Source organism: Kutzneria sp. 744, from assembly GCF_000568255.1.
Classification (GTDB): domain Bacteria; phylum Actinomycetota; class Actinomycetes; order Mycobacteriales; family Pseudonocardiaceae; genus Kutzneria.
The window spans coordinates 10,364,809-10,416,145 of the sequence record NZ_KK037166.1 but is presented as its reverse complement, the minus strand read 5'-3'; the positions used below and the strand labels follow the sequence as shown (position 1 = coordinate 10,416,145).

Here is a 51,337-nt window from a genome sequence, read left to right as displayed (position 1 = left end):
CCGTGGCTCCGCCGTCAGCGGCTGGCTGGTGGCGGCGGGCTGGCCCGAACCCGAGGTGCGGACCCTCGACGCCAAGGTCACCTACACCTCGCGCTGGTACGAACTGCCGACACCCCGACCGCCCTCCTGGTGGTGGCAGCACCTGGTGATCATGCCGACCCCGGACAAGGGCGACCATCCGGCCGAGCACGAGTTCCTGGTGAACCTCTTCCCGATCGAGGGCAACCGCGTCATCGCCTGCATGGGCTCGTGGGGCCTGGAGATGCCGCGCACCACCGACACGTTCGTCGAGTCGGCGGCCCGGGTGCGGACGCCGTTGTTCGCCGCCGCGATGGCTCGCTGCGCCCCGACCTCCGAGGTGCACCTGACCCGGTCCACCGGCAACAAGTGGCGACGCTACGACCGCCTCCGCCGGCCGCCGCGGGGTCTGGTGTTCGTCGGCGACTCGATCTGCGCGTTCAATCCGTTCTACGCGCAGGGCATCAGCTCCGCGTCGGGCTCGGCGTTGCTGCTGCGCGAGCACCTCGCCCGCGCCGACCGTCTCGACGCGGACTTCACCGGGCGGTTCCTTGCCGCCCAACGCAAGCTGCTCCGTGTGCCGTGGTCGCTCGCGATGGCCAGGGACCAGGGCTACGAGTGCGCGGTGGGCACCGAGAAGCCGCCCGAGTGGCGACGCCGCGTCCTGGCGGCCGTGTCCGGTCCGGCGTTCAGTTTCATCGTCGGCGCCGCCCGGGAGGACGACGTGGTCGACGAGCATTTCGCCAAGGTGTTCAACCTCGACGAGTCGCTGGGCCAGATGCTGCGGAACCCTCGGGTGATCGCGGGGTTCCTCCGTCATTACGTCCGTAGCACGTTGGGTCGGCAGCGGGTGCCCTTCGACTTCGATCCGCAGGCCGAGCCGCCGGCGACGGACTACTCCCCCGCCACCGCGGCGGCACGGTGAGCGCCGATTGCGGGCCGGCGGCCGACGCCGTCACCCGCGGCCTCGGCTTCGACTGCCACGACGTCTCCCCGGTGATCTCGGTCCGTCCTCCCTGGGATCTCGCCAACTGGACGATGCCGTTGCTGGAGGTGCTCGTCATCGGCGGCGCCGTCTTCGCGCTGGTGCACGCCATCCGCCGCTACCGGGCCGGTGACCCGGTCAACCTGGCGCTGTGGTTCGCCTCGCTGGTCTACCTGTTGGTCATCGAGCCGCCGCTCTACTTCCCGGAGTGGTTCGGGCTCGACCGGATCTACGGCTTCATCTTCGCCCACAACCGTTTCACCGTGCAGTTCATGGGGGACCGGCTGCCGCTCTACATCGTGGCGTTCTACTCGATGTTCACCCAGCTCGCCTACGAGATCGTGCGGTCGCTCGGCGTCTTCCGGCGCGGCGCGCTGCTCGGCGCGGTGGCTGTCGCCTTGGTGTGCCAGGTGTTCTACGAGGTGTTCGACCAGATCGGCCCGCCGCTGCGGTGGTGGGCCTGGAACCCGGACAACGTCGTGGTCAACCATCCCGCGCTGGCGTCGGTGCCGATGACCAGCATGCTGCTGTTCGCATCGGTCTCGATGGCCGCCATGACCTACCTGGTCGTGCGATTGGCCGGCAACGGCTGGCTGGTGCCCCGAATCCTGCTGGCCGGTGTGCTGACGCCGTTGGCGATGGTCATCGCCGGTATCCCGTCCAGTGTCTTCCGTGACAACACCACCGCGCAGGCCTGGGTTCTCGGCATCGAGCTGGCGCTGGTCTGGCTGGCCGGCGGCTGGGTCATCGCGTCGACCCCTCGGACTTCCGACGAGCCGGTGTCCGCCTTCGCGCGGTACTACCCCGCCGTCTACCTGGGCGTGATGGCGGTGTGCTGGCTCAGCGCCCTCGGCATGGCCCCCGTCGGCAGCGGCCTCTACGCCCTGGCCTGCTTCCTCGGGGCCGGTCTGGTGCTGGCCGCGCTCTATCGGGTGCGGAGCCGGGCGCCGGCCACGGCCTGAGGCGCTCGGCTCGGGGATGATGGGGCGTATGGGGTACCACGGATGGCAGGGCAACCCGCCGAGGACCGAGGACGAGGCACGTCGCCGGATCGTCGAGGCGGCGACGGCGTGCATCGACCGGGCCGGGCTGGCCCGGACCAGCCTGTCCGACATCGCCGCCGAGGCCGGCGTGACCCGGCAGACCGTCTACCGGTACTTCCCGCGTCTGCCGGACATCCTCGCCGCCGTGGCCATCGCCGGCGTCGAGGCGTTCGCCGAGCGGATGCAGCGCCATCTGGCCTCGTTCGGCAGCCCGGCCGAGGTCGCCGTGGAATCGGTGCTGTTCAGCCTGCACACGGTTCCCCGCGAGCCCTATCTGGGCCTGCTCCTGGAGGCGGGCGAGGCCGACGTCTTCACCGGCGCGGTCACCTCGCCCCAGTCCTTCGCCCTCGGCGCTCGCATCCTGCGCGCCACACCGGTCGACTGGGCGGCGGTCGGCGTCACCACCGACCACGACTTCCAGGGACTGGCCGAGATCCTGATGCGGCTGTTCCTGTCGTTCCTCCAGTACCCCTCGACGCCAACACCCACCGACGACGATCTGCGGGCCCTGGTCCGTCGCTGGATCGGACCGGCCCTCGTCAGCCGCGAACCAGTCCGCGGCCGGTGATCAGCGGCAGGTCGAGCGCGGTGAGCAGGCCGGGCGGGGCGGCCACCACCGCCGGGATCGCGTTCACCAGACGCATCGCGGTCGCCTTGAGACCGGCCGTGTTGTGGTCGCCGTCCGAGCCGAGCAGCGTCAGGTCGAGCGTGTAGTTGGGCTCACCGGTGACCTCGACGCGGTAACAGCCCTGGCCCGCCGGCTGCGGCCAGTCCGGCCCGATGTCGGGACGCAGCCGGGTGACGTGCTCCAGCACGCACACCGGACGGCCGCCGCGCATCCCCCGCACCTCGAACCGCAGTCCGGCGGCCGTGCCGGCGGCGATCTCGCCCGTGCCGATCCGGAAGGTCTCCGGCGCCGGCAGGCGCTGGTAGCTCTCCTGCACGCCGTCCAGCTCGATGTCCAAACCGGACGCGAGCTGGCGAACCACGCTGCCCCAGGCCAGACTCAGCACGCCCGGCTGCAACAGCAGCGGGATCTCCTCCAGCGCGCCGCCGAATCCCATGATGTCGAACAGCACCTTGCGGTTGTGGTACGTGCTGTAGTCCAGGATCTCCAGGCAGCGCACCTGGTCGACGCGTTCACTGATCCCGGTGAGCGCCAGCGGCAGCAGGTCGTTGGCGAAGCCGGGATCGATGCCGTTGACCCACAACGACACTCCGCCGTCGAGCGCCGCGCGGCGAACCGGTTCCGACACCTCGTCGGGCACCGTTCCCCGCGGGAACTGGAGGAACACCGGGCTGCTGGAGACCACGTTGATCCCCGCCCGCAGGATGCGCCGGAGGTCGTCGATCGCCTCCACCAGCCGATCGTCGGCCATCGCCGTGTAGACGACGCAGTCGGGCCGCAACGCCAGCAGCTCCTCGACGTCGCCGGTCGCGGCGACGCCGAGTTCCCGGCCGAGTCCGCCGAGTTCGCCGGCGTCCCGACCGACCTTGTCCACTGTGGACACCCAGACGCCGACGAGGTCCAGGTCCGGACGCGCGTCGATGCCGGCGATCGCGTGCCGCCCGACGTTGCCGGTGCTCCACTGCACCACCCGATAGGCCACGGGCGCACTCTCCTCGCTCACAGGTCCGGCAGGCCGAGCTCCAGGTTGGGGACCTGGAGGCCACCGTCCACCTCGAACACCTTGCCGGTGACGTAACCGCCGGCCCGGGACGCCAGGTAGACCACCGTCGCGGCGATGTCGTCGGCCTCGCCGACGGCGTGCAGCGGCGTGGCGGCCTCCATCTTCCCCCGCAGCTCGTCGTTGCGGACCACGATGTCCAGGGCCGATGTCGCCACCGAGCCTACAGCGATCGCGTTGACCCGGATACGCGGCGAGAGATCCGTTGCCGCCAAACGGGTGTAGTGCGCGAGCGCCGCCTTGGCCGTGCCATAGGCGGCAAAGCCACGGCCGGCGACCCGTCCCATCACCGACGAGATGTTCACGATCGCGCCGCCGCCGTCGGCCAGCATCACCGGCGCCGCCGCGACCGTCAGGGCGTGCGCGGTGGACACGTTGAACCGGAAGGCTTCTTCGAGGAATTCGACGGTCGTCTCCAGCAACGGCCGCGGGTAGGTGCCGCCGACGTTGTTGACCACGATGTCGAGCCGCCCGAAGGTCTCCTGCGCCGCGCTCGCCAACCCGGCGGCTGCCGTCGGATCACTCAGGTCGGCCGGCACGACGTGCGCCTTGCGGCCGGCCTCCTCGATCCGGGCCGCCACGTCGCGCAGTTCGGCCTCCGTACGGGACGAGATCACCACGTCCGCGCCGGCCTGGGCCAGCGCGACCGCCGTGGCCGCGCCGATGCCGCGGCCGGCGCCGGTGACCACCGCGACCTTGTCCGTCACCTGGAACCGCTCGAAAAGGGTCATCGCTGGTCCTCACCTCTGGTCCTCACCTTGGGCCCGCAGGTAGTCGGCGAAGCGCTCGTCGACCTCCTCGCCGGTCAACCCGAAGTCCGACAGCTGGTAGCGATGCGCCGGCTGGCGCGGGCCGGAGCCGCTGTCCGTGTGAATGGCCGTCATCGCGGCCACCGCGCGTTCGGTCAGCGCCAGCCCGAAGTGCGCGTAGATCGCCCGCACGGTCCCGATCGGATCGCCGACCAGATCCTGGTAGCGCACGTCGAAGAACTGGGCCGGGTCGTGGCCGGCGCGGTCGGCGGTGAAGCGGTCGAGGCCCCGCGCCCACAGTTCGAACTGGTCCCGGCCCACCACATCGCCGTCGAACACCGTGGACCAGCCGGCGCTCGCCTGCTGGTTCAGGCTGCACACCGACGCGATGGCGGCACGGGGAGACCGGTGCGTCTGGATCACCAGCGCGTCCGGGTACACGGCCAGCAGCGAGTCGAGGGCGAACAGGTGGCTGGGATTCTTGAGCACCCAACGGCGATCGCGGTCGGGCAGGCCGATCAGCTGGAGGTTGCGCCGGTGCCGGCGGTAGGCCTCCGTCCAGTCCTGGCCGGCCAGCCAGCTGGAGTACGTCGGCAGGTGGGCGAGGCATTCGTAGGAGATCGACCGCATCGACTGGCGCAGCAGCTGCCAGCACTCCTCGACCTCGTCGGCCGACATGTAGTGCAGCCCCATGAACTCGGGATGGTCGACGTGGTGGCGACGGTAGTTCTCCTCGATCGCCCGGAACACCGGGTTGTCGGCCCAGGTGTCGCGGGGCGGTCGGGGTTGCGGCACCTCGGTGAGCCACACCTGAAGGCCCTGGTGCGCCGGATCCGCGGCGAGCAACCGGTGCAGCGCGGTGGTTCCGGTGCGCGGCAGCCCCGTGACGAAGATGGGCCGCTCGATCGGCACCTGCGCATGCTCGGGATACTGCTGCCACGCGGCCTCACTGAGCAGCCGGGACACCAGCGCCCCGCGCAGGAAGGAGCGCATCACCTTGTTGCCCAACGGTGTCAGGCCGGCGTCGCGTTCGTAGGACGCCAGCAGCACGGCGAGTCCGTCGCGGTACTCGTCGTCGCCGAAGTCGGCCAGCCCGGTGATCTTGGTCGCCGAGGCGTGCAGGTCCTCGACCGTGCCGACGCGGTCCCGTCCCCCGATCATCGCCTCAGCCCAGCATCCGGTCGGCCACGGCGGCCCGGCGCGCGGCGATCCGTGCCGCGTACTCGGGCGGCGTGATTCGGCTCTGCTCGTGGAACGGCAGCCGCTCGGGAAGTTCGTGCACGGGAACCACTTCCACCTCGGGACCGTCCTCGGGGGTGAGCGCGCGGGCCAGTCGCTGCCAGCGGATCTGGAGGTAGCCACGGGCGTGGCCGGTGCACTCCAGCCAGTTGGCCAGCCCCGGGTCGCGCTCGCTGACGACGAACCGGATCCGGCCGTCCGGGTCGACGCGGGCCTGGTCGGCGGTGAGGCTGGTCTGGTGGTTGATGTAGTCCAGCGACACGTACCACATGCTGCCGAGCTGAAAGCCCTGGTACGGCGCGTCCGACGCCGGCACGGTGACGATCATGGCCTGGTCGTCGGCCAGGTCGTAGTGGCCGACCGAGGAGAACTGGGTGCTCAGCCCGCCGGGCGTGGCCCGCGGCGCGGTCATCGTGTTGACCGGCAGCTTCAGGTAGAACCACTCGGGAAAGGCCAGGAAGGTGCGCAGCCGGCTGATCAGGATCTTGCCGGCGACACCGTAGCGCTTGGCCAGCACGTCCCTGGTCAGCGGCGGCGGGGCGCCGGTGGCGCCGGCCCGGTGGATGCGAATGCTGCCGGGTTGTTCGGTGCGCCAGTCGCTGAAGACCTCCCGCACGATGAGCATCGCCGACCCGGGCCCGAGGGTGAAGTAGTTCGGGCCGGCGTCCGCCTTGGCCGGGCCGAACCGCAGCTCGAACGAGCCGTCCGGGCCGATCTCGAACGCCCGGTCGTCGAACGCGGTCAGGCTGTCCGGCACGTCCACCGGCGAGTAGTCCCCGTTGAGCACCTGAAAGCTGAGGTCGGCGGTGCTGCCGCGGCGGCCGGTCACCACGTATTCGCAGTCGTCGCGCAGGTAGGCGTGGAAGTACAGGGTGTCCGGGTTGTCCAGGCCCAGCTTGGTGTACGGACCGGTGGACCGGACGAAGTACGGGAAGTCGCGCTGGTAGGCCCAGGCCATCTGCAGCGACGCCCGGATGCTGCCGGCCAGGTAGTCGTAGCCCTCGACGAGATCCTGCTCGGTCCGGATGTGCGGGGCCTCGGCGATGACCTTCTCGGCCTCGGCGACGGCGTCGGCGAACGGCTGGGTGAGCACGGGCGGCTCCTTGACACCTCGGTAACGGCGGTACAAATATGTACCGATGCGGTACAAACGCCGACGCAGCCAGGCTAGAACGCGTTCTAGAAGTTGGCAATGGTGACCCGACGCTCGCCGCCGACCGAGCGGGTGGTGGCGGTGCTGGACTTCCTGGTCGCGCACCCGGGCCGGCGCTTCGGCCTGTCCGAACTGGCCCGCGCGGTCGGGCTGGCCAAGCCGACCTGCCTCGGCATAGCGAACGAGCTGACCCGCGGCGGCTACCTGGTGCACGATCCGGCGACCAAGGCCTACCGGCTCGGTCCGGCGCTGATCGCCGCGGGACGCGTTGCCCAGAACGACTTCACGGCGGCGGCCCTGGCCCGGCGCGAACTCGCCGAGCTGAGCGCCCGCTACGACACCGTCTGCACGGCGTCCGCCGTGGTCGGCGAGCAGATCATGGTGCTGGAGCGCAGCGGGCCGGCGCGGGCCGCCGCCACGGTCAAGGTCGGCCAGACCTACCCGTTCGCCCCGCCGGTCGGGCTGATGTACGTGTTGTGGGGCGGCGACCGGGCCCTCGACGAGTGGCTGGCCCGGCCGCCGACGCTGCCGTCCCGGACCGACCGCGCGCACCTGCGCCGGGTGGTCGGCGAGTGCCGTGAACGCGGCTATCTGGTGGAAAGCCTGTCGCCCGCCGGCATGCGGCTGCACTCGCTGATGGCCGGCGTCGCCGCGTACGACCTGCCGGCCGAGGTGCGGGACCTGGTCGGCGAGATGGTGTCCAGCCTCGGCGAACGGGTGTACCTCGGCGCGGACCTGGCGACACGGCGCAAACACCCGGTGAGCCTGATCGCCGCGCCGACGTTCGACGCCGACGGCCGGCAGGAGCTGGTGCTCACCCTGTACGTCGGCGAGGCCATCACCGGCGCCGAGATCGCCCGCCGCGGCGACGCGCTCGTCGCCGCGGCCGACGCGGTCACCGAACAGGTCAGCGGGCGGCGGCCCACCGGTTGGCGGTGAGCTTGAAGCCGGGCAGGTCGGTCTGCGTGAACATCGCTTCATAGGTCCGGTCGTAGCCGGTGTGGCTGATCCGCCACACGCCGTCGTCCTCGCGCCGGTAGCGATCCTCGTAGAAGGCGGCGCCCTGGATCACGACCTGACGATCGGTCGCGATCACGGTGTCCATCATGTTCCAGGTTCCCGTCGCCTCGTCGCCGTCGATGTCGATCTCGGCCTGGCCGGCGAAGTGCACGGTGATCACCTCCGGCCCGAGCCGGCGGCTCATGAACGTGGCGATCTCGTCCCGGCCGGCCAGCCGCAGCCGGTCGCCGTAGACCGGGGTGCCGTAGTCGGCCGTGGCGTCGCCGGTCAGCGTCAGCGCGAACTCGGTCCAGCGCTTGAGGTCCAGGCTGCGCAGATAGCGGTGTTTGAGCCGGCGGATCTCCTCGATCGCGATCAGGTCCATCGGGGTCCTCCTCTGGCGGAAGTGGCGCCGTCCAGGTTGCGCCCTCGGTTGACCAAGAACAAGAACCTGTTCTAATTTCCTTCCGACGTGAAGGGTGGTTCCGCCATGACCACTGCGTACGAGCTGTCCCCGCCGCGAGCCCTGGAAGCCGAGTCGGTGCACGTCCTGCGCGAGGTGGCGGCCACCTTCGAGCGGCCGGTGCTGCTGTTCTCCGGCGGCAAGGACTCGGTGGTGCTGCTGCACCTGGCGGCCAAGGCGTTCTGGCCGGCGCCGGTGCCGTTCCCGGTGCTGCACGTGGACACCGGCCACAACTTCGACGAAGTGCTGGCGTTCCGGGACCGCGCGGTCGCCCGCTTCGGTGTGCGGCTCGTGGTCGCCGCCGTCCAGGACGACATCGATGCGGGCCGGGCCGTCGAGGAGACCGGGCCGCGAGCCAGCCGGAACCGGTTGCAGACCATCACATTGCTGCGCGGCATCGCCGAGAACGGCTTCGACGCGGCGTTCGGCGGCGCGCGCCGCGACGAGGAGAAGGCGCGGGCCAAGGAGCGGGTGTTCAGCTTCCGTGACGAGTACGGCCAGTGGGATCCCCGCAACCAGCGGCCCGAGCTGTGGAACCTCTACAACGGCGCGCACCGGAAAGGCGAGCACATCCGCGTCTTCCCGCTGTCCAACTGGACCGAGCTGGACATCTGGCGCTACATCGCCGCCGAGCGCATCGACCTGCCGTCGCTCTACTACGCGCATCGGCGCCCGGTCGTGCACCGGGACGGGATGCTGTTGGCCCACACCAGGTTCATCACGCTGCTCGACGGCGATGAGCCGTTCGAGGCGTCGGTGCGCTTCCGCACCGTCGGCGACGCCACCTGCACCGGCTGCGTGGAATCCACCGCCACCACGGCGGAAGCCGTGATCGCCGAGGTGGCGGCCAGCCGGACCACCGAGCGCGGCGCGACCCGCGCCGACGACCGGATATCCGAGGCGGGCATGGAGGATCGCAAGAAGGAGGGCTACTTCTGATGTTACGGCTGGCCACCGCGGGCAGTGTCGACGACGGGAAGTCCACCCTGATCGGCCGGCTGCTGCACGACTCGAAAGCGATCTTCGCCGATCAGCTCGCCGCGGTGGAGCGCACCAGTCGCGCGCGCGGCGAGGACGAACCGAACCTGGCCCTGCTCACCGACGGGCTGCGGGCCGAACGCGAGCAGGGCATCACCATCGACGTCGCCTACCGCTATCTCGTCACGCCCAAGCGTAAGATCATCATCGCCGACACGCCCGGACACGTGCAGTACACCCGGAACATGGTCACCGGCGCGTCCACCGCGGACCTGGCGCTGATCCTGGTCGACGCGCGCAAGGGCATCGTCGAGCAGTCCCGGCGGCACGCGTTCATCGCCAGCCTGCTCGGCGTCTCGCATCTGGTGCTGTGCGTGAACAAGATGGATCTCGTCGACTGGTCGGCCGAGCGGTTCGCGGAGATCCGCGAGGAATTCCGCCGGTTCGCCATGAAGCTGACCGTGGCCGACCTCGCGTTCGTGCCCGTTTCCGCGCTGCACGGCGACAACGTCGTGCAGCGCAGCGCGAACATGCCCTGGTATGAGGGAACCTCGCTGCTGCACCACCTGGAGGAGGTGCACGTCGCCTCGGACCGCAACCTCATCGACGCGCGGCTCCCGGTCCAGTATGTGATCCGCGCGCAGGGCTTCCGGGGTTACGCCGGCACCGTGGCCGGTGGCGTGCTCAAGCCGGGCGACGAGGTCGTGGTGCTGCCGGCCGGTTTTCCCTCGCGGATAAGGGAAGTCTGGGGGCCGGGCGGCGAACCGGTCAACGAGACGTTCCCGCCGCAGGCAGTCACCGTGCGACTGGACGACGAGCTGGACGTGGCGCGCGGCGACCTGATCTGCCGTCCACACAACCGGCCACACGTCGGCCAGGACATCGACGCCATGGTCTGCTGGCTCACCGAACGGTCCACGCTGACGCCGGGCGCCCGCTACACGATGCGGCACACCACGCGCTCGGTCCGGGCCCAGGTACAGGAACTGCCCTACCGCATCGACGTCAACACCCTGCACCGCGACGAGGCCGCGGATTCGTTGTCGCTCAACGAGATCGGCCGGGTTCGGCTCCGCACGCAGACACCGCTGCTGTTCGACTCCTATCGCCGCAACCGGTCGACCGGCAGCTTCATCCTGGTCGACGACGCCACCAACAACACGGTCGCCGCCGGCATGATCACCGAGCCCAGCGCGTCCGTGGTCTGGCACCCCACCGCGGTCGGCCGATCCGACCGTGCGACGCGGGGTTTGACGGTGTGGCTCACCGGACTCTCGGCCTCCGGCAAGTCCACCATCGCCGCCGAGCTGGAACGCCGCTTGGTGCTCGCCGGCCGTCCGGCCTACCGGCTCGACGGCGACAACCTTCGGCACGGCCTCAACGCCGGGCTGGGGTTCAGCGCCGCGGACCGGGCCGAGAACGTGCGGCGCGTCGGCGAGGTGGCCCAGCTGTTCGCCGACGCCGGGCTGGTCGCGGTGGTGTCCTTGATCAGCCCGTACCGCGCCGACCGCGACCTGGTGCGAGCCCGGCACGTGGCCGCCGGGCTCGCCTTCGTCGAGGTGTTCGTGGACACGCCCGTCGACGTCTGCGAGGCCCGCGACCCCAAGGGCATGTACGCGCGGGCCAGGGCCGGCGAGATCACCGGCTTCACCGGGGTCGACGATCCCTACGAGGTTCCCGTCGAGCCCGCCCTCGTGCTCCGTCCCCAGGACGGCGACCCGGCCGCGATGGCGGCCAGGGTGCTTGCCCTGCTCGACCACCCGTGACGGTCGTCGACCTGCCGCGCCGGTACCTGCGTCATGAGGCGCGTTCGGTACTTGCGGTGCACGACGGCCGGGAGGCGAGGCTGACGCCCCGCCGATCCTGGGCGCAGTCGCCGTCCTTCGCGGCCATGGTCGGAGGTCACGTGTCCAGCAATTCCGGCGCGAAGATCTCCTCGACCTTCCACGGCCGCGAGGACAGGCCCTGCTCGTAGTGGTAGCGCAGGTACGCTTCGAGCGTGACACGGTTGGCCGAGATGCCGTAGGGCCACCAGTCCTCGGCGAACTCCTCGTTGTTGCGCTCGATCAGCGCGTTCATCCACGGGACCATGGTCTGGACCTGGTACAGCCTGCGGTTGCGGCGATAGCGGTCGGCGGCCGCGTCCTTGGCCGCGGCGAAGACGCGGTAGATGTCGCGGGCGAGACCAGGGCGCTCCCGCAGGAGGTCTCGCCGAGCGACGATCGTGTGCATGATCGGAAAGATGCCGGTGCGCCGGTGGTAGTCGCGTTCCAGCGGTTCGAAGTCCGGGAACAGCCGGGCGACGTTCGGGGATCCGTCGAGCACGCACTGCGGAACGTTGGCGGAGAACAAGGCGTCGATCTCGCCGACATCCAGCATGTCGCTCAGCGCTCTTCCCTCGGGCGCGTCGGACACGTCGACGTCGTCCGGGCGCGGGTGGGCAATGAAGTCGAACGGCGCGGACGGATGATCGAGGCCGCCGATCAGCCAGCGGTTCAGTTCGGGCCGGAACCCGTGGTCGTCCATCAGGACGCCCTTGGCCCACACGCCCGAGTCCTGGCCGTAGGTGCCGAACTCGCCGATGGTCCGGCCCACGAGATCGTCTGGTCCGGTGATCCCCGAACGGGTGTTGACGAAGACGCACGAGTGCCGGAACACCCGGTTCGGGAAGATCGGCAGTGCCACGAGCGATCGGTCCGACTCCAGCAGCCGGAGGTAGAACGTCAGGCCCAGCTCGGCGACGTCGAACTCGTTCCCGCGGATCAGCCGTTCGAAGATCTCCGGCAGCGTGGCGGCGGTTTCCAGCACGCGGTCGAGGCCGTCGGCGGGCACGGTCCCGTCGAACAACGGCCGTGTCGTGTCGTACTGGAAGCACCCGATCTTGAGCGTGCGGTCGGTCATGGGCTCTCACTCCTCTCCGCCTTCTGCTTCCGATCCTTCGCCCGTGGCCGCCCGCACGTCCAAGACCATTTCCGACAACCCGATACCGCACGGGTATCGTGTTCGGGTGGATGTGCGCGTGCTGCGGTACTTCGTCGCCGTGGCCGAGGAGCGTCACGTCGGCCGGGCGGCGAGCCGCCTGCACATGACCCAGCCGCCGCTGAGCCGGGCGATCCGGCAACTCGAGGACGAACTCGGCGTCCCGCTGTTCGAACGCACCCCGAAGGGCGTCACCCTCACCGCTGCCGGCACGGTGCTGCACGGCGAAGCCGTCGCGTTGCTGCGGCAGGCCGACCGGATTCCCGGACTGGTCACCGCCGCGTCGGGAACAGCGAACCTGACGATCGGGACGCTCGCGGACACGGCCGAGCACGCCGGCGGACGGTTGGTCCCCCTTTTCCGTGACCGCCATCCGCACGTGAACGTCAGCATCCACGAAGCCGATCTCGGCGACCCGACGGCCGGACTGCGCGCCGGGATCGTCGACGTGGCGCTGACCCGAACCCCCTTCGACAGCACCGGGATCAGGACACACGTGCTGCGCTCGGTGCCGGTCGGGGTAGTGGTGCGGGACAGCGATCCGCTCGCCGACCACGTCACGGTCTCGGCGGCCGACCTGGTCGGCCGCCGGTGGGTCCGGCTGCCGGACGACGCCGACCCGGCGTGGACCGCTACTGGACCGGCGGACCGCACGACGCCGCCGCGCCGGTCATGCGCACCATCCAGGAATGCCTGCAGGCAGTCGTATGGAACGGGATCTCAGCGCTGGCCCCCGTCGACCAACCGCTGCCGGCCGGGCTGGTCGTCGTCGCGCTGGCCGACCGGCCGCCGAGCGAGATCGTCGTGGCCTGGCCGCGGACCAGCCGGAACCCGTTGGTCCGGGGCTTTGTCCAGGCAGCCGAAACCAGCTATCGGATTTGACCCGTGCACGCCGGCGATCCGACGGAGCATCAGCGGCCGACCGCACCTGTTCACTGTCCTGAACCGGACAGACCGATTTACAACGTTGTGCCAACGATGTAAGACCGAGGAGCCACGCAGTGTCCCTATCCCTGTGACCACTGGGAGACGACCGTGCCCTCTGACCGTCACCACCTCGAAGCAGCGGAGGCGTCGCTCGGACGCCGTGACCTGTTTCGGTTCTCCGGCGCCGCCGGTCTGACGCTCGCCGCGTCTTCCCTGCTGGCAACGAACGCATCGGCCGCCGAGGAGTCGGCCCCGAACTCCCCCGCGCCGTCTGGCTTCCACCCGGTGCGACCGCCGGCGACGCCGCTCGCGGTCCGCTCGCCGTACCTGAGCACCTGGCTGGCCGGTGACTACCTGGCCGGCGAATGGGCCGGTTTCTGGACCGGCCGCACGACCGCGATGGCCGGCATCGCCCGGATCGACGGCGTGGCCCACGTCTTCGTCGGTGCGCCGGCGCTGCCCGACGCCGCGCCGCGCGGCATGATCCAGACCGACGTGACCGTCACGCCCACGAAGTCCCGGTTCACACTGAACGGCGGCGGCATCGAGCTCACGGTCACGTTCCTGTCCCCCATCGAGCCCGGCGACCTGCGTCGGCAGTCCATGCCGCTGTCCTACGTCTCGATGCAGGCCCGCAGCGTCGACGGCAAGGCGCACCAGGTCTCCCTGTACGTCGACATCAGCGCCGAATGGACCAACGGCGACTCCAACGCCTCCGTGGGGTGGGATTCGATGTCGGCCGACGGGGTCCGTTCGCTGTCGTTCACCCCGGCGAACCCGGGTGTGCTGGCGGAGCACGACGACATGGCGTCCTGGGGCACGGTCACCTGGAGCACCGCGGAACGGCCCGGCCTGACCTGGCAGATCGGCGAGGACGTCGCCGTGCGGCAGAAGGCCCGGCTCGACGACACCGTGGATGCCGCCCAGCCACGCCGGATCAGTGATCGGTGGCCGGTGGCCGGGTTCACCCTCGACCTGGGAGCCGTCCGCGGTCCGACCGACCCGTTCGTCGTCTCCGTCGGGCACATCCGCACGCCGGCGGTGAGCTACCTGGGCACGCCGCTGAATCCATTGTGGACGATGTACTGGCCGGACTGGCACCGCATGGTCGCGGAGTTCCACGCGGACAAGCAGGCCTTCAGCCGCTCGGACCACCTCGACGACAAGGTCGCCTCCGAGGCCCGTCAGGCCGGCGGCGCCAAGTACGCGGCGCTGTGCGCGCTGGCGTTGCGTCAGGCCTACGCAGGCACCGAGCTGGTGGTCCGCGACGGCCGGCCATGGGCGTTTCTCAAGGAGATCTCCAGCGACGGCAACGTCTCCACCATCGACGTGCTGTACCCGGCGATGCCCGTGTTCGCCTACCTCGACCCGCAGTACCTGAGCCTGCTGCTGGAACCGGTGCTGGACTACGCCGAGACCGGCGGCTGGCCCAAGAACTTCGCCGAGCACGACCTGGGCTCCAGCTACCCCAACGCCGGCGGCCACAACGACGGCAACGAGGAGGACATGCCGGTCGAGGAGTCCGCGAACATGCTGATCATGTTCGCGGCCGCCCGCGAGACCGGCCACTACGCGATCCTCAAGCAGTGGGCCGACTACCTCGTCGACAACGCCCTGGATCCCGGCTACCAGAACCAGACCGACGACTTCACCGGCTTCATCGCGCACAGCGTCAACCTGGCGTTGAAGGGCATCGTCGCCATCGGCGCGATGTCGCAGATCGCCACGGCGGCCGGCAACACCGCCGACGCCGCGCACTACCTGAACGTGGCCAAGGACTACATCGCCCAGTGGCGGGCCAAGGCGACCGACGCCACCGGGCAGCTCAAACTCGCCTACGACCGGCCGGGCACCTGGAGCCTGAAGTACAACGGTTTCGCCGACACGCTGCTCGGCCTCGACCTGATCCCGGCCGCGGTGAGGTCGGAGGAAGGGGTGTGGTATCTCCAGCACCGCAACCAGTTCGGCACGCCGCTGGACCTTCGGCACTCCTACACCAAGGCCGACTGGGCACTGTGGACCGCGGCCTGGCAGCACGACCACCCCGCGGTTCGTGACGCGTTCGTCAACGACGTGTACGACTTCGTGACGACCAGCTCCAGCCGAGTGCCGTTCACCGATCTCTACGACACGATCTCCGGCCGTCAGTCCGGTTTCCAGGCGCGCCCGGTGGTCGGCGGCATGTTCGCGCTGCTCGCCCTGCGTGCCGGAAAGCACTGACATGAGGCGGGCAGGGTGGGCCACGGCCGCGGCCGTGGCGCTGCTCGCCGTCGCCGCGCCGGCCGCCCCCGCCGTCGGCGGTTCGGCCGCGGCGACCACTTTCCTCGACCACACCGCACTACTCGGTTCGGTTGAGGATCCCGGTTGGTACGAAGCCAACATCCCGTGCCTGGAGGTGCCGGACAAGCAGATCCAGGACGTCTACTACTACCGTTGGCAGACCTACAAGGAGCATCTGGTCTACACCGGACCGGAATACGGATGGCTGGCCAACGAGTTCCTCCAGCCGGTCGGTTACGGCGCCCCCTACGGGGGCGTCGTGGCGGCGGCCGGGCACCAGATCACCGAGGGCCGCTGGCTGCGGAACCAGCAGTACACCAAGGACGACATCGACTACTGGCTCAACGGCCCGGGCCAGTTCGCCAAGCCCCGCACCGACGGCGTCAACCCCGACACCGGCGACTGGGCGCACGAGTACAGTTTCTGGGCGGCGAGCGCGGTGTGGCAGCAGTACCTCGCGGCCGGTGACGCCGGCTTCACCACCGCCGAGCGGCAGGCGTTGATCCGGCAGTACGACGGGTGGGCCGATCACTTCGACAGCGGCCTCGGCCTGTACTGGCAGGTGCCGGTCTGGGATGCCACCGAGTACTCGCCGTCCTCGTACGAGTCCAGCGATCCGTACCACGGCGGCGCCGGCTTCCGGCCGACCATCAACGCCTATCAGTACGGCGACGCCATGGCCATCGCCCAGATCGCCGGGCTGGCCGGCGACACCGCGACAGCCGCCGACTTCACTCGCCGCGCCTCGGCCCTGCGGGCGGCGACGCAGACCCACCTGTGGGATCCGGGCCGCCAGTTCTTCTATGACATGCCACGGGACGACAACCCCTCCCACGCGCTGCTGGACACGCGCGAGGAGATGGGCTTCGTGCCGTGGATGTTCGACATGCCGGCAGCATCCGACTCCTCGGCGTTCGCGCAGTTGAAGGACCCCAACGGCTTCGCCGCCGCGTACGGGCCGACGACCACCGAGCGGCGCAGTCGGTGGTTCATGCACGAGGCGGCCCAATGCTGCCGTTGGGACGGTCCGTCCTGGCCGTACGAGACCTCGCAGACGCTGACCGGAGTGGCCAACCTGCTGGACGACTACCCCGCACAGTCGATCATCACCGCCGGCGACTACGTGTCGATGTTGCACACCTACGCGGCCACCCAGTACCGCAACGGACAGCCGTACGTGGCCGAGGCGCACGACCCGGACCAGCCCACGTGGATCTACGACTCGTACGACCACAGCGAGGACTACAACCACTCCACCTTCAACGACAACGTCATCTCCGGTCTGATCGGTCTGCGCGGCCAGGCCGGGAACACCCTGACGATCAAGCCCCTGGCCCCGTCCGGTTGGGACTACTTCGCGCTGGAGAACACCCCGTACCACGGCCACGACGTCACGGTGCTGTGGGACCGCACCGGTTCTCGGTATCACCAGGGCGCGGGCATGCACGTGTATGTCGACGGCCGCCAGGTGGCGTCCTCGCCGACGCCGAGGGCGGTGACCGTTCCCGTCGGGCCGGCGATCACCCAGCCTGCCTCCGGTCTGGTCGACATCGCCGCCAACGGCCAGCGTTTCGCGAGCGGTCCGCAGCCGTTCGCGTCCTACACCTCCCCGTACGACAACGCCTGGAACGCGATCGACGGCATCGTCTACCGCACCGGCATCCCCGAGAACAGCCGCTGGACGAGCTACGCCTCCCCCAACGCCAGCGACTACTACGGCGTCGATTTCCAACGCACAGTGTCGGTGAGCGACGTCCGCCTCACCTTCTACGACGACGGTGGCGGCGTGCGTTCGCCGGTGTCGTACGACCTTCAGTACGACACCGGCAACGGCTGGGCCACCGTGCCCGGCCAGGTCCGGCAGTCCGACGAGGTCACCTTCCCGGCGCTGAGCACCGACCGGTTGCGGGTCGTCGCCCCCAACCGTGGTGGCGGCACCGGCTGGGGCCTGCAGGAGTTCGAGGTGTGGAGTCCGCCGGTGTTCCACATTCAGAACGTCAACAGCGGTTTGCTGCTCGGCGTCGACCAGATGTCCACCCAGGACGGCGCCCAGGTGGTCCAGTTCCACGACAACGGCACCGCCGATCACCTGTGGCGTCTGACGCCGGCCGGCGGCGGCCAGTACAAGATCCAGAACGTCAACAGCGGCCTGCTGCTGGGTGTGTCAAACATGTCCACACGGGACAGTGCGCCCGCGGTTCAGTTCCACGACAACGGCACGACCGACCACCTGTGGAATCTGATCGACACCGGCGGCGGCCAGTTCCAGCTCCGCAACCTCAACAGCGGCCTGTTGCTGGGCGTGTCGAACATGTCCACACAGGACAGCGCGCCCGCAGTTCAGTTCCACGACAACGGCACGACCGATCATCTCTGGCGGCTGGAGCCGGCCGACCGGCCAGGCTTCAGTCAGATCGCCGGCGCACCCAGCAACCACACTGGACTGCACCATTTTCCGCCGACGAGCTGAATGAGCCTGAGCGGGACCGCTCGTATGCTGTTGCCGTGAACCGTTACCTGCTCGACAACCGCCGCCCGGAAGCGGGCGAAAGGTTCGAAGCGCTCGCCGAGCTGTTCGACCCCTGGACGTTTCGCCACCTCGACGACGTGGGTCTCGGCGAAGGATGGCGGTGTTGGGAGGTCGGCGCCGGCGGCGTCTCGGTGCCGTACGGCCTGGCGCAGCGGGTGGGGCCCGGCGGCCGGGTGCTGGCCACCGACATCGACGTCTCGTGGACCGAGCCCGCAGCGGGCGGTGTGCTGGAAGTACGGCGTCATGACGTGACAGGCGACCCGCCGCCGGCGGAGACGTTCGACCTGGTCCACGCCCGACTGGTGCTGGTCCATCTGAAGGACCGCGCGGCCGCGCTGCGAGTCATGATCGATGCGCTCAGGCCCGGCGGATGGCTGGTGATCGAGGATGCGGACCCCGCGATGCAGCCGCTTGCCTGTCCGGACGAACGCGGCCCCGCCGAAGAACTGGCGAACCGACTGCGCGCCCGAATCCGCGCGCTGATGGCCGAGCGCGGCGCAGACCTCGCGTACGGTCGCACGCTGCCCAGGCTGCTGCGTGAGTCAGATCTGGAAGACGTCAGCGCGGAGGCCTACTTCCCGATCGGATCACCCGCCTGCGCCACCCTCGAAGCGGCCACGATCCAGCACGTCCGCGACCAGCTGTTGGCCGCTGGACTGGCGACCGCCGAGGAGATCGAGACACACCTCGCGAACCTCGCCGGCGGCGATCTCCACCTCATGCTCGCACCGATGATCACCGCATGGGGCCGCAAGCCGACGTAACTCCCCGAGGACCGTTGTCCGTGATGCGCACGCTCGTCGACAGGGTCAGGTGTCTCGGCTCGGGAGTGAGCGGGGCAGGCCGAACCGGGGAAGCACGCTGCTGTCGAATGCGGTCATGGCGCTGATGCGGGCGCCGGCGAGCGTGAGCACGTAAAGGCTGGTGCCGTGGCTGATGCCGTTGGAGGCGCGCAGGTACGCGCCGAACGCGGGTTGGCCGTTGGCTCGGGTCGGCACGAGGTCGAACCTGCGGCCGGCGCGGAAGACGCTGGCGCAGAAGCGGGCGGCGGGCTCTCGGCCCTCGTACTCCAGCGGTATCGGCGGCATCGAGATGAACACGTCGTCGGTCAGCAGCTCCACCAGGGCGTCGAGATCGGCGGACTCCCACGCGCGGACGAACTTCGCCACCACCGCGCCCTCGGCGGCTGAGCCGGGTGTGGGCGGCTGGTGGTCGGCGGCCGGGCGGCGGGGCAGGGTGACCCGGGCCCGTTTGAGGGCGCTGGTGACCGAGTCGACCGTCGAGTCCAGCATCGCGGCCACCTCGGCCGCGGGGAATCCGAGCACGTCACGCAGCACGAGCACGGCAACCTGGCGCGGCGGCAGCGCCTGCAACGCGGTGACGAACGCCAGCGAGATCGACTCGGTCTGCTCGTAGCGGGCCTCCGGCCCGAGCGGTGTGTCGAGCAGGGTGTCGGGACACGGCTGCAGCCAGACGACCTCGCCGAGCCGGGTCGGCTCGGGCGGTTCGACGTCGGGCACGTTCCATTCCCTGGCCTGGCGTCGACTTGTCGAGCGACGCGCGTTGAGACACCGGTTGGTGGCGATCCGGTACAGCCAGGTGCGGATCGAGGCACGTTCCTCGAAGCCACCGAGACCCTGCCAGGCGGCCAGCAGCGTGTCCTGCAGGATGTCCTCGGCTTCCTGCATCGAGCCGAGCATCCGGTAGCAGTGCACCTGCAACTCCTTACGGTACGGCTGGATCAGTGCCGCGAACGCCTCGCCGTCCCCGGCCCGCGCCCTTGACGTCAGATCGTCGGTCACCACGCTCGTGTCACCCTCTCCCGCCGCACACGGCACTTCCTTCGGATATGGACACCGGTCGACCACGGAACTGGGCGGCCGCCGAGCGCCCAGTCTCGCCGACCTCGCGGTGTCTATCTCGTCGAGGAGTCCGACCGCGGAGCAGAGGAGCACCGACATGGGCACGATCGTCGCCTTCGAGAACATCTCGCTCGACGGAGTCACCCAGGACCCGACCGCCGAGGAGGGGGTCAGCCGCGACGACTGGCGCGCCGGGCTCGGTCCGGCCGACCGCGAGGCGTGGTACAAGATGATCACGGACGACGCGCTGGGCGCGCAGGCCGTGCTGCTGGGGCGTCGCAGCTACGAGTATTTCGCCGCGCGGTATCCATCGCGCACCGGCGCGTTGGCGGACCGGTTGAACAGCCTGCCCAAGTTCGTCGTCTCGACCGCCCTCGCCGATCCCGACTGGACCAACTCGACGGTGCTCGCCGGTGACGTCGTGGACTCGGTCGCGGCGCTCAAGCGCACCGTGCCCGGTGAGATGCGCGTCTACGCCAGTACCCGGCTCATGCACACGCTGGTCGAGCACGACCTTGTCGATGAGCTGCGGCTGGTGGTGTTTCCGCTGGTGATGGGGGTGGGCGAGCGCCTGTTCGGCCGGACCAGCAATCACAAGCAGATGCGGCTGGTCGACGTGCGCACCGTCGGCGACAGCCTCACCCACCTCACCTACCAGCGCGTCCGAGGCGCCGAGCGCCCGGCCGAGTGAGCGACCATCCGGTGGGATGCGTCGGCGGGCGCGTCCCCACCGGGTGGTCGAACGCACCCCACCTGAAGGAGAACGACTTTGTCCCCGATCACCATCAGATCATCGTGGAGACACCGTGCGGTCGCCACGATCGCCACCGTCCTGGCCGTGCTCGTCGCTGCGGCGGGTCCGGCCGCCGCGTCCTCGGGGGTACGGGTTGTCGCGTCCTTCGACGCCGGCAGCGGACAGAACCCCGAGAACCTGATCGTCGGCCCCGACGGCACCGTCTACGTCACCTGGCTGTACGCGCACGCCGTCGTGGCCGTCCACGGCGACGGCAGCCGGGCGGTCGTGACGCTGCCCGCCGGGCAGGCGACCGGCGTGGCGATAGACCCGCTGCGACCGGACCGACTCGCCGTGGGGTTGTCCTCCGCCGATCCGGCCGTCGCCGGGATCTGGATCGTGCCGCTGAGCGCCTTCGCCGGCACGGGCACACCCACGCGGCGCATTGCCTTGTCCACACAGGCGTTTCCGAACGGCGTCGTCTTCGCCACCGACGGCACCCTCTACGTCGCCGACTCGTTCGGCGGCGTGATCCTTCGAGTCGCACCCGGCACGGACACCGCGACAACATGGTTGTCCTCGCCCATGCTCGCCCCCACCGGCGCGACGTACCACGGCGTGGAGATACCCGGCGTCAACGGCCTCAAGCTGCGCAGCGGAGTCCTCTACGCCGCGAACAGCTCCCGTGGCGTGCTGCTGCGCATCCCGATCGGCCAGCACGCCGCCGGGCTTCCGGTCGTGGTCCGGTCCGGCCTGGGCATCGACGACTTCGTCATCGACGAATGCGGCGTGGTCACCGCCGCGCTGAACTTCGCCGACCAGGTGGTCCGGTTCGCCGGCGACGGGCCGATCACGATTCTCGCGGACAAAGACCACGGCGACATCCAGAACCCGACCGCCGTGGCGTTCGCCCCGCACGACGCGGTGTACGTGACCAGCGCCGCCTACTTCGGCACCCAGCCGGCCCTGCAACTCGTCAGCCGGTAGAACGCTCCCAGCGGTGGCCCGCCACGGGCACGCTGGTGCCGGGATGCGCCGGCCGTGCCCACAGGCGGCCGGCGCAGCGGCAGCGGCAGCGGCTCAGGATCCTTCGCGGTCTTCCAGACCGACCGCGGCGCGCAGTTCGTGGGAGTCGCGGCGCAGGTCGGCGTTGTCCTGGCCGGCGACGTGGCCCATGAGGGTGGCCAGGCCCTCCGCGATCGCGTTGAGCTTGTGCTGCACCGCGTCGTCGGCGCGTTTCTGGGTGTTCTGCAACAGCGCCACGAGCAGGAACGTCACGATCGTGGTGACGGTGTTGATGATCAGCTGCCAGGTGTCGATGCTGCCGAAGAGGAAGAACGACGGCGCCCAGACCACGACCAGCACCACGCAGAACGCGAAGAACCAGGCGCGGGAGGCGAAGTGGTCGGCGTGGGTGGCGAACTTGTCGAAGGCCGAGAGCCGCCCGGTGATGTCGGTGGGCATGGTGGCCGGGTCGTGCAGGCTGGGTTTGTCCTGGCGGTTCGTGCTGGTCATCGGGGCCTCCCGGTCCGGTCCTGGCTGGCCCCGCGAATACCCCCGATCAGGCGAACCGAAACGATCTTGCCGGACGCGTGGTGGCCGCGCGGCACGGCCGTCGACCTGGACGAGCCCCACCGACAAGGTCAGCCGCGCAGCAGGGCCTTGACGGCACGGCGTTCGTCCATGGCCCGGTAGCCCTCGGCGACCTGCTCCAGCGGCAAGGTGAGGTCGAAGACCTGGCCCGGGTTGATTCGGCCCGACAGCACCCGCTCGACGAGGTCGGGCAGGTAGCGGCGCACGGGGGCGGGACCGCCGCGCAGGCCGACGTGGGAGAAGAACAGGTGCTGCCCGTCGATCGACACCTCGTGCGGGACGCCGACGAAGCCGACGTTGCCGCCGGGCCGTGCGCTGCGCAGGGCCTGCCGCATGGCCTCGGGCGTGCCGACGCACTCCAGCACCGCGTCGGCGCCGATTCCCCCGGTGAGATCCATGATCTGCGCGACGCCGTCGTCGCCGCGCTCCGTGACGATGTCGGTGGCGCCGAACTCCCGGGCGAGCCGCTGGCGGGAGTCGTGGCGGCTCATCGCGATGATCCGCTCGGCGCCGAGTTCCCTGGCGGCGATCACGCCGCACAGGCCCACCGCGCCGTCGCCGACCACCACGGCCGTCGAACCGGGCTTGACCTCGGCGGCGAGCGCGGCGTACCAGCCGGTGCCCATCACGTCGGAGGTCGCGAGCAGGCTGGGCACGAACTCCTCGGCCGGGTGTTCGCCGGTGGCGACGAGAGTGCCCTGGGCGTGGGGAATGCGGACGTAGTCGGCCTGGCAGGTGGTCATGAACTCACGGTGCAGGCAGGAGGACTGCCAGCCGTTGCGGCAGTTCAAGCAGGTGTTGTCCGAGGTGGCGAAGGAGCCGACCACGAACTGGCCGGGCCGGACGGCGGTGACCTCGTCGCCGGTCTCCTCGACGATGCCGACGTACTCGTGGCCCATCGGGTGCGGCTCGGCGACGGGCTCCAGGCCGCGGTAGGGCCACAGGTCCGAGCCGCACACGCAGGTGGCGACCGTGCGGATGATCGCGTCGGTCGGATGCAGGATCTTCGGGTCGTCGAGCTGTTCCAGCCTGACGTCGCCGGGAGCGTGGATGACTGCGCCGCGCATGGGTGACTCCTCACAGATGGTGATTTTGGTGGGGTCGCCAGGCGGTTCGTGCCCGGACGGAACACCACGTCATCCAGGTAACCGCCGGTCCGAGACGACAGCGAGTCACTGACAAAGGGTGTACTGCCAGTACATCCCACGGGGCCGGGTGCGCGGCGTACGGTCGGGACGTGGACAACCGCGCCGAAGTCCGCGAGTTCCTGGTCTCGCGACGAGCCAAGATCACCCCGGAGCAGACCGGGCTGCCCGGTGGCAGCCGTCGTCGCGTGCCGGGGCTGCGTCGCAGCGAGGTAGCCGCGCTGGCCGATGTCAGCGTCGAGTACTACGCCAAGCTCGAACGGGGCAACCTCGCGGGCGTTTCACCCGGTGTGCTGGAGTCCGTCGCCCGGGCGCTGCACCTCGACGACGCCGAGCGCGCCCACCTGCTCCATCTGGCGCAGGCCGCCGACGGCACGGAGGCGCTCACCCGGCCTCGGCGCCGCACCGCCAGGCAGTGGACTCCGCATCGCAGTCTGCAATGGACGCTGGACGCGGTCACCGAGGGGCCCGCGTTCGTCCGCAATGGACGGATGGACCTGCTCGCGGCCAACCAGCTGGCTCGGGCCTTCTACCACGACGTCTACCACGGTGCGGGGCGCGACGGTCAGCAGCCGCCGAACCTCGCCCGGTTCCAGTTTCTCGACCCGGCATCCCACAGCTTCTACCTCGACTGGGACCAGGCGGCCGACATCACCGTCGCGATCCTGCGCACCGAGGCCGGCCGCGCCCCTCACGACAAGGACCTGCACGACCTCGTCGGTGAACTGTCCACTCTCAGCGACGCCTTCCGGATCCGGTGGGGCGCGCACAATGTCCGCCATCACGGAACTGGCGTGAAGCGATTCCACCACTCCGTGGTCGGCGACCTGACCCTTGCCTACGAGGGTTTGGAAATGGCCGCCGAACCCGGGCTCACCCTCACCATCTACACTGCCGAGCCTGCCTCATCTTCCGAGGAGAGCCTGCGGCTGCTCGCCTCCTGGGCCGCCACCGAGAACGCCCACTCCGCGAGCTGACCACCCGCACCGATTTCCCGGCCCCACTTCACTTCACCTCGACATCAGCGCTCGCGCGGCCACCGTCGCCGCGGGCATCGACGTGCTCCCCGACCGTCCTCCCCAAGGACACCGGTCACCTGGGTCGGACGGCCGGGAAGCAGATCTCGCGCCGCCCCCTCGATGACGCGAGATCCCGCCGATCGGTCAGTGGAACTGATGGATGTGCACGAAGTTCGACGGCCAGGAGAACGTCAGGTTCCCCACCACGGTCGCGCTCTTCGTGCTGAACGTGTTCACCGAGTACTCGCCGTTCCCGGTCAGGTTGAAGTTCTCGACCACGATCGATCCGTCGGAGTTGACCTTGTCGACGTAGGCCACATGGCCGAAGCCGGCCATGCCGCCGGAGTTGGCGTTCCACTGCGCCACCGCGCCGGGCGTCGGCGTCTGGTCCACCCAGAAGCCGGAGTTGTAGCGCGTCGCGTTGTTCGCCCAGTCCTTGGCGTCCGGACCCATGCCCGGGTTGCCGCCGTTGATGTCCACCGAGTACGTGCGGTAGTCGGTCGGCGTGCCGCCGGGCCCGCCGATCTGCGTGTACTGCCGGCCGCCGGAGTTCTCGTAGATCTTCCACGCGACGAACGAGTCGCACTCGCGGGCGTACTGGAAGCCGCCCCGGGTCGGCGCGTCGACGAAGTCGCTCGGCGGGTTCTTCGCCGGGTCGAAGGCGGCGTAGCGCCAGGGATAGTCGTCGCCGGTGACCAGGTTCTGCGGGCCGGGACCCTCAGCCCAGTGCTCGCCGTCCCTGGCCACGGTCTGGTCGGCCTGCAACACGCCCTGCAGGTCGCCGGGATAGTTGCTGCCCTGGTCGGCGGACACGTAGTAGCTGCCGCCGCTGGAGTCGTTCGCTTTGAGCGTGAACACGGGGTAGTTGCCGCTGGTGCCGATCTGCACCTGGTAGAACGTCTCCCACGGGCCGACGGTGGTCTGGCCGGGCCGGGCGTGCAGGGTGCCCCGGTCACGGCCGGCCCAGGAGAACTCGGCAGTGACGTAGGCCTGCGCGACGTCCGACCAGAGCGCGACGGCGCCGGCGGGCATGCCGGACAGGTGCCGGATCTGATAGCCCTCGTACGGGCCGGGGATCGTGGAGCGGGCGCGCAGCACGTTCTTGGCGTGTCGGCCCTGGCTGTCGGTCCAGCCTGCCTCCGTGGAGACGTAGTTCCAGCCGCTGACCGTCCGCAGGTACGTGTGGTGCTGTTCAGCGCCGGCCGCGTCGGCCGGCGTGGCCGCGATCATCGCGGTGCCCAGCGTGACGACCGCGGCAAGCAGTGGTAGCCGGATACGCATCGAACCTCCTTGTGCCGGAACGGGTTCGATCCGAGACAAGCAGGGCCTACCGGGTGGTCGACACGGTCCGGACCGACCCCGGACCACTTTCGGACCGGCTCAGGCGGAGGCGTCCGACAGCACGGCGAGCGCCCGCAGGGCGGCGGCCTGGTAGCTGTTGTCCCCCAGGTCCGCGAACGCCTCGACGGCGACCGCGAGTTCCCGCCTGGCGTCCTCGCGCCGGCCGGCGGCGGTGAACACCCGGCCGAGGCCGAATCCACCTGATTTGTAATGTTCTTCGTCTTCTGGATTCGCCCAATAATTTGTAGGGACTTACGTTGGTTAAACCCACCTAACTCTCTATGTTTGGTAAGAAGACTCCATACTGAACGTCCGCACTTATTGTACACACTCATGACGATAAACGCGTACAAAGTATTGACCCCATCGCGCGGCTATCTTGTTTGTTCGCCTGGCTCGCTAGCGTAGGGGGACCTTATCTAGGTCTGGGTCGCGCATTTCCCCTGCGTATGAGATTACCGATACCCGACCCGGTCAAATATCACGAAGCGAGCATGGCTTGACATTCTTATGGAAAAGGCGGATCGCCTCGGCGAACAGCGACGCCGCACTCTCGTGCTGGCCGATGTCGCCGAGCGCGCAGCCCAGCCGATCGAGGGCGCCGGCTTCCTCGTCGGCACGCCCGATCCGACGGGCCAGCCGGACCGCGGCCCGGCCGTGTTCGATCGCCGCCTCGGCGTCGCCGACCGAACGCAGTGCGATGCACAGTCCGTTCAGCGCGATCACCTGCCGCAGGTCGTCGCCGACAGTCGCGGCCACCTCCAGGACGGACTTGTTCACGTCCTGCCACTCGTCCCAGTGGCACCGCAGGTCCCAGTACCACGGCAGAGCCACCAGCAGCGGGAACACCAGCTCGGTCAGGCCCAGTTCACAGGCCCGCCGCACGCCGGCCGTGACGCAGCGATAGTCGGCGTCCAGCCAGCGAACCGCCTGCGCGCGGTCGGCGAACCGGGATTCCGGCCGGGGCACGGCGTAGCCGGACGGGTCCAGCGTCGCGCCCGCGTCGAATGCGGTGCCGAGCAGGTCGCCGAGCACGGCCCGTTCGACCGAATGCCGGTCGCCCGCCGCCTCCTCTCGGTTGAGTCGCGTCTCGGCGAACAACCTGAGCAGGTCGTGCATTCGGTACCGATGGGCGCGATCGGACGCCTGCATCATGCCGCGCTGGGTCAGCTCCGCGAGGGCCGTGTCCACGTCACCGTCGGGTAGCGCCGTAGCGGCGGTCCGCGCACTGAAGTCCGGACCTGGCAGCAGCGGCGCCCGCCGGAACAGTGTCCGCGCCGGCTCGGACAGCGCTTGATAGCTCAGCTCGAACACCGTGCTCACGGCGCGGTCGCCGACCCTCAGCCGGTCCAGCCGGGTCGTCCGGTCCGCCAACTCGTCGGCCCAATCCCGCAGCTGCCCATGTGGCCAGGCCGCGACGCCGGCTGCCGCGAGCCGGGTGGCCAGCGGCAGATGCCCGCAGTGGGCGACGATCTGCCTGCTCTCGTGCAGCTCGGCCGCGACCCGATCCGCCCCGGCGACCCGCCGGAACAGCTCCAGCGCGGCATCCGGCGCGAACACGCCGAGGCGGACGTGCCGCACGCCGTCCAGCGCGGCCAACGGGCCACGCGAGGTGATCAACACCAGCGCCTCGCCGTGCCCCGGCAGCGCTGGTCGCACCTGAGCCTCGTCGGCGGCGTCGTCCAGCACGATCAGCACCCGCCGCGTGGCCAGCACGGAGCGCAACAACGCCGCGCGGCCGTCCACGTCCGTGGGCAGCCGGTTGTCCGGAACGCCCAGCGGGACAAGGAGTTTCGCCAGCACCTGAGCCGGCGGCAGTGGCGCGGGACCGGCGCCGTGCAGTGCGACGAACAACTGGCCGTCCGGGTAGTCGGCCCGAACGCGATGCGCGAGGTGCAGCACGAAGCTCGACTTGCCGACGCCGGGTTCGCCGGACACGGTGACGACCGCCGGCGCCTTCCGGATCCACCCCAGCACCCGGGACAACTCCGCCGCCCGGTCGACGAAGTCCGCGAGATCCGCCGGCAGCTGCGCGACCGGCTCGGACGGCGGCGGGACGACCACGACGCCTTGGGCCCGCGCCTCGTGCACGGCGTCCCACAGCCGGGTCAGCTCCGCGGCGTCATCCGGATAAACGTTGCAGTACAAGGCGAGCAGGCCGGCAGGGGGCAACCGGCGTCCGTGCTCGAAGTCGACCAGCGCGCTGTGTCCGGTGGCGCCGAGCCGGCGGGCCATGCCGCGCAGGGAGAGACCGCGCTGGAGCCGCAGCCGCCGCAGGCATGCGCCGAGAGCACATAACGCGGCCTGATCCGCCGCCACGCCTTCCTCCCCAGGTTCACCCACCGTAGTCGACGGTACTCAGCAACCCCCGGGTGCGCACTCCCCTCAGTGGCCGAGTCCCCGGACATCGGGCCGGTCCGGCCTTCGCCTTGGGTGGGTAGAGTCCACCGCGAGCGTGTGGACCGGACGCTGATCACCGACCGGTACCACCTCGAACAGGTGCGTCGACGGGATCGCCTCGGCGGCCTGATCCACGAATATCAGCAGGTCGCATGATGTGACACAGTGTCACGGTTTGACCGCGACCCCCGCGTACAGTCCGTCCCGCTCAGGGTCGACGGCGGGCGCGATCCCGTGGTCCGGCCGCCATCCCGAGGTCGTGACCAACCCGGGCTCGACCAGTTCGAAGTCGCCGAACAACTCCAGCACCTGCTCGCGAGTTCGTGGGAACACGTGGTTCTGCGTGCTTTTCATCGTCTCGATGATCTCGTCGCCGTGCACGCTGGTGAAGTCGTCTGTCAGGTGCGTGAGCGCGAGGTGGCTCCCCGGCGCGATGGCGTCGCGGTAGCGGGCGAACACTCCGGCCGGGTCGCAGTCGGGCGGCAGGTAGTGCCCGATCGTGATGGCCAGCAACCCGACGGGCTGCGAGAAGTCGATCAGCCTGCGAGTCTCCTCGGCGTTCAGCACATCGTTCGGCCGAGAGACGTCGCACTGGACGATGGTGGCGTCCGCGTTCTCGGCGAGCAGGAGTTGACTGTGGGCGACGGCAACGCCCTCGTAGTCCACATACACCACGCGCGAGCCCGGCACGATCTTCTGAGCGATCTCATGCACGTTGCCGGCCGTCGGAATGCCCGAGCCGAGGTCGAGGAACTGACGCACACCCGCCTCCGCCATGAACTGAACCGCGCGGCGCAGGAAAGCACGGTTGCCGCGGGCGATGTCGGCGACGTTGGGCTGAACGGCGAGCAACCTGGTGGCCATCGCCCGGTCAGGGGCGAAGTTGTGGCTGCCACCGAGCAGGTAGTCGTAGATCCGCGCCACGCTGGGCACGTCTCGATCTACCCCGGCCGGGGTCCACTCCACCGTGTCCGACATCCGTGCGCCTCCATCCGGTCCGCATTGTTTATCGCATGGCGAGCAGGACCGCCACCACCGCCACCCTGCCGAGCGAAAGCTCTAGCAGCTCGCCCTGAATCCTTGACCGGTCCTGTCGTCGCAGGCGGGAGGCATGGGCCGACTTCCGCAACCCCATGGGATGACGACGCTCCAGGGCAGCTATCGCCAAGCTGTTGACTGGCTGTCGGCGTGCTGTTGATCGGCGTGTTGCGGGCACGGCAGGACGTACGGTGCGCGCAGGACGTCGAATCCGGCAGGAGCGCGGAATGATCTGGTGGTCGGTCGGATTGGCCTGCGGTGCTGCGTGTTGTCAAGCCGTTGCGGCGTATTGGCAACACCGCGCGGTCCGCGCGGGGCAGAGCTCCGGCCTGCTCACCGGCCGCGCGCTGATGCGAACCCTGGCCGACCGGCGGTGGCTGCTTGGCCTACTCATGATGGCGGTCGGGGCTGCGATGCACATCGCTGCGCTCGCCACGGCGCCGCTGGTCGTCATCCAGCCCGTGGGCATCCTCGCCCTCATCCTGATCGCGCTGCCCGGTCGGCGCAGTCCCCGCATGCCGTTCCTGGCGATCGCGCTCACCAGCGTGGCCGTCGGGCTTTTCGTCGTGCTCGCGGCCAGTACCAGCACCCAGGCCGCCATCCCCACCAGCGCAGTGCTCAGCGCGGTGCTGATCGGTGCGATCGCGGTCGCGGTTCTGCTGGCATCGGGCCTTGCCACGACGGGCCGTCGACGGTGCGCGCTGTTCGGAACCGGGGCCGGAGTGCTCTACGGCACGGTGTCCGCGGTGATCCGCGCGATGCTCCAGCACATCAGCTCGTCCGGTCTGGACCTGATCACACTCGTGTTCGCCGCGACGATCGCGATCGCTCTGCTCGGCGCCGCCTGGCTGATCAATCAGGCGCATGCCAACGGACCGGCCGCGGCGGTCGTTGCGACGCTGACCATCGTGGATCCCTTGGTGGCGTCGGGAATCGGCTTGTTCGTCTACCACGAGTCGACCAACAGCAGCGTCGGCATCATGATCGCCCAGGCGGGTTGCGCGATAGTCGCGGTGGTCGGGGCGCTCGTGCTGGCCGGGCGTCTACCCGAGTTGGCGGCCATCGACGGCCGGCCCACCGAGGAACAGAGCTTGCAGTTGATGTGACGCCTCAGGCAGGCGGGGAGCAGCCGCGGTGCGGACGGCCCGGCGGATGGCAGTCGGCTGCGACCGGGTTCACTCACTTGACGGCGTAGCGGTGTACTGGACGCCCGGCCCGGCCGTACTCCAGGTGCAGCTGGACGGCCCCGCGGCGATGGAGCTCGCTCAGGTAGCGCTGCGCCGTCGGCCGGCTCACGCCCAACCGGTCCGCGAGGGTGAACGCACCGACAGGCTCGGCCGACAACCGCACGGCATCGAGGATCTTGCGCATCGTCGGCGGCATCATGCCGTCGGCCGTCGGTGACGGCGTCGCCCCACGCAGCAACGTGTAGAGAGCGTCCACAGTGGCCTGATCGGCCTCGCCGCCGCCGCTGGTCTGCGACCGCCAGAGCCGGTAGGCGTCGAGCTGGCGGCGCAGCTGCGGCAGCCCGAACGGCTTGACCAGGTAGTAGACAACGCCCATGTGCATCGCGGACCGCACAGTGGCCAGGTCGCGGGCGGCGGTGACGACGATACAGTCGGGCACGGCGCCGTCGCCGGAGCTCAGGTCACGCAGCAGAGAAAGCCCGTCGCCATCGGGCAGGTAGAAGTCCAGTAGCAGCAGGTCCGGAGCGGTATCGGCGACCGCCTGCCGGGCCTCGGCCACCGTGTGCGCCTCGCCGACGCACGTGAATCCGGGGATCCGTTCGACGCTGGCGGCGTGGATGCGGGCCACCCGATAGTCGTCGTCGACGACAAGCGTCCTGATCATCTCGCCACCTCCAGCTCGGGTGCGTGCAACGGGAGCCTGATGTCGAACCGGGCGCCGGGCCCGGCTGCCACCTCGACGGAGCCGCCCGCGCGCAGCACGAGCCGGTGCACCAGGGCCAGTCCCAGCCCCCGCCGGATGCCGTTGCGCGTCGACTTGGTCGAGTAGCCGTCGAGGAAGATTTTCTCGATCTCCGCCTGGGACATGCCCGGCCCCGTGTCGCTGACGACCACCTGGGCCACATCGTCGACGTCCGTGATCCGCACCGTGACCTCACGAGGCTGCGAGCCGCCGGCCACCGCGTCCACTGCGTTGTCGATCAGGTTGCCGAGCACCGTCAACAAGGGTCCGGTCTCCGCGTACCCGCGATCCAGCCGTGACTCCGGGTCGATGACCAGCCGCACGCCCGACTCGGCGGCCGTGGTCACCTTCGCCACCAACAACGCCGCGAGCTCGGCGGGCGCGATCCGGACCTGAATGTCGTTGGCCTGATCGGTGGCACCGCCGGCCACCTCGGCGAGGTAGCGCGCCGCCTCGTCGGTCTCGCCCAGTCCCAGCAGGCCGGCCAGCACGTGCAGGCGGTTGGTGAACTCATGTTCCTGGGCGCGCAAGGCATTGGTCAGACCGGTCAGCGCATGCAGTTCCCGCATCAGGCCCTCCAACTCGGTGCGGTCGCGCAAGGTCACGACGTGCCCGGCCGGCCTTCCCGCGAGCAGGATCGGCATTCTGTTCACCACCAACAGGAAATCGTCCGTCAGCACCACCTCGTCGCTGCCCAGCGGGCCGTCCACGAGCAGGTCCCGCAGCCGGCCCTCCGGCACCAGTCGCGAGACCGGGCAGCCGGTGCCGGCCCGGCGGATGCCCAGCAGCCGGCGTGCCTCGTCGTTGATCACGCTCACGTGCCCCTTGGCGTCGATGCCCACGACGCCTTCCCTGATGCCGTGCAGCATCGCCTCGCGTTCCTGCAGCAGCGCGGCGATCTCGGAAAGCTCCAGCCCGAAGGTCACTCGTTTCAGGGCGCCGGCGAGCAGCCACGACGCCAGCACACCGATGCCCAGCGCCAGCAGCGAGTACAGCGCGATGTCGAGGATCTGCACGGCGATCTGGCTGCTGACCCGGTCTTCCGGGATGCCGACGGACACCTCGCCGATGATCCCGCCGTCCGACGCGCGCAGCGGCACCTTGGCGTTGGCGGAGTTGCCGAGGCTGCCGGGGTCGATGCCGAAGTAGGCGTTCCCGTCCAGCGCGACAACGGGTTCCTCCAGGCGCTGGCCGATCAGCGCCGGCGTGGGATGCGAGTACCGCACGCCCCTCCGGTCGGCCACCACGACATAGCTTGCGCTGGTGTTCTTGCGCACCTGTTCGGCCAGTGCCTGGATGCGGTGATCGGGATCCCTCTGCGCCAAGGCATCGGCGACCTCGGGAACGTGCGCGACGGTGTTGGCGATGTCCAGCGCGCGCTGCGTGTACTGGGCGTCCAGCGTCCGGCCGGTCAGGTTCGCGTAGAGCAGAGCACCGGCCGTGCTCGTCACCAGCAGGATCGCCAGCACACAGAGCAGGATCTGGGTCGCCAGCGGACGGGTACGCCACATGGCCACTCCGATCTGCCACGTTTCGTCGGGGGCGTTGGCGCATGACATCACGCCGCAACGCCGATGCCAAGGCGCACGTCCATTTTGTCGCAATCACCGCTGAACGAAACGAGCAAAACGCCGGGAAACGCACTCCTCGACGGGTATCGAGCTCAATATGTCGGGCCGGTTTCGGCCTGCCTACCGTCCTGCGGCAACAAGAACGCAACAACACGCCGGCTGTGACGGAGGGAATCCTACCGTGCGCGCAGAGAAATCAAAGCCCGCCATCGAGCTGCGACGAGTGGCCAAGCGGTTCACCACCGACAGCGGCACCCCGTACACCGCGCTGCGCGAGCTCGACCTCACCGTGGCAGAAGGCGAGTTCTGCGCGGTGGTCGGGCCGACGGGATGCGGCAAGTCGACCATGCTGACGCTCGTCTCCGGGCTGGAGCGGCCATCCGTCGGCTCGGTGACCGTGCACGGCAAGCCGGTGGACGGCATCACGCCGGGCGTCGGTTTCGTGTTCCAGACCGACGCGATCCTGCCGTGGAAGTCCGTGCTGGACAACGTCTCCGCCGGACCACGGTTTCGCGGCGTGCCGAAGAAGGACGCGCTGGAGTCGGCCCGCGACTGGATCAGGCGCGTGGGACTGGCCGGGTTCGAGGACCGCTACCCGCACCAGCTCTCCGGCGGCATGCGCAAGCGAGTCGCGCTGGCCCAGAACCTGATCACCGAGCCGCGGGTGATCCTCATGGACGAGCCGTTCTCCGCGCTGGACGTGCAGACCAGGGCCAAGATGTCCGACGAGCTGCTGGCGCTGTGGGACCTGACCCGCCCGGCCGTCGTGTTCGTCACGCACGATCTCGAGGAGGCCATCGCCCTGGCCGACACGGTGGTGGTGTTGACCGCCGGCCCGGCCGCCACGATCAAGGCCCGGTTCCCGGTGGACCTGCCCAGGCCCCGGGTCGTCCAGGAGATCCGGTTCGACCAGCGGTTCCTCGACATCTACCACCAGATCTGGGACGCGCTGCGCACCGAGGTCGACATCGCCTACTCGCAGAGCACCCGGCTGGACACCGACCGGAGGGCGTCGTGATGACCGCGCAGGAGGCACCGATCGAGGTGGCATCGGTCGAGTCGACCCACCGCCGTGCCGCCCGCCGGCACCGGGTTCTGGTGCACCTGACCCAGGTGGCCGTGCTAGTCGTGATCGTCGGTGGCTGGCAACTGATCGTTCAGGGCGATTCTCGCAGCGTGATCCTCTACGGCGTGCCGTCGGGCATCGTGGACCGGCTCTGGACCTGGGTCTCCGAGGGAACGGCGATCGGCTCGCTCGGCGACCAGATCGTGACGACCCTGGAAGAGGCGCTGATCGGGTTCGTGATCGGCACCGCGCTGGGCATCGTGTGCGGGATCGCGCTGGGCCGGATTCGTTTCCTGTCCGAGGTGTTCGGGCCGTTCATCAAGGTGCTCAACGCGATCCCCCGCATCGTGTTGGGATCGGTGTTCGTGCTGGCCTTCGGGCTGGGCCTGGAGTCGAAGATCCTGCTGGTGATCGTGCTGGTGTTCTTCGGCGTGTTCTTCAACGCCTTTCAGGGCACCCGCGAGGTGGACCGCAACTTCGTCGCCAACGCCAGCATCCTCGGCGCGTCCCGCTGGCAGGTCACCAGCCAGGTGGTGCTGCCCTCGGCGTTCACCTGGATCATCGCCAGCCTGCACGTCAGTTTCGGCTTCGCGCTGATCGGCGCGATCGTCGGCGAGTTCCTGGGGGGCTATTCGGGCCTGGGCGTGTTGATCAAGAACGCTCAGGGCACGTTCGACGCCAACGGCGTCTGGGCGGCCATGGTCATCATGGGCGCCGTCGCCCTGGTCGCGGAGTTACTCATCACGCGACTGGAGAACCGCCTGCTGCGCTGGCGCCCGGCCAGGCTGGCCGGTCCCGATCTGTGAGCACTTTCCGCGCCATCTAAGGAGATCACTGTGACGAAGAAGTTGTGGATCGGCCTGGCCGCCGCGGCGGCGCTGGTCATGGCCGGGTGCGCGAACAACGCCTCGCAGACCGCGAGCAGCGGCTCGTCATCCGGCGGCGCCGGCGACAAGGTGTCCATCATGGTCGGTGGCCTGAACAAGCAGATCTACCTGCCGTTCATGCTCGCCGAGCGCCTGGGCTACTACAAGCAGCAGGGCCTCAACGTCACGCTGCAGGACGAGGGCGCCGGCGTCGACGCCACCACGAACATGCTCGCCAAGAAGGTGGACGGCGTGGGCGGCTTCTACGACCACACCATCGCCATGCAGGGCCTCGGACAGCAGATGGAGTCGGTGGTGTCCATGCTCACCACGCCCGGCGAGGTGGAGCTGTGTCGCAACGAGGTCAAGGACCAGGTGCACTCCCCGGCCGACTGGAAGGGCCGCAACCTCGGCATCACCGACATCGGCTCGTCCACCGACTTCCTCACCCAGTTCCTGGCTCAGAAAAACGGCGTCGATCCCACGAGCATCCACCGCATCGGCGTGCAGTCCGGCGCCACCCTCATCGGCGCCATGCAGCACGGCAATGTGGACTGCGCGATGACCACCGAGCCGACCGTGTCGACGCTGCTGGCCACCGGCTCCGCCTACGTCCTGCTGGACATGCGCACCGCCGCCGCCACCGCGCAGCAGCTCGGCGGCGAGTACCCGGCGACGTCGCTCTACATGACCACCGACTACGTCGACAACCACGCCGACATCGTGCAGAAGCTGGTCAACGCCTACGTCGAGACGCTGAAGTGGATCCAGAACCACACCGGCGCCGAGGTGGCCGCCCAGATGCCGGCCGACTACTACGCCGGCTCCGGCAAGGACGCCTACATCAAGGCGTTCGACAGCGAGAAGGGCATCTACAACCCGACCGGGATGATGCCGCCCAACGGGCCGGCCACCGATCTGAAGGTGTTGCAGGCGTTCAACCCGGACGTGAAGGGCAAGTCGATCGACCTGAGCAGGACCTACACCGACAAGTTCGTTCAAGCCGCCAAGTAGGCCCAGACGCTGACCGCCGTCGTTGCCACAACGCCCAGCAGACGGTGGTCAGCGCCACACCCCCGGAAACTGCGCGCGGAACCTTCCGTGGAGACCTGGTCACTGCCACACGCATGTCCACCGCCGCGGCGGCCGACCACCGTTGCCGAACGACGTACTCGCGAAGAGCTTCTGGCCGTAGCGGTGAACCGTCCTCACAGCGGGCCACCCATTCCGATCACGCTCCGGCGGCGGTGATGACGGCGTCGGTGACAAAACCAAGCAGCAGGCCGACGAACACACCCCAGGTGGTGATCTCCTTCAACGCCGCCTTGCGGGCAACGGCCAGCAGCTCGATCACCACGTAGAGGATCGACCCGGCGGCCAGGCCAAGGAACGCGATGGACAGGGTGTCGTTGACGACACTCTGCCCGACCAGCGTGCCGACGAAGGTGGGACCGCCACTGATCAGGCCGAGCACCGCGAGAAAGCCCCAGGACGGGCGGCTGCCGGTGAGCGGGGCGACGATGCCGAAGCCCTCGGTGGCGTTGTGCAGCCCGAACCCGATGATCAGCAGCACCGCCAGCGCCAGCTCGCCCTTGGCGGCCGAGTTGCCGATGGCCAGGCCCTCGGCGAAGTTGTGCAACCCGATGCCGACGGCAATCATCAGCGCCAGCTCCCCGGATGCGCTGCGCCAGGTGCCGGTGGCGAGCTCGCCGAGAGCGGCGGCGCCAGGACCGGGACGCGCGCCACGGCGGGCCGACCAGCGGTCGAAGTAGACGAGCCCGAGCAGTCCTGCGCCGACGCACACTGCGAGCACGAGGCCGTTGCCCAACGCGGACCCGATCTCCTGATGGCCCAGCGCCTCGTCGACGGGCTCCCACGCGTGCGTGAGCACATCCCAGAGCAGGAACACCAGGATGCCGATCGCGACGGCATTCAGTCCGGCCTTGAGCCGCGGCATGGGTGCCCGCATCCGGCCCAGCGGCAGGCCGAGGTAGATGGTGAAGCCGGCGATGGCGCCGAGCAGCGCGATCTGCGCGGAGGACATGGATGTGACTCCAGTGTGGTCGACGGTGGATCCCGAGCGGGCACACCGTAGCCCAGGTAAGGCTCGCCTAACAACTACAGTGATGTAGATGTGATGTGGACACCGCGGAGCGAGTTCGAACAGCTCCGTCGACGTCACCAAGGCGACTTCGACGCCAAGTCGGCGCGAGCAAGTGGTCACTCAGCCCGGTGCCGGTTCCGGACACCAGACGGCCCTCACACACTCACGTCACCGTCGTCATCACATGGGGATCACTCGAATTCTTGATCGGGACCGTGGCACTCGCGCGGGCGGTCTCTCGATACGGTGTCCAATGAGGACTTACCGATGTCCCGCAGTTGACGTGCCGGAAAACATGGTGGCTACGGAACAACATGTGCCCCGACAGCATGGTCTTGTTCGGTCCGGTCACGGTCATCGCGCGCCGTGATTCGTCTGGCGGTGCAAGCGCCGGAAGGGACCCCAGCCGGAGGGTGGCTGGGGTCCCTCACCGAGACATGCGTGGTCAGGCGGAGTGGGTCAGTGTTGCAGCGTAAGGACACCCGGCCGCCACGGCAGCTGGTCGTAGGGGCCGCCGGCACTGGGGGACTTGCCCTGGTAGAGGAACTGCAGGTTGCAGGGGTCGATGGTCATGGTCTGGTCCGGGTTGTTGCGGACCAGGTCACCGTGGCTGATGTCGTTGGTCCAACTGGCGCCGCTGTTGGCCTTGCCCGCGAAGGGATTGCTCTCGCTGCTGGCCTGCGGGGTCCACGAACCGCCGAGGCTGCTGGCCGTGAACGAGCGGAAGTAGCGTCCGTTCGCGCCCATCGCCTCGACGATCATGAGGTACTGGCTCTGGCCCTGCACCTTGTAGACCTGGACCGCCTCGAAGAGGTTGGCCGTCGAGTCGCTCATGACCGTGGTGTACGAGGAGCCGAAGCTGCCCGGGAAGTTCCCGATCGGCATGCTCGCCCGGTAGATCTTGCCGTTGTCGCCGGCGAAGAACAGGTACATGTTCGTGCCGTCGCCGATCAGCGTCTGGTCGATCGGGGCGGAGCCGCCGGAGAGGCCGCCCGTGAACAGCGGCTGCGCCGAGGACCAGCCGTTGGGGTTGGTGGGGTCGCTCGACGTGCGGTAGAAGAAGGGCGTGGCGCCCCACTGGCCGGCCAGCACCCAGATGTTCTTCGGCGCGAAGTAGAACAGCGTCGGCGCCACGGTGCCCTGGCTCATCCCGGTCTGGCCGGTCGAGGCCATGTCGGACCAGTTCGTGAAGGGGCTGAAGGCCATCGAGCCGTACCCCGACCCGGAGACGTTCGACGCGTAGACGATGTGCTTGCCGTTGTAGACGACGCTGCTGAAGTCCTTGACCGAGACCCATCCGTGCTGCGGCGTCGCCAACGCGCCCGTCGACGTCCAACGGTACGTCGACGGAAGAGAGCAGTTGCCGCCTCCCCCGGGCGGCGTGGTCGACATGCCGGTCCACTTCTGGTTGCTGCCGCCGTTACACGTCCAGATCTCCACCGCGGTGCCGTTGGCCGTGCCGGCGCCCGTGACGTCCAGACAGAGCCCGGACTGCACGCCGACCACGGTTCCGTCAGCGTTCACCCGCCACTGCTGGTTGGCCCCACCGTTACAGGCCCAGATCTGCACCCGGGTCCCCGCGGTGGTCGCACTGCCGGGCACGTCCAGGCACTTGCCGCCGTACACCGTCAACTGGCCGCTGTCCGTCGCGGTCCACTGCTGACTCGCCCCGCCGGAGCAGTCATAGATCTGGAGGTAGGTGCCGTCGGTCTGGCTGGCGTTCGGCACATCCAGGCATCGACCCGAACCGACACCGTGCAGCGTGCCGGTGGCGGCAGCCAGGGCAGGCCCGGCCCCCAGCGCCACTCCCGTGACGACCATCACCGCGGCAGCGAGCACGGCGATCAGGGATCGACTCCTGCGGCTGGTGTTTCCGCTGTTCATCACGACCTTCTCCCAGTCAGCTGCAGGTCCATTTGTGGTTGCTCCCACCGTTGCGCGGTCAGATCGGCATTTCCGTGAGCGAGAAGACTGTTACCGCTAACATTCCGTCGCCTCAGCCTCGACGTCCGCGAGAAGAGTTGTCAATCCACGCGCTCGGGTGCCGGGGACCCTGAAGTCGGACCAGGCGGCCTTGCCACGTCAAGGCCACTGCATCATGTCCACAAAGGACAGCTGGGCGGTGAAAGTTACAGACGCGCGGGCAGAGTACGCAGCACCAGTCGGCCGCCTGCGGCGTATGAGTGCGGTAGTCCGCGCCTACGCGCAATGAACGCGTTGGTCAGTGCCAGTCATGCCCGCGAGGGGGTTGAGTTGTCGGCAGAGTCGAGCGCAGTGGCCTTGCGAGTGCCTCGACGACGGCCGAAGGCAGCCGCAGTGTCGGCAGCAGTCGCAGTTCCTCGTCCAGATCGGGGTCGACCTGAGCACAGCCGCAGTCCAGGTACTCCTCGACGCCGAAGCACCGGTTCGCCAGATTCGACTCGACGGGCGGGGACGCGAGCCGGGCCAGCAGGCGGATCATGGGCGAGGTGACCACGGCGGGCCGGGCACGAAGGTCGTCGGCCATCAAGCGGGCCATCAGACGAGTCGACTCCTGCATGTCGGGTGTCGACACACCGTGTCGCTCGCACACGCAGTCCACCAGCGGGTCGGTGTCCCACCCGGTCACCGACCCGCTCAGGCCGGCCAGCGCGGCGATCTCCGGATCCTCGTTGCCTGCCAGCAGCATGCCGACCGCGACGTCCGGCCAGTCGCCCGGCTTGAGGCAACTGCAGCGCTCGGCAGCCCTCGCCACCAGGAGCGCCATCCGCACAGAACCAACGTCCACCCGCCGACTCTAGGCCGCGTTTTCCGTTTCCGAACCCCGATTTCCGTCGCCGGATCCGGAGAGGCGCTCCTCGGTCTGGTGCTCGTACGCCAGGAGAAGCTCCGCGCTGACCGCAGCCAGCTCGCCGAACTGTTGCTGACGCCACACGGCGGTGATGAGCGAACGGGCAGATCGGCACGACGGCTGACTGCCGGAAGTGGTCGAGAATGACCGGTTGGTGGGCGAAAGTCCTAGTGTGAAGCCATGTCCCATGCCACGCTGCCGGGCAGCGACCGGACCGTCCTGGCGGACGCACAGCCACTCGGCCCGGTGGAAGCGACCGAGCGAATCGAGTTCACCGTCGTCCTGCGTAGACGGTCCCCGCTGCCGAAGGACCTTGTCGACGGCACACGAATCGTGTCGCGGGACGAACTGGCCGCACGATTCGGGGCCAACCCGGCGGACGTGGACAACGTGACAGCGGTGTTCCGGACAGCCGGCATCGCGGTTTCCGACGTGCACATCGGCTCGCGGCGAATGTCGTGCGACGGGCCGGCCGACGCGGTGAGCGCACTGTTCGCCACCGAACTTCAGCGGACGCGGAGCACGGATCCGAGAACCGGACAGCCCGTCGAGCACCGGAGCCGATCGGGAAGCCTGGGAATGCCGAGCGTCCTGGACGGCATCGTGGTCGGTGTGTTCGGCCTCGACGACAGACCACAGGCCCAGGGCAACCTGCGCCGCCAGACGCCCTCGCCCCAGCGCGCGGCCTACCGCTTCGACGTGCCGATACTGACGAAGGTCTACGACTTTCCGGCGGACACCGACGGCAGTGGCCAGATCGCCGCCATCATGGAGTTCGAGGGCGGCTTCAGCCAACAGGAGTTGGACACCTACTTCGACGGCCTCGGCATTCCGAGGCGCACCGTGAGATCGGTCGGCGTCGACGGCGTGCGCAATACAGCCGGTCAAGGATTCGCGTCGGACGACGAGCTGCTGCTTGACGTCGAGGTGCTCGGGGCACTGGCGCCGCGCGCAGACCTGGTGCTGTACCAGGCGCCCAACAACGACCGGGGTTTCGTGGACGGCATCGCGACCGCGGTGCACGCGACGCCGACCCCGACGGTGCTCAGCATCAGCTTCGGCCGCTCGGAAGACACCTGGACCGACCAGGCCAGGACCGCCATCGACGAACTCTTCCAGGACGCGGCGGCGCTCGGCGTCACGGTGTGCGCGGCGGCCGGCGACAACGGCAGCGTCGACACGCACGTCGATGGTCACTCCCACGTCGACTTTCCCGCCGCCAGCCCTCATGTGCTGGCCTGCGGGGGCACTTCGGTGCTGCTCGCGCCGAGCGGGGCTCCGCAGACCGAGACCGTGTGGAACGAGAAGGCCGCAGGCGGCGGCGTCACCGGCGGCGGGATCAGCACGACGTTCCCGCTGCCGGACTGGCAGACCCATGTCGGAGTGCCGGCTCGGCCCGATGGCCGGGGAGCCGGCCGCGGGGTGCCGGACGTCGCCGCGCTGGCCGATCCGATGACCGGCTACCGGCTGCTGATCGACGGGCAGGTGGGCTTTGCCGGCGGGACGAGCGCGGTCGCTCCGCTGTGGGTGGCGCTGGTGTGCCGGATCGCCCAGGCATTGGGTCGGCCGGTCGGGCTGCTGCAGCCCGCGCTGTACGCATTGGCCGCCGAGGGCTCGCCGACCGAGGGCTTCCGCGACGTGTCGCACGGTGACAACGGCGCCTACAGCGCCCGGGTCGGCTGGGATCCGTGCACGGGCCTCGGTGTGCCTGTCGGTTCGGCCTTGCTGGCCCTGCTCAAGGAGCGGTACGGCGAGGGCGACACCCCTGGGTCAGTTCGATCGGATTCATCCGCTCGCCCACGGTGAATCCGCGGAACCTATGTCGCCGCGAGACCCTGCACGTCGTCTTCCGGGTCAGATCGCGGCGGTCGAACTCTCGCCGGCGCGGATGATTCCATTTGCGTATTGCGTCGGACAGAGCGGCATGGGGTGGAACACTCGCGGCGAATGTCCAGCACGAAGTTCGGCGTCATCTGACGACATCTGCCGCGCACCCTACTGCCCTTGGTGATCGTGTGATTTGTGGCTCACTCCCGCCAGCACGCCGCTTGACGCGTTCACACGGACCACGCCACGGCGTCCGCGTATGACCGTCCAGGGCCGTCGTGACCAATCTGATACCCAATCGCGCGCCTGGGCGTTCTAGCGCAGCGCCCTTCTTGGCCCGTAGGGTCGCTCGGTCCTTACTCTCCCCCTGGCTGATCAGAGATCGGGTTACGACGGATGACACTCACAGCGCGACGGGCGTTCGGCATCGGCTCCGCAGCGGCCGTGGCGATCGGCGCCGCAGTTCTGCTTGCCGCCCCCGCCGACGCACACACGCCGACCCTGACGGCGGGATGTGTGGGCGAGCAGACCACGCTCACCATCGACCTCAAGGACTACAACGGCAGCCACCCCAACTCGGTGTCGGCCACGGTCCAGGCGGCCGGTGCGAAGAGCGCGACCAGCCTGGTCCAGACCACGTTCCAGGACAAGTACCACGCGACGTTCCATGACGCGAAGACCATCCCGAGCGACGTGGCCGAGACCTTCGTGGTCACGGTGAAGGCGTGGGACGACGCCAACGGCAAGAACGGCTGGTCGTTCACCAAGACGCTGCAGGCCGCGGCGTGCCAGAAGAGCACGCCGCCGCCCACGACCACCACCACGACGACCACGACCACCACGACGACGTCCACCACGGCGGTGACCACGACGACGGCTCCGTCGACGACCACCTCCGCGGTGGTCGTGGCGCCGACGACGACTGAGACGTCGGTCGAGAACACCGCGCTGGCCAACACCGGTGTGAACTCGGGCGTGATGATCGGGATCGCCGCCCTGCTGCTCGTGCTCGGCGGTGGCCTTCTGTTCGCGCTTCGGTTCCTTGCTCGTCGCCGCAGTCACTGACCGGTAGTCACTGACCGGTAGTCGCTGTCACCGTGGGGTCCGTCGGCCTGACCAGGTCGGCGGACCCCACGGTGTTTGACGGCGGGCGTGTCCGAGTGATGGCGTGGGGCCGCCCGGCGGGCCTACGGCTGGTCAGCCGTCGATGTCGAAGGGCTGGCCGTAGACCTGCCAGTGCAGCGGCGGGTTCAGGGCGAGGTTGCCGTTGTCGAGGAAGACCCGCTGCTCGGTGTCGACACGGGTGGTGTCGCTGTGCGCTTCTTCCGTGAGCATCGCGGCCTTGCGGGCGTCGAGAAACGCGTTGAGGTAGGTCACCTCGTCGCCGCCCTGGGCCGGGGTCCGAGCGTTGCGCATGGCGGTGGCCCGGATCCCGCCGAACGAGGTCCCGTCGGTCCCGGGACCGTGCATGACGATCGCGTCGTAGTAGATGAACTGGCCGAGCGCGCCCAGTCCGTCCTGCTTGGCCTGGCTGACCGACGGGTCGAAGTAGACGCGGTCCCGCTCGTCGTTCTGGGCCTGTTGGAAGACGGGGTCGCCCGCGGCGGACGCCCAGTCGTCCTTGAAGGTGGGGTCGAGGCCGTCGTGCGAGTCGGAGCCGTTGACGGCTTCGAGCGCCGGCAGGTACCTGGCGAGGACGTTTCCGGGCTCCCGCTGGGCATAGCTCCGAACCAGTTCGAGCATGTCGCCGGTGCCGGAGCAGAAGCCGATGATGCCGGCGGTGTAGCCGCGGCCGTCGTGGATGTCCTCGATGTACGAGTACTGGGCCTTCCAGTCCAGCGAGGAGTTCTCCGCGCTGGAGACGAGCTCCATCGCGATCTCCTTCTTCGCGGGGTCGTTCAGGTCGCCCTCGTCGGCGCGGACCTGGTGCACGGCCGTCGGCGTGGCGAAGGCGACCGCGGACGGAACGGCGGCCGTGCACAGGGCGAGCAGGGAACACGCGAGGGCCGTGGTCACGGCGCGCGCGGCGGATGAAGTTGGCACCGAAGGATCTCCATGGGCAGGGGGTGGAGGGTGTGCTTCGGCGGCGGGCCCCTATGTTCGTAAAGGAACCTTCATAATGTCAATACCTACTGCGAGGACCGCTCGGATCCGTGCCGGCGACCCCGCACGGGCCGCCGGCACGGCCGGTCACGCGACGGTGAGCGAGTAGAAGCCGCGCCCGAAGGTGGCGATCACCAGGCGATGGTGCGACGGGTCGTACGCGATGTCGTCGACCGGCACCAGCGGCAGGTTCTGGCCCAGCCGCGCCCACCGGGCGGATCCCGCCGGACTGGCGAACACGCCCTGGTCGGTGCCGGCGTAGAGAATGCCACCCGCGCCGATCACGAGGGTGTTCACCGGCGCCTGCGGCAGATTTCCGGACAGGTCCGCCCAGTGGCCGCCGTTGTCGGTCGTGCGCAGCACATGCGGCTGTGCCGAACCAGACCGGTAGCCGGACAGCGTGACGTAGGCGGAGTTCGGGCTGTGGGGATCCGCGACGACTCGGGTCACCCAGGGCTGCCCGGTGAGCACGGTGGTCCAGGAGGCGCCGAGATCGTGCGTGACCCAGACCCGGCCGTCGTCGGTGCCGACCCAGACCGTGTGCTGATCACCCGCCGCGGCGACGGTGGTGATGGTGCCGAACGGGTAGTCGTCCTTGCCGGGGCCGCCGGTCAGGTCGGGGCTGATCGTGGTCCAGGTGACGCCGCCGTCGGTGGTGCGGTTGAGCCGGTTTCCCCCGTAGTACATGACTTTCGGGTTGGTCGGATCGAACTGGACCGGGGTGAGCCAGTTGCGGCGGTCGGAAGTGGTGGCGTCGGTGAATTCGGTGGTCGTCGTGCCGCCGTCGGTGGACCGCGCGCAGTTGCCGTACTGATAGCAGGCGTAGACGGTGTTGTCGTCGGCCGGGCTGATCAGGTTCTCCTGGCCGTCACCGCCGAAGTACTCGTTGAACCGCGGACCGCCCCACGACCGCAGCGATCCGTTGTCCTGCGCCCCACCGGATACGCGCGAGGTGTCCGCAGCGGTGATCGCCACACTGTAGAGCTGCGTGAACGGCTCGCTCACCGCGTGCGTCCAGCCGCCGTCGCCGTTGCTGTCGGACCGGTAGACGCCGCCGTCGTTGCCGAGGTACACCCGCTTCGGATGGCGTGGATCCCAGACGATGGCGTGCTGATCGGAATGCACGTCGTCGTTGGCGGTCCAGGTCTTGCCGCCGTCGTGCGAGGTCATCAGGGGCACGCCGGCCAGCTGCACGTGGTTCGCGTCGCGCGGGTCGACCCAGATCTTGCCGAACCACCAGCTGTAGCTGGACTGCGAGTCGACGAGTTCCGGGTCGTCGGGCAGGCGGGTCCAGGTGCTGCCCGCGTCGGCCGAGGTGTAGGCGCTGCCGTAGGCGCCGGCGGCCGTGCCGACGATGGCGTACAGCCGGCCCGGCTGGGAGACGGAGACGCCGAAGCCGTAGCGGCCGACGTCGGGTCCGGTGGCCGGCAGGCCACCGCCGAGCTGCCGCCAGGTGGCGCCGCTGTCGGTCGAGCGGTACAGGCCGGAGCCGACTCCGCCGTAAACCCGCTGGTCGGGCTGCCGGCGGTGATCCCAGAGCGCGGCGTAGACGCGGTGCGGGTCGGCCGGATCGAACTGGACGTCGACCGCCCCGGTGAACGCGTTCGGCACGTCGAGCACCTTGCGCCAACTGCTGCCGGCGTCGGCACTCAGGTAGACGCCGCGATCACCGCCGGGCGTGTACAGCGAGCCGTTCGCCGCGACGAGGATCCGCCGCGGATCGGTCGGGTCGATGGCGATCGCGCCGATGGTGCCGGAGTCGGGCAGCCCGACCGGCCGCCAGGTCGCGCCGCGATCAGTGGAGCGGTAGACGCCGGTGCCCTCGTAGGTGACGCTGCCGCCGCCCGGATTGGGCTCGCCGGTGCCGACGTAGACCGTGCCGTTGGGCGCTACCGCGACGGCCCCCATCGCCTGCGTGGCGTCCTGGGGCCACGCGGCGGTGAAGGTGCGGCCGGCGTCGGTCGACCGCCAGAGGCCGCCGCTCGCGGAGGCGGCGTACAAGGCGTCGGTCGCGGTCGGGTCCATGGCCAGCCCGACCACCCGGCCACCGATGTTCGTCGGACCGAGCGGCTGCCAGGCGCCGCCGACAGTCGGCAGATGGCGGGCCTGAGCTGCGGCGATATCGTAGGCGTGCCGGGGAAGGGTCTGACCCGGCACTGTTTTCTGCACGTAGCTGTAGTCGGCGGGGGCCGCCGGGCCACTGTCATCGTCGTCGTCCATGGGATGGCCCGTGGGAACGACCAACGTGCCGACGAGCGCGACAGCCGTTGCTAACCGAAGCATCCGAGTCCTTCCTACGGATCCGTGCCGTGACGAAGGGGACGCTAGGAGCAGTGGCCGCCGCGCAACAGCCGTCGAAGGTCGGTCGGTCGCGACGACGTGCCTCATCGGCCAGGGCGGCGGCCGGCGGGTCGCTGTCATCAGCGGACGTCGAGCGCCGTGTCGTCGAGCACGAACGACGTCTGCTTCACCGCATCCGCGCGGTCCCGTACCGCTGTCGACCACCGTGAGGCGACGGCGGCCCGAACCCGGTGACGCTCTCCGCTGAGTCCACAATGGACCCTTCGGATGCCGACCACGACTTGCTTGAACAGTCGTCACCGGGCGGTCGGCACAGCAGCCCGAATTCGCGGCATTGATGCTTGTCGAAAGGCACACCGCCGCACGGCCAGGACACGTGACGGGTTGTCATGATCTGGCCGAGCGGCCGGCATCTGAAAATTTCATACCGCCGGAACAGCGACATGCGTGTTTCGACGAAGCTGGCAGACAACACTTGCCAGGCCCATCGTCGTGCGGTTCCATCGGCGAAGTTGACCGTGCGGCATTCACGGCACCGGCCGCATTCCCTGCGCAGCAAGCGGCGCGACGACGTGTCCGTTCGCGCGTCGGAAGAGAGGAAACACCTATGGCCCGCACCACAAGGAAGACCAGAGTCGCCTTCCTTGCCGCCCTGTTGGCGGTCGCCGCGTCCGCTTCCGGCCTGGCGACCCAGGCATCGGCCGGCACCGCACCACGGTCGAGCGCTTCGCAGATCGTGGCCGACATGGGCGCGGGCTGGAATCTGGGGAACCAGTTAGAAGCCAACGCCAACGGTTATCCCAGCGAGACCGCGTGGGGGCTGCCGACCGTGACGCAGGCCCTCATCGACAAGGTGAAGGCGGCCGGATTCAAGACGATCCGGATCCCGGTCTCGTACCTGAACGACATCGGGGCCGGCCCGAACTACACGATCAGCTCCTCCTGGCTGAACCGGATTCAGCAGGTCGTCGACTACGCCTACAACCGCGGCCTGTACGTGCTGATCAACATGCACGGCGACGGCTACAAGTCCGTCACCGGCTCCTGGCTGATCTGCGACTCGTCCGCGCAGACGACGATCAAGGCCAAGTACCAGAAGGCGTGGCAGCAGATCTCGGCCAAGTTCCAGAACTACGACCAGCACCTGATCTTCGAGTCGATGAACGAGGAGTTCACCGGGCAGTACGGCAATCCGACCCAGCCGTGCTACTCGAACATCAACAGCTACAACCAGACCTTCGTGGACACCGTGCGGAAGACCGGCGGCAACAATACCGCGCGGTGGCTGCTCATCCCCGGCTGGAACACGAACATCGACTACACCACCGGGAACTACGGCTTCGCGCTGCCGACCGACCAGTACCGGTCCTCCTCCATCCCCGGCAGCGAAAAGCGGATCATGATCTCCGTGCACTACTACGACCCCTGGGACTTCACCGGCACGGACAGCGGCGCCATCACGCAGTGGGGCCGCGCGGCGACCAACCCGGCCAAGAAGTCGACCTGGGGCCAGGAGGACTACCTGGACGCGCAGTTGAAGAAGACGTACGACAAGTTCGTCACCAAGGGATACCCGGTGGTGGTCGGTGAATACGGCTCGATAGACAAGTCCTCGTTCGACTCGTCGAGCAACAAGTACCGTGCCGACTACGCGCACGCCGTCGTGGCCACGGCCAAGAAGTACGGCGCGGCCACGGTCTACTGGGACAACGGCGCGAACGGCCAGTACGGATTCGGGCTGTTCGACCGGAAGTCCTACGCGGTGACCCATCAGGAGATCATCAACGCCATCATGAGCGGCCCCCGCTAGCACTCCGGCGTGTGCGACGCAGCACGTCGCCGGCGGCTCACGTCACAACCGCTCAGCGATCTGAGGACGTGCCGGAGGCGGGATCGTACGTGTCGAGCCGGCCGCGCATTCCGAGGCGTTGGCCGGCCGGCGCGGCCGCGTCGTGTGAATCCCGTTCGGCAAGCGTTTTCCGACACGGCCCGTCGACATCGGAGGGCGCGAGATGCCCGTCGTCAGAGGTCGAGGACAAGGCGAGGGGAATGTGAGCGGGACACGCAGATCATCATCACGTCGCCGGCTTCCTGTTCCTCGGCGGTGAGGACGGAGTCGCGGTGATCCGGCTTCCCGGACAGCACAGCGGTCTCGCAGGTGCCGCAGGTGCCTTCCTGACACGAGGAGAGCACCGAGACGCCCGATTCCTCGACGACACCGAGGATGGATCGGTCGGTCGGGACCTCCACCACCGTGCCCGTCCGAGCGAGCTCGATCTCGAATGCCGTACGAGAGCGGTCCAGCGCGCCGTCCTTCGGCGCGAACCGCTCCAGATGCAGCACGCCGGACGGCCGACCGGCGCAACGCTGCTCGACCGCCACGAGCAGGGCTTCCGGTCCACAGCAGTAGATCGCGGTGTCGTCGGCGTCCGATCCCGGTTCCGCGAGCAGCGAGGACAGGTCGAGCAGACCGTGCTCGTCCTGCGGGTGAATCTCGACGCGCCCTGGATATCGGGCCGTCAACTCGTCGCGGAACGCCATCGACTGACGTGTGCGGCCGCCGTAGACGAGCCTCCAGTCCGCTCCGCCAGCCGCTACCTGCGCGACCATGGGCAGGATCGGGGTGATGCCGATGCCGCCGGCGATGAACAGGTATCGCCTGGCCTCCACGAGGGCGAAGTGGTTGCGAGGACCACGAAGGTGAACGCGCTGCCCCTCGACGAGAACGTCGTGCACGTACCGCGAACCGCCCCGGCCAGCCTCCTCGCGGAGCACGGCCACCTCTAGGGTCGATCTGTCATGCGGGTTCCCGCACAGGGAGTACTGCCTGGTCATGTCGTCGGTGAGCACCAGATCGACGTGCGCGCCCGGCTTCCACCCGGGCAGGGACTCCCCGTCCGGGTGGCGCAATGTCAACCGCACGACACCGTCGGCGATCGTCTCCTTGCGCACGAGCACGAGATCGAGTTCGTGCTCGGTGTGTGGCTCGGTCGTCATCGCGGTGTCTTGTCCTGGTCTCAGGTCGACGCCAGGACCGGTGCTCCGACCGGCCGTGGCTGCGGTTCGCGGTGGGTCACCTCGTGTCCGGCGGGGTGGCCGAGTAGCCAGTCCCACAACTCGGTCGGCTCGTCGAACTCGCGCTCGGCTCCGCAATGGCACACGGCACGGAGCCGGTCCGCGCCCGGCACCCAGTGCACACGGTGGACACGCCGGCCGGACGACCCGGGCCGGTTCTCGGGAAGGTCGGTCATGACGGGGTGCTGGCAGCCTGAGGTGCACGGGCCATGCTCTGGAGCATCCGACGTGCCGCGAGGCCGCCGGTGTCGATGTTGATCGACAGCTCCTGGTAGCCGTCGGGCTCGGCGGCGATGACCCGTTCGAGGACGTCGAGCGCCGCCACGTCCTGCAGCACGACCGTGCGGTTGCTCTCGGCGAGGAAGGTCGACACCTCCTGGTCCTCCAGGGCGAAGTCCCGCGCCACCGCCCAGAAGTCGTGGGTGGAGTTCTCGGTCTCCGGCGTGATCGCGTAGACCACCTCGACGTGGAAGGCATCCGGGTCGGTGCCGTCCGGGTTCGGCACGGACCCGACCGGGGCGACCCGGCTGTGCAGGATGTACAGGCATGGCGGCGTGTACTCGATGTCCTGCCAGCGGGTGATCCTGCCCTGCAACCCGGTGGACCTGGCATAGAACGGCGGACACTCGGTGTCGTCCATGTGCCGCGAGACGTAGACGATGCCGGCCTCGTCGTCGACCTCGGTCGTGATCGGGGTCGCCGCGACCTCCGGCGTGCCGATGTAGCCGCCGTGCAGATAGGTCTCGTGGGACAGGTCCAGCAGGTTGTCGACGAGCAAGGAGAACCGGGCCCGCAACGGCTCCATGCCGGCGACCGTGGCATGGACCGGCGAATCGAGGTACGGCGCCCGAGGGACGAGCGACGCGTCGGCCCTGGCGGGATCGCCGATGAACACCCACACGAACGAGTCCTGCTCCACCAACGGATACGGCAGCAGCCGCGCGGTGCGAGGGATCCGGCTCTGTCCCGGCACGGCCACGCATTTGCCGTCGCTGGCGTAGGTGAACCCGTGGTAGCCGCACACGACCTGATCGTCGACGAGCCTGGACGGCGCCTGCGAGAGCGGGAAGCGGCGGTGGACGCACCGGTCGGGCACGGCGGTCACCGGGCCGCTCCGCGTGCGCCAGAACAGGATCGGCTCACCGCAGATGGTGCGGGCGAACAGCTCGTGGCCGATCTCCGAGCTGTAGGCGGCGACGTACCACTGGTCGCGTGGAATCTCCGTCATGATCATCGACCTCCCGCGCGATGACAGCTGGCCCGAAGCACAGCATCACGGGTGCTCCCCCGCGCGCCAACAGCTCTTCCGGAAAATGGAAGACGACTTGCGTGCCGCTCGCCGAGGTCACCCCGGCGTGGCGAGAGCGCGGGAAAGCGCTCGTGCGCTGGTGCGAACCAACGGCACCAGGAAGTGCGGCGAAGTGCTGCCGTGATGCACGACCAGGGACACCGCGGCGACGACCTGACCGTGGCCGTCCTGGACCGGCGCGGCGACCGAGAGGGTGTCCATGGAGATCTGCCGGTCGCTGATGGCAAAGCCCTGTGCCCGCACGTCGGCCAGCATTCGGCGCAACTGCGCCGGATCGGTCACCGTCCTCGGTGTGTAGCGCTCGATCGGCATGCTCAGCACCGTGGCCTGGATCTCGGCCGGGGCGTGCGCGAGCAGCACCAGCCCGACACCGGTCGCCGTCAGCGCGAACCGTCCGCCGACCCTGGTCAGCACCGGAACCGCGCCGGAGCCGGCGATCCGCTCGACGAAGACGACCTCGGTGCTCTCACGGACGGCGAGCTGAACGTTCTCCTTCGTGATCTGCGACAGGTCTTCCAGGAAGGGCAGCGCCCGCTCGCGCAATCCCTGGCCACGCGGGGCCAGCGAGCCGATTTCCCACAGGCGCAGCCCGATGCGGAACAGGCCGTCGTCACCGCGTTCGACGGCGCCCAGGGCACACAGGTCCCGCAGCAGCCGGTGCACGGTCGGCAGCGGCATGTCCGATCTACGGGCGATCTCGCTCAGGGTCAGTGCCCGGCGCTGCGCATCGAACGCGTCCAGCAGCCGGAATGCCCGTCGCACGACGGAGCCGGTAGGGCCGGCCGGTCGGCCTCTTCGCATCATCACCTACTCGCCGTGGCGCACCCGTCCACTGGATCACGCCGGCTTTGACCGACCTGGGCTTCAGGTCCGGGTTGGGCCTGCGTAGAGCCTAGATCAGCGAGATCGTTCCCTCTCCCGCACGGCACAGCCGCTCCCGCGTCGTACCGACGGCGTCTCGCCACCGCAGCAGGACCGTGCCACCGTTGACGGCGTTCGGGCCGGCGACCACACGGCACCGGGTAGGCGCATTGTTCGTCCAGGCGAGCAGTTCCACCGTGAATCCGCCGCGTGCGCGCAGCCCGCGCACCTCGCCGTCGGGCCATGCGGACGGCAGCGCCGGCAGCAGATCGAGCCGTCCGTCGTGGTGGGACTGGAGCAACATCTCGGCGATGGCGGCGGTGGCGCCGAAGT

At 69.2% G+C, this 51,337-nt stretch carries 43 protein-coding genes and 1 pseudogene; 20 read left to right on the top strand and 24 right to left on the bottom strand.

Features of this window, described 5'->3' with window-relative positions:
• From KUTG_RS64765 to KUTG_RS47295, 3 genes are all read left to right on the top strand, one after another.
• Positions 1-943, top strand: a 943-nt coding sequence (locus KUTG_RS64765; RefSeq protein ID WP_043726459.1) for an NAD(P)/FAD-dependent oxidoreductase, incomplete at its 5' end; no start/stop codon positions are given.
• Complete coding sequence (locus KUTG_RS47300) at positions 940-1,965, top strand: hypothetical protein (protein WP_043726458.1); 1,026 nt, start codon at positions 940-942, stop codon at positions 1,963-1,965. The genes KUTG_RS64765 and KUTG_RS47300, both read left to right, overlap by 4 nt.
• Positions 1,966-1,993: 28 nt before the next feature.
• Complete coding sequence (locus tag KUTG_RS47295; RefSeq protein WP_043726457.1) at positions 1,994-2,614, top strand: TetR/AcrR family transcriptional regulator; 621 nt, start codon at positions 1,994-1,996, stop codon at positions 2,612-2,614.
• Here the strand turns inward: KUTG_RS47295 and KUTG_RS47290 are convergent.
• From KUTG_RS47290 to KUTG_RS47275, 4 genes are read right to left on the bottom strand one after another with little or no spacing between them, the layout of a single operon-like run.
• Positions 2,586-3,656, bottom strand: a complete 1,071-nt coding sequence (locus KUTG_RS47290) for an NAD(P)H-dependent amine dehydrogenase family protein (protein ID WP_043733249.1) — start codon at positions 3,654-3,656, stop codon at positions 2,586-2,588. The two genes, KUTG_RS47295 and KUTG_RS47290, sit on opposite strands and share 29 nt — an antisense overlap.
• A 17-nt stretch (positions 3,657-3,673) precedes the next feature.
• On the bottom strand, positions 3,674-4,465 hold the full coding sequence (locus KUTG_RS47285; RefSeq protein ID WP_043726456.1) for an SDR family oxidoreductase: 792 nt from the start codon (positions 4,463-4,465) through the stop codon (positions 3,674-3,676).
• Positions 4,466-4,474: 9 nt separating this feature from the next.
• Positions 4,475-5,644, bottom strand: a complete 1,170-nt coding sequence (locus KUTG_RS47280) for a sulfotransferase family protein (protein WP_043726454.1) — start codon at positions 5,642-5,644, stop codon at positions 4,475-4,477.
• A gap of 4 nt (positions 5,645-5,648) precedes the next feature.
• A complete protein-coding gene (locus KUTG_RS47275) occupies positions 5,649-6,815 on the bottom strand; it encodes a hypothetical protein (protein WP_043726452.1) in 1,167 nt (388 codons plus the stop codon).
• A gap of 102 nt (positions 6,816-6,917) precedes the next feature.
• On the opposite strand from KUTG_RS47275, the gene KUTG_RS47270 reads away from it, so the two are divergent.
• Positions 6,918-7,814, top strand: a complete 897-nt coding sequence (locus KUTG_RS47270; protein ID WP_198047898.1) for a helix-turn-helix domain-containing protein — start codon at positions 6,918-6,920, stop codon at positions 7,812-7,814.
• Here the strand turns inward: KUTG_RS47270 and KUTG_RS47265 are convergent.
• Positions 7,783-8,259, bottom strand: a complete 477-nt coding sequence (locus tag KUTG_RS47265; protein ID WP_043726449.1) for a nuclear transport factor 2 family protein — start codon at positions 8,257-8,259, stop codon at positions 7,783-7,785. The genes KUTG_RS47270 and KUTG_RS47265 overlap by 32 nt on opposite strands.
• 105 nt (positions 8,260-8,364) lie before the next feature.
• Here KUTG_RS47265 and cysD point away from each other — a divergent pair, with 105 nt between their 5' ends.
• Both cysD and cysC read left to right on the top strand, forming a co-directional pair.
• Positions 8,365-9,276, top strand: a complete 912-nt coding sequence (cysD, locus tag KUTG_RS47260) for a sulfate adenylyltransferase subunit CysD (protein WP_043733247.1) — start codon at positions 8,365-8,367, stop codon at positions 9,274-9,276.
• Positions 9,276-11,081 (top strand): adenylyl-sulfate kinase, encoded by a 1,806-nt coding sequence (cysC, locus tag KUTG_RS47255; protein ID WP_043726447.1) that lies wholly within the window; start codon positions 9,276-9,278, stop codon positions 11,079-11,081. Before cysD ends, cysC begins: the two co-directional genes overlap by 1 nt.
• Positions 11,082-11,217: 136 nt before the next feature.
• Here cysC and KUTG_RS47250 read toward each other — a convergent pair whose 3' ends face one another.
• Positions 11,218-12,216: a substrate-binding domain-containing protein gene (locus KUTG_RS47250; RefSeq protein ID WP_043726446.1), complete on the bottom strand. Its 999-nt coding sequence runs from the start codon at positions 12,214-12,216 to the stop codon at positions 11,218-11,220.
• A gap of 106 nt (positions 12,217-12,322) precedes the next feature.
• Here KUTG_RS47250 and KUTG_RS47245 point away from each other — a divergent pair.
• The 4 genes and pseudogenes from KUTG_RS47245 to KUTG_RS47230 all read left to right on the top strand — a co-directional run bounded on the left by KUTG_RS47245 (position 12,323) and on the right by KUTG_RS47230 (position 18,795).
• Positions 12,323-13,176 (top strand): annotated as a pseudogene (locus KUTG_RS47245) (LysR family transcriptional regulator).
• Between the two features lie 153 nt (positions 13,177-13,329).
• Entirely contained in the window at positions 13,330-15,441 is a 2,112-nt protein-coding gene (locus KUTG_RS47240; RefSeq protein ID WP_052396275.1) for a glutaminase family protein, read from the top strand.
• Between the two features lies 1 nt (position 15,442).
• Positions 15,443-17,971, top strand: coding sequence for an MGH1-like glycoside hydrolase domain-containing protein (locus tag KUTG_RS47235; RefSeq protein ID WP_052396274.1), 2,529 nt, complete (start codon positions 15,443-15,445; stop codon positions 17,969-17,971).
• A gap of 35 nt (positions 17,972-18,006) precedes the next feature.
• Positions 18,007-18,795, top strand: coding sequence for a methyltransferase domain-containing protein (locus KUTG_RS47230; RefSeq protein WP_043726444.1), 789 nt, complete (start codon positions 18,007-18,009; stop codon positions 18,793-18,795).
• A 45-nt stretch (positions 18,796-18,840) separates the two neighbouring features.
• On the opposite strand, the gene KUTG_RS47225 is transcribed toward KUTG_RS47230, so the two are convergent.
• Positions 18,841-19,833 carry a sigma-70 family RNA polymerase sigma factor gene (locus KUTG_RS47225; RefSeq protein ID WP_232241320.1) on the bottom strand — a complete coding sequence of 331 codons (993 nt, stop codon included), beginning with the start codon at positions 19,831-19,833 and terminating at the stop codon, positions 18,841-18,843.
• Between the two features lie 157 nt (positions 19,834-19,990).
• On the opposite strand from KUTG_RS47225, the gene KUTG_RS47220 reads away from it, so the two are divergent.
• Together KUTG_RS47220 and KUTG_RS47215 are read left to right on the top strand one after the other, a co-directional pair.
• On the top strand, positions 19,991-20,584 hold the full coding sequence (locus tag KUTG_RS47220) for a dihydrofolate reductase family protein (protein ID WP_043726443.1): 594 nt from the start codon (positions 19,991-19,993) through the stop codon (positions 20,582-20,584).
• Positions 20,585-20,731: 147 nt separating this feature from the next.
• Positions 20,732-21,613 (top strand): SMP-30/gluconolactonase/LRE family protein, encoded by an 882-nt coding sequence (locus KUTG_RS47215; protein ID WP_198047591.1) that lies wholly within the window; start codon positions 20,732-20,734, stop codon positions 21,611-21,613.
• A 93-nt stretch (positions 21,614-21,706) separates the two neighbouring features.
• Here the strand turns inward: KUTG_RS47215 and KUTG_RS47210 are convergent, their stop codons facing one another.
• Both KUTG_RS47210 and KUTG_RS47205 read right to left on the bottom strand, forming a co-directional pair.
• Complete coding sequence (locus KUTG_RS47210) at positions 21,707-22,141, bottom strand: low affinity iron permease family protein (protein ID WP_198047590.1); 435 nt, start codon at positions 22,139-22,141, stop codon at positions 21,707-21,709.
• Positions 22,142-22,269: 128 nt separating this feature from the next.
• Positions 22,270-23,286, bottom strand: a complete 1,017-nt coding sequence (locus KUTG_RS47205) for a zinc-dependent alcohol dehydrogenase family protein (RefSeq protein WP_043726439.1) — start codon at positions 23,284-23,286, stop codon at positions 22,270-22,272.
• 170 nt (positions 23,287-23,456) lie between these two features.
• Here KUTG_RS47205 and KUTG_RS47200 point away from each other — a divergent pair, with 170 nt between their 5' ends.
• Positions 23,457-24,341: a helix-turn-helix transcriptional regulator gene (locus KUTG_RS47200; RefSeq protein ID WP_043726438.1), complete on the top strand. Its 885-nt coding sequence runs from the start codon at positions 23,457-23,459 to the stop codon at positions 24,339-24,341.
• Positions 24,342-24,527: 186 nt separating this feature from the next.
• On the opposite strand, the gene KUTG_RS54910 is transcribed toward KUTG_RS47200, so the two are convergent.
• The 4 genes from KUTG_RS54910 to KUTG_RS47185 all read right to left on the bottom strand — a co-directional run bounded on the left by KUTG_RS54910 (position 24,528) and on the right by KUTG_RS47185 (position 29,102).
• A complete protein-coding gene (locus KUTG_RS54910; protein WP_052396273.1) occupies positions 24,528-25,664 on the bottom strand; it encodes a CHAP domain-containing protein in 1,137 nt (378 codons plus the stop codon).
• 99 nt (positions 25,665-25,763) lie between these two features.
• Positions 25,764-25,904: a hypothetical protein gene (locus KUTG_RS59865; RefSeq protein WP_157495293.1), complete on the bottom strand. Its 141-nt coding sequence runs from the start codon at positions 25,902-25,904 to the stop codon at positions 25,764-25,766.
• A gap of 294 nt (positions 25,905-26,198) precedes the next feature.
• Positions 26,199-28,043, bottom strand: a complete 1,845-nt coding sequence (locus tag KUTG_RS54905) for a helix-turn-helix domain-containing protein (protein ID WP_232241319.1) — start codon at positions 28,041-28,043, stop codon at positions 26,199-26,201.
• Positions 28,044-28,292: 249 nt separating this feature from the next.
• Complete coding sequence (locus tag KUTG_RS47185; RefSeq protein ID WP_043726436.1) at positions 28,293-29,102, bottom strand: SAM-dependent methyltransferase; 810 nt, start codon at positions 29,100-29,102, stop codon at positions 28,293-28,295.
• Positions 29,103-29,389: 287 nt separating this feature from the next.
• On the opposite strand from KUTG_RS47185, the gene KUTG_RS47180 reads away from it, so the two are divergent.
• Complete coding sequence (locus KUTG_RS47180) at positions 29,390-30,268, top strand: DMT family protein (RefSeq protein ID WP_157495291.1); 879 nt, start codon at positions 29,390-29,392, stop codon at positions 30,266-30,268.
• Positions 30,269-30,341: 73 nt separating this feature from the next.
• Here KUTG_RS47180 and KUTG_RS47175 read toward each other — a convergent pair whose 3' ends face one another.
• Positions 30,342-31,013, bottom strand: coding sequence for a response regulator (locus KUTG_RS47175; protein ID WP_043726435.1), 672 nt, complete (start codon positions 31,011-31,013; stop codon positions 30,342-30,344).
• Positions 31,010-32,602, bottom strand: a complete 1,593-nt coding sequence (locus KUTG_RS47170; RefSeq protein WP_043733226.1) for an ATP-binding protein — start codon at positions 32,600-32,602, stop codon at positions 31,010-31,012. The genes KUTG_RS47175 and KUTG_RS47170 overlap by 4 nt, the downstream gene beginning before the upstream one ends.
• Before the next feature lie 283 nt (positions 32,603-32,885).
• Here KUTG_RS47170 and KUTG_RS47165 point away from each other — a divergent pair, with 283 nt between their 5' ends.
• From KUTG_RS47165 to KUTG_RS47155, 3 genes are read left to right on the top strand one after another with little or no spacing between them, the layout of a single operon-like run.
• On the top strand, positions 32,886-33,680 hold the full coding sequence (locus KUTG_RS47165; protein ID WP_232241318.1) for an ABC transporter ATP-binding protein: 795 nt from the start codon (positions 32,886-32,888) through the stop codon (positions 33,678-33,680).
• A complete protein-coding gene (locus tag KUTG_RS47160) occupies positions 33,680-34,534 on the top strand; it encodes an ABC transporter permease (RefSeq protein ID WP_043726431.1) in 855 nt (284 codons plus the stop codon). The genes KUTG_RS47165 and KUTG_RS47160 overlap by 1 nt, the downstream gene beginning before the upstream one ends.
• Before the next feature lie 30 nt (positions 34,535-34,564).
• Complete coding sequence (locus tag KUTG_RS47155) at positions 34,565-35,608, top strand: ABC transporter substrate-binding protein (RefSeq protein ID WP_232241317.1); 1,044 nt, start codon at positions 34,565-34,567, stop codon at positions 35,606-35,608.
• Positions 35,609-35,825: 217 nt separating this feature from the next.
• Here the strand turns inward: KUTG_RS47155 and KUTG_RS47150 are convergent, their stop codons facing one another.
• The 3 genes from KUTG_RS47150 to KUTG_RS47140 all read right to left on the bottom strand — a co-directional run bounded on the left by KUTG_RS47150 (position 35,826) and on the right by KUTG_RS47140 (position 39,465).
• The gene (locus tag KUTG_RS47150) at positions 35,826-36,638 is read right to left on the bottom strand and encodes a ZIP family metal transporter (RefSeq protein ID WP_043726430.1); all 813 of its coding nucleotides are present in this window, start codon (positions 36,636-36,638) and stop codon (positions 35,826-35,828) included.
• A gap of 519 nt (positions 36,639-37,157) precedes the next feature.
• On the bottom strand, positions 37,158-38,582 hold the full coding sequence (locus tag KUTG_RS47145; RefSeq protein ID WP_052396270.1) for a non-reducing end alpha-L-arabinofuranosidase family hydrolase: 1,425 nt from the start codon (positions 38,580-38,582) through the stop codon (positions 37,158-37,160).
• A 337-nt stretch (positions 38,583-38,919) separates the two neighbouring features.
• The gene (locus KUTG_RS47140; RefSeq protein ID WP_157495290.1) at positions 38,920-39,465 is read right to left on the bottom strand and encodes a hypothetical protein; all 546 of its coding nucleotides are present in this window, start codon (positions 39,463-39,465) and stop codon (positions 38,920-38,922) included.
• Positions 39,466-39,708: 243 nt separating this feature from the next.
• On the opposite strand from KUTG_RS47140, the gene KUTG_RS47135 reads away from it, so the two are divergent.
• Both KUTG_RS47135 and KUTG_RS47130 read left to right on the top strand, forming a co-directional pair.
• Positions 39,709-41,334 carry a S53 family peptidase gene (locus KUTG_RS47135; protein ID WP_063753653.1) on the top strand — a complete coding sequence of 542 codons (1,626 nt, stop codon included), beginning with the start codon at positions 39,709-39,711 and terminating at the stop codon, positions 41,332-41,334.
• A 417-nt stretch (positions 41,335-41,751) separates the two neighbouring features.
• Entirely contained in the window at positions 41,752-42,420 is a 669-nt protein-coding gene (locus KUTG_RS47130) for a hypothetical protein (RefSeq protein ID WP_043726428.1), read from the top strand.
• A 132-nt stretch (positions 42,421-42,552) separates the two neighbouring features.
• On the opposite strand, the gene KUTG_RS47125 is transcribed toward KUTG_RS47130, so the two are convergent.
• Positions 42,553-43,398, bottom strand: coding sequence for a chitosanase (locus tag KUTG_RS47125; RefSeq protein WP_043726426.1), 846 nt, complete (start codon positions 43,396-43,398; stop codon positions 42,553-42,555).
• A gap of 147 nt (positions 43,399-43,545) precedes the next feature.
• Positions 43,546-45,678 carry a WD40/YVTN/BNR-like repeat-containing protein gene (locus KUTG_RS47120; protein ID WP_052396269.1) on the bottom strand — a complete coding sequence of 711 codons (2,133 nt, stop codon included), beginning with the start codon at positions 45,676-45,678 and terminating at the stop codon, positions 43,546-43,548.
• Between the two features lie 688 nt (positions 45,679-46,366).
• Here KUTG_RS47120 and KUTG_RS47115 point away from each other — a divergent pair.
• Positions 46,367-47,569 carry a glycoside hydrolase family 5 protein gene (locus tag KUTG_RS47115; protein ID WP_043726424.1) on the top strand — a complete coding sequence of 401 codons (1,203 nt, stop codon included), beginning with the start codon at positions 46,367-46,369 and terminating at the stop codon, positions 47,567-47,569.
• Positions 47,570-47,781: 212 nt separating this feature from the next.
• Here KUTG_RS47115 and KUTG_RS47110 read toward each other — a convergent pair whose 3' ends face one another.
• The 4 genes from KUTG_RS47110 to KUTG_RS54900 all read right to left on the bottom strand — a co-directional run.
• The gene (locus KUTG_RS47110) at positions 47,782-48,756 is read right to left on the bottom strand and encodes a PDR/VanB family oxidoreductase (protein WP_043726421.1); all 975 of its coding nucleotides are present in this window, start codon (positions 48,754-48,756) and stop codon (positions 47,782-47,784) included.
• 250 nt (positions 48,757-49,006) lie between these two features.
• Positions 49,007-50,062 carry an aromatic ring-hydroxylating dioxygenase subunit alpha gene (locus tag KUTG_RS47100; RefSeq protein ID WP_043733213.1) on the bottom strand — a complete coding sequence of 352 codons (1,056 nt, stop codon included), beginning with the start codon at positions 50,060-50,062 and terminating at the stop codon, positions 49,007-49,009.
• Between the two features lie 117 nt (positions 50,063-50,179).
• Positions 50,180-50,947: an IclR family transcriptional regulator gene (locus KUTG_RS47095; protein ID WP_198047589.1), complete on the bottom strand. Its 768-nt coding sequence runs from the start codon at positions 50,945-50,947 to the stop codon at positions 50,180-50,182.
• A gap of 88 nt (positions 50,948-51,035) precedes the next feature.
• Positions 51,036-51,337, bottom strand: a 302-nt coding sequence (locus KUTG_RS54900) for a glycoside hydrolase family 95-like protein (protein ID WP_198047588.1), incomplete at its 5' end; no start/stop codon positions are given.

Excerpts from the sequence above, each read along its gene's own strand:
- KUTG_RS47110 (WP_043726421.1), bottom strand. The coding sequence starts at position 48,756 with ATGACGACCGAGCCACACACCGAGCACGAACTCGATCTCGTGCTCGTG.
- KUTG_RS47115 (WP_043726424.1), top strand. The coding sequence starts at position 46,367 with ATGGCCCGCACCACAAGGAAGACCAGAGTCGCCTTCCTTGCCGCCCTG.
- KUTG_RS47265 (WP_043726449.1), bottom strand. The coding sequence starts at position 8,259 with ATGGACCTGATCGCGATCGAGGAGATCCGCCGGCTCAAACACCGCTAT.
- KUTG_RS47235 (WP_052396274.1), top strand. The coding sequence starts at position 15,443 with ATGAGGCGGGCAGGGTGGGCCACGGCCGCGGCCGTGGCGCTGCTCGCC.
- KUTG_RS47160 (WP_043726431.1), top strand. The coding sequence starts at position 33,680 with ATGACCGCGCAGGAGGCACCGATCGAGGTGGCATCGGTCGAGTCGACC.
- KUTG_RS47250 (WP_043726446.1), bottom strand. The coding sequence starts at position 12,216 with ATGACCGACCGCACGCTCAAGATCGGGTGCTTCCAGTACGACACGACA.
- KUTG_RS47095 (WP_198047589.1), bottom strand. The coding sequence starts at position 50,947 with ATGATGCGAAGAGGCCGACCGGCCGGCCCTACCGGCTCCGTCGTGCGA.
- KUTG_RS47295 (WP_043726457.1), top strand. The coding sequence starts at position 1,994 with ATGGGGTACCACGGATGGCAGGGCAACCCGCCGAGGACCGAGGACGAG.
- KUTG_RS47100 (WP_043733213.1), bottom strand. The coding sequence starts at position 50,062 with ATGACGGAGATTCCACGCGACCAGTGGTACGTCGCCGCCTACAGCTCG.
- KUTG_RS47220 (WP_043726443.1), top strand. The coding sequence starts at position 19,991 with ATGGGCACGATCGTCGCCTTCGAGAACATCTCGCTCGACGGAGTCACC.
- KUTG_RS47185 (WP_043726436.1), bottom strand. The coding sequence starts at position 29,102 with ATGTCGGACACGGTGGAGTGGACCCCGGCCGGGGTAGATCGAGACGTG.
- KUTG_RS47145 (WP_052396270.1), bottom strand. The coding sequence starts at position 38,582 with ATGAACAGCGGAAACACCAGCCGCAGGAGTCGATCCCTGATCGCCGTG.
- KUTG_RS54910 (WP_052396273.1), bottom strand. The coding sequence starts at position 25,664 with ATGCGTATCCGGCTACCACTGCTTGCCGCGGTCGTCACGCTGGGCACC.
- KUTG_RS47285 (WP_043726456.1), bottom strand. The coding sequence starts at position 4,465 with ATGACCCTTTTCGAGCGGTTCCAGGTGACGGACAAGGTCGCGGTGGTC.
- cysD (WP_043733247.1), top strand. The coding sequence starts at position 8,365 with ATGACCACTGCGTACGAGCTGTCCCCGCCGCGAGCCCTGGAAGCCGAG.
- KUTG_RS47135 (WP_063753653.1), top strand. The coding sequence starts at position 39,709 with ATGTCCCATGCCACGCTGCCGGGCAGCGACCGGACCGTCCTGGCGGAC.
- KUTG_RS47120 (WP_052396269.1), bottom strand. The coding sequence starts at position 45,678 with ATGGACGACGACGATGACAGTGGCCCGGCGGCCCCCGCCGACTACAGC.
- KUTG_RS47180 (WP_157495291.1), top strand. The coding sequence starts at position 29,390 with ATGATCTGGTGGTCGGTCGGATTGGCCTGCGGTGCTGCGTGTTGTCAA.
- KUTG_RS47170 (WP_043733226.1), bottom strand. The coding sequence starts at position 32,602 with ATGTGGCGTACCCGTCCGCTGGCGACCCAGATCCTGCTCTGTGTGCTG.
- KUTG_RS47210 (WP_198047590.1), bottom strand. The coding sequence starts at position 22,141 with ATGACCAGCACGAACCGCCAGGACAAACCCAGCCTGCACGACCCGGCC.
- cysC (WP_043726447.1), top strand. The coding sequence starts at position 9,276 with ATGTTACGGCTGGCCACCGCGGGCAGTGTCGACGACGGGAAGTCCACC.
- KUTG_RS47280 (WP_043726454.1), bottom strand. The coding sequence starts at position 5,644 with ATGATCGGGGGACGGGACCGCGTCGGCACGGTCGAGGACCTGCACGCC.
- KUTG_RS47150 (WP_043726430.1), bottom strand. The coding sequence starts at position 36,638 with ATGTCCTCCGCGCAGATCGCGCTGCTCGGCGCCATCGCCGGCTTCACC.
- KUTG_RS47130 (WP_043726428.1), top strand. The coding sequence starts at position 41,752 with ATGACACTCACAGCGCGACGGGCGTTCGGCATCGGCTCCGCAGCGGCC.
- KUTG_RS47205 (WP_043726439.1), bottom strand. The coding sequence starts at position 23,286 with ATGCGCGGCGCAGTCATCCACGCTCCCGGCGACGTCAGGCTGGAACAG.
- KUTG_RS47175 (WP_043726435.1), bottom strand. The coding sequence starts at position 31,013 with ATGATCAGGACGCTTGTCGTCGACGACGACTATCGGGTGGCCCGCATC.